Source organism: Streptococcus sp. DD10, from assembly GCF_001578805.1.
Classification (GTDB): Bacteria; Bacillota; Bacilli; order Lactobacillales; family Streptococcaceae; genus Streptococcus.
In genome coordinates this window covers 139,122-185,803 of record NZ_KQ969161.1, presented here as the reverse complement: position 1 = coordinate 185,803, position 46,682 = coordinate 139,122, and the positions used below count along the sequence as shown (strand labels likewise).

At 39.1% G+C, this 46,682-nt stretch carries 38 protein-coding genes, 1 tRNA gene and 3 pseudogenes; 28 read left to right on the top strand and 14 right to left on the bottom strand.

All coding sequences use genetic code 11. From position 1 onward, the window contains the following. Positions 1-377 precede the first annotated feature (377 nt). The 7 genes from serS to STRDD10_RS07195 all read right to left on the bottom strand — a co-directional run bounded on the left by serS (position 378) and on the right by STRDD10_RS07195 (position 8,574). Positions 378-1,655: a serine--tRNA ligase gene (gene serS, locus STRDD10_RS07225; protein WP_067194432.1), complete on the bottom strand. Its 1,278-nt coding sequence runs from the start codon at positions 1,653-1,655 to the stop codon at positions 378-380. A 680-nt stretch (positions 1,656-2,335) separates the two neighbouring features. Then, a complete protein-coding gene (locus STRDD10_RS07220; RefSeq protein WP_067194429.1) occupies positions 2,336-2,710 on the bottom strand; it encodes a DUF956 family protein in 375 nt (124 codons plus the stop codon). Between the two features lie 71 nt (positions 2,711-2,781). Next, complete coding sequence (locus STRDD10_RS07215) at positions 2,782-3,693, bottom strand: PTS system mannose/fructose/sorbose family transporter subunit IID (protein ID WP_067194426.1); 912 nt, start codon at positions 3,691-3,693, stop codon at positions 2,782-2,784. Between the two features lie 14 nt (positions 3,694-3,707). Next, positions 3,708-4,520, bottom strand: coding sequence for a PTS mannose/fructose/sorbose transporter subunit IIC (locus tag STRDD10_RS07210; RefSeq protein WP_067194422.1), 813 nt, complete (start codon positions 4,518-4,520; stop codon positions 3,708-3,710). 39 nt (positions 4,521-4,559) lie between these two features. Beyond that, the gene (locus STRDD10_RS07205; RefSeq protein WP_067194420.1) at positions 4,560-5,549 is read right to left on the bottom strand and encodes a PTS sugar transporter subunit IIB; all 990 of its coding nucleotides are present in this window, start codon (positions 5,547-5,549) and stop codon (positions 4,560-4,562) included. An 830-nt stretch (positions 5,550-6,379) separates the two neighbouring features. Next, positions 6,380-7,402, bottom strand: a complete 1,023-nt coding sequence (gene adhP / locus STRDD10_RS07200; RefSeq protein WP_067194418.1) for an alcohol dehydrogenase AdhP — start codon at positions 7,400-7,402, stop codon at positions 6,380-6,382. Positions 7,403-7,761: 359 nt separating this feature from the next. Further along, complete coding sequence (locus STRDD10_RS07195) at positions 7,762-8,574, bottom strand: Cof-type HAD-IIB family hydrolase (protein ID WP_067194417.1); 813 nt, start codon at positions 8,572-8,574, stop codon at positions 7,762-7,764. Positions 8,575-8,728: 154 nt separating this feature from the next. Between STRDD10_RS07195 and STRDD10_RS07190 the strand changes: the two genes are divergently transcribed. The 5 genes from STRDD10_RS07190 (at position 8,729) to lytR (ending at position 13,151) form a co-directional block, all read left to right on the top strand. After that, positions 8,729-9,322 (top strand): DUF1361 domain-containing protein, encoded by a 594-nt coding sequence (locus STRDD10_RS07190; RefSeq protein ID WP_067194415.1) that lies wholly within the window; start codon positions 8,729-8,731, stop codon positions 9,320-9,322. Between the two features lie 82 nt (positions 9,323-9,404). Continuing rightward, positions 9,405-10,868: an NCS2 family permease gene (locus tag STRDD10_RS07185; RefSeq protein WP_067194412.1), complete on the top strand. Its 1,464-nt coding sequence runs from the start codon at positions 9,405-9,407 to the stop codon at positions 10,866-10,868. 144 nt (positions 10,869-11,012) lie between these two features. Then, positions 11,013-11,468, top strand: a complete 456-nt coding sequence (tsaE, locus tag STRDD10_RS07180; protein WP_067194410.1) for a tRNA (adenosine(37)-N6)-threonylcarbamoyltransferase complex ATPase subunit type 1 TsaE — start codon at positions 11,013-11,015, stop codon at positions 11,466-11,468. Further along, the gene (locus tag STRDD10_RS07175; RefSeq protein WP_067194455.1) at positions 11,468-11,983 is read left to right on the top strand and encodes a GNAT family N-acetyltransferase; all 516 of its coding nucleotides are present in this window, start codon (positions 11,468-11,470) and stop codon (positions 11,981-11,983) included. The genes tsaE and STRDD10_RS07175 overlap by 1 nt, the downstream gene beginning before the upstream one ends. Before the next feature lie 4 nt (positions 11,984-11,987). Continuing rightward, entirely contained in the window at positions 11,988-13,151 is a 1,164-nt protein-coding gene (gene lytR, locus STRDD10_RS07170; RefSeq protein WP_067194452.1) for a glycopolymer--peptidoglycan transferase LytR, read from the top strand. 100 nt (positions 13,152-13,251) lie between these two features. Here the strand turns inward: lytR and STRDD10_RS07165 are convergent, their stop codons facing one another. Beyond that, the gene (locus tag STRDD10_RS07165; protein WP_082782069.1) at positions 13,252-13,530 is read right to left on the bottom strand and encodes a hypothetical protein; all 279 of its coding nucleotides are present in this window, start codon (positions 13,528-13,530) and stop codon (positions 13,252-13,254) included. Between the two features lie 10 nt (positions 13,531-13,540). Continuing rightward, the gene (locus STRDD10_RS07160) at positions 13,541-13,951 is read right to left on the bottom strand and encodes an HIT family protein (protein WP_067194400.1); all 411 of its coding nucleotides are present in this window, start codon (positions 13,949-13,951) and stop codon (positions 13,541-13,543) included. 63 nt (positions 13,952-14,014) lie between these two features. On the opposite strand from STRDD10_RS07160, the pseudogene STRDD10_RS07155 reads away from it, so the two are divergent. The 14 genes and pseudogenes from STRDD10_RS07155 (at position 14,015) to der (ending at position 27,801) form a co-directional block, all read left to right on the top strand. Further along, positions 14,015-14,745 (top strand): annotated as a pseudogene (locus STRDD10_RS07155) (ABC transporter ATP-binding protein). After that, positions 14,742-15,791, top strand: a complete 1,050-nt coding sequence (locus STRDD10_RS07150) for an ABC transporter permease (protein ID WP_067194397.1) — start codon at positions 14,742-14,744, stop codon at positions 15,789-15,791. The pseudogene STRDD10_RS07155 and the gene STRDD10_RS07150 overlap by 4 nt, the downstream one beginning before the upstream one ends. Positions 15,792-15,838: 47 nt before the next feature. Beyond that, the gene (ccrZ, locus tag STRDD10_RS07145) at positions 15,839-16,633 is read left to right on the top strand and encodes a cell cycle regulator CcrZ (RefSeq protein WP_067194394.1); all 795 of its coding nucleotides are present in this window, start codon (positions 15,839-15,841) and stop codon (positions 16,631-16,633) included. Next, on the top strand, positions 16,630-17,265 hold the full coding sequence (gene trmB, locus STRDD10_RS07140) for a tRNA (guanosine(46)-N7)-methyltransferase TrmB (protein ID WP_067194392.1): 636 nt from the start codon (positions 16,630-16,632) through the stop codon (positions 17,263-17,265). Before ccrZ ends, trmB begins: the two co-directional genes overlap by 4 nt. Before the next feature lie 285 nt (positions 17,266-17,550). Further along, positions 17,551-18,834 carry a trigger factor gene (tig, locus tag STRDD10_RS07135; RefSeq protein WP_067194388.1) on the top strand — a complete coding sequence of 428 codons (1,284 nt, stop codon included), beginning with the start codon at positions 17,551-17,553 and terminating at the stop codon, positions 18,832-18,834. Positions 18,835-19,091: 257 nt separating this feature from the next. Beyond that, entirely contained in the window at positions 19,092-19,676 is a 585-nt protein-coding gene (gene rpoE, locus STRDD10_RS07130) for a DNA-directed RNA polymerase subunit delta (RefSeq protein WP_067194386.1), read from the top strand. A gap of 105 nt (positions 19,677-19,781) precedes the next feature. Beyond that, positions 19,782-20,453, top strand: a complete 672-nt coding sequence (locus STRDD10_RS07125) for a B3/B4 domain-containing protein (protein ID WP_067194383.1) — start codon at positions 19,782-19,784, stop codon at positions 20,451-20,453. Positions 20,454-20,739: 286 nt separating this feature from the next. Further along, positions 20,740-22,347, top strand: a complete 1,608-nt coding sequence (locus STRDD10_RS07120; RefSeq protein ID WP_067194381.1) for a CTP synthase — start codon at positions 20,740-20,742, stop codon at positions 22,345-22,347. Positions 22,348-22,554: 207 nt separating this feature from the next. After that, positions 22,555-22,640, top strand: a tRNA-Leu gene (locus STRDD10_RS07115). A 594-nt stretch (positions 22,641-23,234) separates the two neighbouring features. Beyond that, the gene (gene nrdR, locus STRDD10_RS07110; RefSeq protein WP_067194379.1) at positions 23,235-23,717 is read left to right on the top strand and encodes a transcriptional regulator NrdR; all 483 of its coding nucleotides are present in this window, start codon (positions 23,235-23,237) and stop codon (positions 23,715-23,717) included. Beyond that, complete coding sequence (locus tag STRDD10_RS07105) at positions 23,704-24,870, top strand: DnaD domain protein (RefSeq protein ID WP_067194376.1); 1,167 nt, start codon at positions 23,704-23,706, stop codon at positions 24,868-24,870. Before nrdR ends, STRDD10_RS07105 begins: the two co-directional genes overlap by 14 nt. Further along, positions 24,871-25,767 carry a primosomal protein DnaI gene (dnaI, locus tag STRDD10_RS07100; RefSeq protein ID WP_067194373.1) on the top strand — a complete coding sequence of 299 codons (897 nt, stop codon included), beginning with the start codon at positions 24,871-24,873 and terminating at the stop codon, positions 25,765-25,767. Then, positions 25,764-26,477 carry an NADPH-dependent oxidoreductase gene (locus tag STRDD10_RS07095; protein WP_067194370.1) on the top strand — a complete coding sequence of 238 codons (714 nt, stop codon included), beginning with the start codon at positions 25,764-25,766 and terminating at the stop codon, positions 26,475-26,477. Before dnaI ends, STRDD10_RS07095 begins: the two co-directional genes overlap by 4 nt. 13 nt (positions 26,478-26,490) lie before the next feature. Further along, positions 26,491-27,801 (top strand): ribosome biogenesis GTPase Der, encoded by a 1,311-nt coding sequence (gene der / locus STRDD10_RS07090; RefSeq protein ID WP_067194367.1) that lies wholly within the window; start codon positions 26,491-26,493, stop codon positions 27,799-27,801. A gap of 345 nt (positions 27,802-28,146) precedes the next feature. On the opposite strand, the gene STRDD10_RS07085 is transcribed toward der, so the two are convergent. The 4 genes and pseudogenes from STRDD10_RS07085 to STRDD10_RS07070 all read right to left on the bottom strand — a co-directional run bounded on the left by STRDD10_RS07085 (position 28,147) and on the right by STRDD10_RS07070 (position 32,577). Continuing rightward, complete coding sequence (locus tag STRDD10_RS07085) at positions 28,147-28,548, bottom strand: response regulator (RefSeq protein ID WP_156468624.1); 402 nt, start codon at positions 28,546-28,548, stop codon at positions 28,147-28,149. Positions 28,549-28,814: 266 nt separating this feature from the next. Beyond that, entirely contained in the window at positions 28,815-30,254 is a 1,440-nt protein-coding gene (locus STRDD10_RS07080) for a TrkH family potassium uptake protein (RefSeq protein WP_067194362.1), read from the bottom strand. Positions 30,255-30,257: 3 nt separating this feature from the next. After that, positions 30,258-31,606: pseudogene (gene trkA / locus STRDD10_RS07075) on the bottom strand (Trk system potassium transporter TrkA). Between the two features lie 122 nt (positions 31,607-31,728). After that, a complete protein-coding gene (locus tag STRDD10_RS07070; protein WP_067194359.1) occupies positions 31,729-32,577 on the bottom strand; it encodes an IS30 family transposase in 849 nt (282 codons plus the stop codon). A gap of 230 nt (positions 32,578-32,807) precedes the next feature. Here STRDD10_RS07070 and STRDD10_RS07065 point away from each other — a divergent pair, with 230 nt between their 5' ends. From STRDD10_RS07065 to greA, 7 genes and pseudogenes are all read left to right on the top strand, one after another. Next, positions 32,808-35,888: a pilus expression-regulating Snf2 family helicase gene (locus STRDD10_RS07065; RefSeq protein WP_067194356.1), complete on the top strand. Its 3,081-nt coding sequence runs from the start codon at positions 32,808-32,810 to the stop codon at positions 35,886-35,888. Between the two features lie 376 nt (positions 35,889-36,264). Further along, positions 36,265-36,945, top strand: a complete 681-nt coding sequence (locus STRDD10_RS07060) for a divisome accessory protein ZapJ (protein ID WP_067194353.1) — start codon at positions 36,265-36,267, stop codon at positions 36,943-36,945. 9 nt (positions 36,946-36,954) lie between these two features. Beyond that, positions 36,955-38,286: a UDP-N-acetylmuramate--L-alanine ligase gene (gene murC / locus STRDD10_RS07055; protein ID WP_067194350.1), complete on the top strand. Its 1,332-nt coding sequence runs from the start codon at positions 36,955-36,957 to the stop codon at positions 38,284-38,286. Positions 38,287-38,295: 9 nt separating this feature from the next. Beyond that, complete coding sequence (locus tag STRDD10_RS07050) at positions 38,296-38,805, top strand: GNAT family N-acetyltransferase (protein WP_067194347.1); 510 nt, start codon at positions 38,296-38,298, stop codon at positions 38,803-38,805. Between the two features lie 2 nt (positions 38,806-38,807). Continuing rightward, on the top strand, positions 38,808-39,305 hold the full coding sequence (locus STRDD10_RS07045; protein WP_067194344.1) for a GNAT family N-acetyltransferase: 498 nt from the start codon (positions 38,808-38,810) through the stop codon (positions 39,303-39,305). A gap of 459 nt (positions 39,306-39,764) precedes the next feature. Beyond that, positions 39,765-41,245: pseudogene (gene mltG / locus STRDD10_RS10555) on the top strand (endolytic transglycosylase MltG). Positions 41,246-41,335: 90 nt separating this feature from the next. Further along, complete coding sequence (gene greA, locus STRDD10_RS07035) at positions 41,336-41,818, top strand: transcription elongation factor GreA (RefSeq protein WP_067194341.1); 483 nt, start codon at positions 41,336-41,338, stop codon at positions 41,816-41,818. A gap of 62 nt (positions 41,819-41,880) precedes the next feature. Here greA and treR read toward each other — a convergent pair whose 3' ends face one another. Then, positions 41,881-42,591 carry a trehalose operon repressor gene (gene treR / locus STRDD10_RS07030; protein ID WP_067194339.1) on the bottom strand — a complete coding sequence of 237 codons (711 nt, stop codon included), beginning with the start codon at positions 42,589-42,591 and terminating at the stop codon, positions 41,881-41,883. Positions 42,592-42,820: 229 nt separating this feature from the next. On the opposite strand from treR, the gene treP reads away from it, so the two are divergent. Together treP and treC are read left to right on the top strand one after the other, a co-directional pair. Beyond that, complete coding sequence (gene treP / locus STRDD10_RS07025) at positions 42,821-44,800, top strand: PTS system trehalose-specific EIIBC component (RefSeq protein WP_067194337.1); 1,980 nt, start codon at positions 42,821-42,823, stop codon at positions 44,798-44,800. 63 nt (positions 44,801-44,863) lie between these two features. After that, positions 44,864-46,489 carry an alpha,alpha-phosphotrehalase gene (gene treC, locus STRDD10_RS07020; RefSeq protein WP_067194334.1) on the top strand — a complete coding sequence of 542 codons (1,626 nt, stop codon included), beginning with the start codon at positions 44,864-44,866 and terminating at the stop codon, positions 46,487-46,489. Positions 46,490-46,682 lie beyond the last annotated feature (193 nt).

Sequence of the window (46,682 nt, the reverse complement as noted above, 5' to 3'; positions counted from 1 at the left end):
CAGCAATGGCGGTCATGGAGTGTTGCTCTATCAGTTTTTGGGTAATTTTCCGGTGAATGATACAGGGAATTGAGAGGCTTTCTGGAAGTCGTACTTGCTCATTTAACCGCTACAAGATGGACAGGAGGGGGCGTCGTAATCGAGATGTGCGTGATTTTCGAAGAGTATTAGAGGTTATCCCCTTCAACAATCTCTTTAAACTGACAATATTCCTGTCTGTAATCTCATAATGGTGCTTTGGGCTGTCCGCACCTTATTTTCAAGTTTGCTGCAGAATTTTAGGGAGTAGAAATATTCTGGAGAAAGGTGCAGTATTTTTGACAATCAAAAAAGTGGGTTCCCACCGGAAAGGAAAGTGGAAACTCACTTATTAGGAATTAAGAAGGTTTGATGACTTCAAGTCCACCCATGTAAGGACGAAGAACCTCAGGGATAGTCACAGAACCATCTGCATTTTGGTAGTTTTCAAGGATAGCCGCAACCGTACGACCAACGGCAAGCCCAGAACCGTTCAAGGTGTGAAGAAGTTTGACTTTGCCATCTGCTTCGTCCCGATAACGGATTTGAGCCCGACGTGCTTGGAAATCTTCCGTATTGGAACAGCTAGAAATTTCACGATAGGTGTTCTGTGCGGGGATCCAAACTTCCAAGTCATAGGTTTTGGCAGCTGAGAAGCCCATGTCTCCAGTTGAGAGTGCAACGACTCGGTAAGGCAAGTTCAGTTTTTGAAGGATGTTTTCAGCGTTGGCTGTCATTTTTTCCAATTCCTCGTAAGACTCTTCTGGTTTTGCAAATTTCACCATTTCTACCTTATGGAATTGGTGAAGGCGAATAAGACCACGAGTGTCACGACCAGCAGAACCAGCTTCAGAACGGAAGGATGGACTCATGGCTGTAAAGTAGATAGGCAAATCTTTTCCGTCAATAATTTCGTCGCGATAGTAGTTGGTCAAAGGAACTTCCGCAGTTGGAATAAGGACGAAGTTGGTATCAGTCAATTCAAAGGTATCTTCTTTGAATTTTGGATATTGACCTGTACCAAACATAGAGTCATGGTTGACCAGGTAAGGCGTGATGACCTCTGTGTAGCCTTCTTTTCCATGCTCATCCAGCATAAAGTTGTAGATAGCCCGTTCCAAGCGAGCACCAAGGCCTTTGTAGAAAAGGAAACGAGCTCCTGTAACCTTGGCACCACGCTCCCAGTCCAAGATATCCAAGTCTTCTCCCAAGTCCCAATGGGCTTTGGCTTCAAAATCAAATTCACGAGGAGTACCCCAACGGCGAACCTCCACATTATCGTCTTCATCAGCACCGATTGGTACGGTATCAGCTGGGATGTTTGGCAGGGTTGTGGTAAATTCTGTCAATTTAGCATCGATCGTCGCCAATTCAGCATCGAGAATTTTTACCTCAGCAGAAAGAGCCTGCATAGCAGCGATTTTGTCGTCTGCGTTTTCCTTGTTACGTTTAGCTTGGGCAATTTCAGCTGAAACAGTATTGCGTTCAGCTTTCAAGTTTTCAACCTTGACCAAGATATCCCGACGCTTGGCGTCGATTTCTTTCATCTCGTTTAAGATTGCTGGGTCTACACCACGAGTGGCTAATTTTTCAGCGACAGCCTCAAAGTCTGTCCGGATGCGTTTGATATCTAACATTGAATTCTCCTTTATAACAAAAAGCACACCTGTCAAAGCGTTGGAGTGGCAGGGCCACGGTTCCATCCAACTTCACAGATGTGCACTTGATTCTGTATGTAATTGTTTTTAACGGTAGAATTTCACTTATCCCTTCTATCTGCTCACAGCAACCGCAGACTTTCTGAAAGAAAGGTATAACCTACTTATCCGTTGTACTGATTATACTAGATTTTGTTTTTTTTTGCAAATAAAATTTTCATTTTTTTATAAAAGCTTTAAACTATGCCTGCTAATTGAAAAGGAGATTGATGACGGGTTTGGTAAGGGACTTCAGCCATGAGGCTGGCAGGATGGCTCTTTTTAATGGTAACTATCATAGGTGCAATCAGCCGCTTGTCTAGCTCCTTAATAGCATTTGGGATATTTAAAAAGTATAGGTAAAAAGTACCTGAGTTGATATCTAATTGTTTGGTAAGGTCTGTTACCTTGACCTCTGATGCAGTTCATGTAGCTAAAACCTGGAAGGAAAGCCTGACACCAGGAGTAGTCAATAATCACTAGTAAGCCCAAGAATTTCTTGACTGTGTAAGGTAAACGATTCAAAATCCTCTGTGTAAGGCAACTATTGCCAGTCATGACCAAGAGGTAGAGCTATGAGTGATAGAGATATAGCAAAATAAGGGTAGACACCCTTATTTCTATTTATTTCTAGAAAATAAATTTTTAATCTTTTTCCCAAGAATCTGAACCAGAGTTGGTAGTTTGATCACATTATCGTTACCGATATAGCTACGGGCAATTTTGAGGATTTTCCCGGAGTCTTTTGATGCAAAGAGGAATTTGCCTTGGTCAGTAAAAATTTCAAAGTGGCGACTGACCTTGCGACCAGAAACATTAGCTCCGACTTGTTTAATGGCTGTCCAAGGAATTTGAATAAACTGTTCGACATTGACATCAGGGTAAAATTCTAAAGCTGTTTCACCAACTAGGAATTTTCCGACCTTACCTCCAATGGCCATGTAGGATACACCAGTTGTTTGCAATTCCACCGATTTATTTAAAGATTGTGCCATAATTTCTCACTTTTTGTTTTTTAAATTATTATACCATAAAAGAGTTTCCGAGAGGAAACTCTTTTGGTAGATTACATGATTCCAAAGAAACGAGCCGCAATACCTACGATGAACAATCCGATGATGATTGTGATTGGAGAAACTTTTTTCTTAAGCAACCACATGCAAAGGAAAGTAAGGAGTAGTCCCATCAAACCTGGAATCAATGAATTCAATTGGTTTTGAAGAGATTGTGCTTGAACTTGATCCAAGCTCATACCGCTCATCGCTTGACCGATAATGCCTTTTAACTCAGCACCTGTTACAGGTCCTTCTGGGAAGATGACATAAGCACCTTCTGAGAGTTGTTTAGCTGGTAAGTCGATAGTGAAGTTGATCGATACCCAACGTTCTACCAAAACGGCCAGGATGAACATACCAAGGATAGATGCACCTTTAGTGATGTCTTTCAAGATACCACCAGACATATCCTTAGTAATTTCAGAACCAGCACGGTAACCAAATTCTTGAGTGTACCATAGGAAGGCCATACGGATGATGTTCCAACCAAGGAAGAAGATGATTGGTCCCATGATGTTACCAGCTGAAGCGAGTGAGGCACCAAGGGCACCAAGGATAGGACGAACTGTAAACCAGAAGACTGGGTCACCGATACCAGCAAGAGGTCCCATCATACCGATTTTCACCCCTTGGATAGCTGCATCATCAATTTCAGTACCGTTTGCCTTTTCTTCTTCAAGGGCAAGGGTAACTCCCATGATAGGAGCTGCAACGTATGGGTGTGTGTTGAAGAACTCCAAGTGACGCTCAAGGGCAGCAGCTTGGTCTTCTTTTGAAGAGTATAGTTTCTTGATAGCTGGGATCAAAGCATAAGCCCAACCCAGGTTTTGCATACGCTCATAGTTCCATGAACCTTGCAAGAATTGTGAACGCCACCAAACTTTTTGGCGATCTGATTTTGATAATTGAATTTTTTCAGCCATGAGTCTTCCCCTTTCTAGTAGTCTTCAAGGATGTCGCCGATAGGATCGCCAGAACCTGAAGCAGTTCCGCCACCGTTACCACCTTGTTTTGAAAGGTTGAGGTAAATAAAGGCGATAGCAACACCGATAGTACCAAGAGCGATAAGGGTGAAGTCAGTTACGGCCGCAAAAGCAAAACCAAGTGCGAAGAATGGCCATACTTCACGAGTTGCCATCATGTTGATAACCATAGCGTAACCAACGGCAACAACCATACCACCACCAACAGCCATACCGCCTTTGAGCCATTCTGGCATCAAGTTTAGTACGCCTTGAACAGCCTCAGTAGGCATAGCAAGGAGGAGAGCTGCTGGAACAGCGATACGAAGACCTTGAAGGACAAGGGCAAACAAGTGAGCGCGTTCAACGCCAGCGATGTTTCCTTCTTTTGCGGCGTTGTCAGCAGTGTGGACAAGACCAACGGATACAGTACGAACAATCATGGTCAAGAAGAGCCCAGCAACGGCAAGTGGGATAGCTGTAGCAGTCGCAACCCCGATACCTTGTTGAGTAAAGTCACCACTTTTTACCAAAATGATAGCAGCAGCAACAGAGGCAAGGGCAGCATCAGGTGCAACGGCAGCCCCGATGTTCGCCCAAGCAAGGGCAATCATTTGAAGGGAACCACCAAGCATCACACCTGCTTCGAGGTTACCAGTTACAAGACCAATAAGAGTACATGCAACAAGTGGTTGGTGGAATTGGAATTGGTCGAGGATACCTTCAAGACCAGCTAAGAAGGCAACAACTACAACCAAGATAGCAGAAATAATTGAAATATCTGACATGGTTTGCTTCCTTTTCTATTTTGAATAAATGGTAATAAATTATTGAACGTTTGCTTTTTCAATTAAGTCAAACAAATCTTTGCGTGTGTCGTTTGGAACCTTACGAACGTCAAATTCGACGCCCAATTCACGCAATTTTTCAAAGGCAGCAACGTCCTCTTTATCCATAGACAATACGTTGTTGACCATTGTTTTACCAGTTGAGTGAGCCATAGAACCAACATTGAGTTCTTTGATTTCAACGCCACCTTCAACGGCGCGAAGAGCATCTTGAACAGTTTCAAACAAGATAAGAGCATGTGTTTCACCAAAACGAGGATCTTTTGAAACGTCAATCAACTTGTTGATAGGAACAACATTGGCATGAACACCTGCTGGAGCAGCTTGCTTAATCAACCCTTTACGCAACTCATCTTGAGCAACGGCATCTGAAGCAACAATGATACGATCCGCTTTTGATGCAGGTGTCCAAGCAGTTGCAACTTGTCCGTGTAGAAGACGAGTATCCAGACGAGCAAGGTTAATTTTTAGTTTACCGTCACCAATGACAGTTCCTTCAGGGATAGCAGCTTGAGCTACAGGAGCGCTAGTAGTAGGAGCAACCTCTTCAGCTGGGTTTAGTTCTTCAGGAAGAGCCTTAATACCGTCCTTGGCTTCCTTGATGATGTTTGCCGCAACCTTATCAACCCCAGCAGTAGCATCCATTAGACGCTCAGTATAGGCTTGGATAAGCATTGGCAGGTTGAGACCAGTGATGATTGCAAACTTATGCTCAGGGTTCTCACCCATAACACGGCTAGCTTGGTTAAATGGAGAGCCGCTCCAAAGATCGGCCAAAACCAAGACTTCATCCTCTGCGTCAAAAGCAGCCACAGCGTCGTTAAACTTTGTGTATAAATCGTCTGGACCTTCGTTTGGCATAAAAGTTACAACTTGAACTTTCTCTTGCTCACCGAAAATCATTGAACCAGACTGGTGGATCCCAGAAGCAAACTCACCGTGACTCGCAATAATGATTCCAATACTCATTATTGACTTCCTCCTTATAAAATGTTTGGCTTAAATTAAGAATATTTTAAGACTTTCTGATTATAAAACGTTTTCAAAAAAATGTCAAGCCCTTTCATAAAAATATCTATCAAAAATAATTAAAAAGATACAAACTTTAGAAAATTATGTCATAAGTTTATATTTGTATATTAAAATTGGTAATATATATATGTTTGCAAGCCGTTTTACCAACGAAATTTGAAAGTTTCTGAAAAAATAATTGATGAAGGATAGTTCTTTTGTTAGAATGATTAGAAATATGCAGAGAATCTGTGTGGATAAGGTTAGTTTTTATATGTTACCTGTTTGACCGTATTCTAGTATTGTCTATAAGTAGCTAATTTAAACAAAAAATTGAAAGATAGATTGTGATGATGAACTAAAAAGGCATGGGAGGGAGAACTCATTTTAATTAAATAGAGTTCTCCCTCCCACGCCTGAAGAGCTCAAACAATATGGGAGACTGTATGAGGCTGCAGGTAAGAAAAAATATGTTTTTTCTGTTTCGGTCAACTTTAAAGTTTGAAAATAGAACATCGAACAAAGATAGTAATTAACCTCTGTAATATGTATTATTGTGATAATGCATATTAGGCTGGACTATGTTTCAGAACTGTATGTTGCCACTGATAATTTTTTACAAGGAATTGAGAAAAATTTATTGATTTTGGTTAAGCAGAATCTCCTATCTATTAGGCTATTGAATCTGAGTTGTAACTTTTAATTTGATGTTTCCATTTTTCTGATAGAACTTTAAGGCATCTAGTTTTTATAAGTACACGGTGCATTGCCTAGATTAGAACCACCTCCTAATTTGTAAAATCAAGAACCATACGACCTTGGATAGTGCCAGCCTCCATTTCGTCAAAAACAGCTACAGCTTCTTCAACAGGTCTTTTTTGAACTACTGGTACAACGAGGCCTTCAGCCCCAAATTGGAAGGCTTCTTCTAAGTCTTTACGAGTCCCCACTAAAGAACCGATTACCTGGATACCATCTAGAACGGTTTTTACAATACTTAATTCCATCATTTCTGATGGAAGACCAACAGCAACGACACGACCACCCGCACGAACGGAGTCAACAGCCTGATTAAAGGCAACTTTTGAAACAGCTGTCACAACGGTAGAATGAGCTCCACCGTCTGTTTTTTCTTTAATCAGGCCAGGGACATCTTCAATTACTTTTCCATTAATGGTAAAATCAGCTCCAACCTCTTTTGCAAGTTCTAATTTGTCTTGATTGATATCAACAGCTATGACATGAGCATTAAATACTTTTTTAGCATATTGGACAGCTAAGTTTCCAAGTCCCCCAGCACCATAGATAACTACCCATTGACCGGGTTCTACTTTAGCTTCTTTGATAGCCTTATAAGTTGTCACTCCTGCACAAGTAATAGATGAAGCTTGTGCAGGATCTAGACCTTCGGGGACTTTTACGGCATAATCAGCAGTTACGATACATTTTTCAGCCATTCCCCCATCTACTGAGTAGCCAGCGTTTTTTACAGAGCGGCATAGCGTTTCGCGACCAGTCGTACAGTATTCACAGGTTCCACAACCTTCAAAGAACCATGCCACACTGACACGATCGCCAACTTTAAGGCTTTTTACATCTGGTGCCAGTTCTTTTACAACACCAATGCCTTCGTGACCAAGGATACGACCTGGAACTTTACCAAAATCACCGTGAGCGACATGAAGGTCTGTATGGCAAACACCACAGTACTCAATATCAACGAGTGCTTCGCCAGTTTCAAGGGAACGCATTTCCTTGTTAGCAACGATTTCAACACCATTTCCTTCAGAATTTACAACAACAGCTTTCATATGATTCTCCTCCTGATGTTTTTCATTTTTAACTATGTAAATTATATCACAAATTTTTCCTACCTAGCAAGTCACGATATAAAAATAAAGCAGAAGTTACTTAACTAGTTTTGAATATCAGAAAAATATTGGGTTAACATTTGTAGCCGAAATATTGTTTTTATTTCATTTTTTATGTTTAATTCAAGATGAAGTGAGTCTAATAGGGTAGTAAGGGAGGGAAACATGCAAAAGGAGAAAAGGTGATTTCGGGAAAGCGGTAGTGAAGTTTAATAGTCGAACCTAAAATTCTTACTATAGGTGAGTCAAAGACTGAAGGGAATAAAAAGCGAGGTCGGGATTCTGTCCTGACCTCACTTTTATAAAAATAATTTTTCTAGTTGTTTTGCAACCCCATCCTCATCGTTTGTATAATCAGTCTGATGATCTGCATAAGGAAGGAGGATTGGATTTGCATTTTTCATGGCATAGCTGGTACCAGCAAAGGATAGCATTTCAGTATCGTTTTGCTCGTCACCAAAGGCAAGTAAATCAGAAGAATTCAGTCCAGTTACCTCTAAGAGATAATTGAGAGCAAATGCTTTATTAACTCCTTTAGGAGCGCATTCTAAAATGTTAAGGGGACCACCCCAACCATTGATTTCTAATTCTTTTTTGTAGTAGTTTGTCATTTCTTCAGCTAGCGCATATTTATCTGTAGCTCGTGTTTGTAGAAGGATAGCATTTGGGTTATCGGTAACTTTTTCTGCAATAAATTTTGTTTGTGATGCAATTTCATTGACCCCAAATAAATTAGGGTCGATCTTATGGTGATTGGTGTGGGTAATGTAAAACTTATTTCGATATTCACCAGCGATGAAATCAGCTTCTATCTCTTCTTCTCTGTTTACCATGTCCAAAAGATATTTTTTATCTAAGGTCATAGAGAGTTCTCTGTCCCATTTTTTATAGGGGATATGGGTTAAAGAACCATTGAAATTAATCATAGGACTTGATAATTCCAAATCACGATAGATTGGCTCAGCCATGCGGTAAGGTCGTCCTGTTGTGATAACGATTAGATGTCCCTGTTTTTCCACTTGTTTCAGAACGTTTTTACTAGTGGTACTCACTTTACCTTCGGAATTAAGTAATGTACCGTCTAAGTCGAGGGCAATGATTTTTTTTGACATGTGTCACCCGCTTTCAACATAATATCCCCATTATAGCAGAATTAAGAATAAAAAAACAAATAAAAGTAGAGTGTTCAGAGTGAAAAGGTGATTTTTCAAAAGGCTTCTGAAAGAGTTTTGTGTTATACTGAAACAAAATGAAAGGAAGCATTTTATGCGTAAAGCTATTGTAAATCATTTATTTTTTATACTGATTTGTTTTTTGGTTTGGTACAAAGGAATCACGGGTCCGGATTTAATTTGGAATATGTTTTTAGCCCTAGTAGCTTATGAGTTTTCATTACTGGCTGTCTACACGAAAAGTAAGTGGTTAGTTGTGTTTCCTACCCTTGCCTGGCTAGCGTTTTTTCCCAATACATTTTATATGCTAACGGATATTTTTCATATGGGGTTTGTCCAAGGAGGATACCAAGCAAATGATATTGTAACTCGTTTTATCCCCTTTATTTTGAGTATCTTATTTGGAGTCCTATGTGGGGTGGAAAGTTGGCACTTAATTGTTCAGCGATTCAGGCTGTCTTGGCCCTATGTTTATGCCATAGTTCCAGTGCTGGCTTTTGTGTCTTCTTTTGCTATTTCTATTGGACGATTTGAACGCTTTAATTCCTGGGATTTAGTACGTTACCCGTTAGCTGTTGTCCGTGTTCTACTTGATACAATCAGCTGGCAACGTTTACCATTTATCCTAGGATTTACTTTGCTACAGATTCTTTGCCTTCTTTTTTTAGAAAACTCTTCAAAAAAATAAAAAAGAGCAAAAACTCTTGTAAAAGAGAATGATATTTGATATAATTGAAATATCGTTCGTAAAATTAGAAGGAGTCTTTTCGATGTTTGAGAAGTTTTTTAAATTAAAAGAAAATGGTACGACGGTTCGTACAGAAATTTTCGCGGGTCTAACGACCTTCTTTGCAATGAGTTACATCTTATTTGTCAATCCGACAATCTTAGGTGCAGCTGGTATGCCGACACAAGCAGTCTTTTTGGCAACCATTATTTCTGCAGCGGTTTCAACCCTTGTCATGGGGATATTTGCCAATGTTCCTTATGCCTTGGCACCAGGGATGGGCTTGAACGCCTTCTTTACCTATACAGTTGTCTTTGGGCTTGGTTTTAGTTGGCAAGAAGCACTTGCCATGGTGATGTTGTGTGGGATTTTCAATATTCTCATTACAGTGACGAAAATTCGTAAAAGCATTATTCAATCTATTCCTGTTACCCTACAACATGCTATTGGTGGGGGGATTGGTGTTTTTGTTGCTTATCTAGGTTTCAAAAATGCCAATATCATTACATTTTCTACTTCGGCAAGCAATATCATGACCGTAAATGGTGTCGCTCCTTCAGAAGCAACTGCTGAAACATTTGCAAACGGTGTGACCTCTGTTGTTGGGAATGGTAGTGTTGTACCTGCTATTTCAACTTTTACCGACCCTAGTGTTATTCTTGCAATTATTGGTTTACTGATTACAGCGATATTAGTGATAAAAAATGTTCGTGGGGCAATCTTGATTGGGATTATCGCTACGACTCTTATCGGGATTCCAACGGGAGTAGTAGATTTGTCGTCTATAAACTTTGCGAATAACCATGTCGGTTCAGCTTTTGGCGAGCTTGGCACCACTTTTCTTGCAGCATTTGGTGGGATGAGTTCACTATTTTCAGATGTAAGCCGTCTGCCCCTTGTCTTAATGACAATTTTTGCTTTCAGCCTTTCAGACACATTTGATACTATTGGTACCTTTATCGGAACAGGGCGTCGAACAGGTATTTTTTCAGCCGAGGATGAAGCAGCTCTTGAAAATTCATCTGGTTTTTCATCTAAAATGGATAGAGCCTTGTTTGCGGATGCAATTGGTACCTTTATTGGTTCACTATTTGGAACTTCAAACACTACAACTTATGTAGAATCTGCAGCAGGTATTGCTGAAGGTGGACGAACAGGTTTAACAGCTGTTTCAACAGCAGTTGCTTTCCTTTTATCAGTGTTATTGTTACCAGTAGTTGGCATCGTTCCTGCAGCTGCGACAGCGCCAGCTTTGATTATCGTTGGAGTGATGATGGTTTCATCCTTCCTTGATGTAGACTGGAGTAACTTTAACGATGCTCTTCCAGCCTTTTTTGCAGCCTTCTTCATGGCTTTATGTTACTCGATTTCTTACGGAATTGCAGCAGCATTTATCTTCTATTGTCTTGTGAAAATTGCAACTGGGAAAATAAAAGAAATTCACCCGATTCTCTGGGTAGCAACTGGACTTTTTATCCTTAATTTTGTTATTCTGGCATTTTTATAATTATTGTATTTCGCATTGTTTTGAGTAGTGCGGGAGTGGGAAAATAAACTCTTTTATCTAGTGGAGGAGGTTTTCTACTCCTTTTTTTGAAAGCTTTTTTGTGTTTTCCAACATGAATAAAATTTTTTTGGTATAATAGGAAGTATGTTTAGTCATAATGAAAACGAGCTGATTAAAATTGGACAAGTACTCGGACAACTATTAGAGGCTCATGATGTCTTGGTTTTATCTGGAGACTTAGGTGCTGGGAAAACGACCATAACGAAAGGGATTGCCCTGGGGTTAGGAATTGAACAGATGATAAAAAGTCCTACTTATACCATTGTGCGCGAATATGATGGACGATTGCCTTTGTATCATTTAGATGTTTATCGCATAGAAAATGATCCTGATTCAATTGATTTAGATGACTTTCTTTTCGGTGAGGGGGTTACTGTTATCGAATGGGGTGAGTTGTTAAAAGAAAATCTTCCAAAAGATTATCTACAGGTAGAAATTTTGAAGAGGGACGACGGTAGGGAGATCATCTTTACTCCTACAGGGAATCGAAGTCAAGTGTTATTTTCGAGATTAATAGATAAGGTAGAAAATAAGTGGTAATAGAGCAAGAGTTGCTGATTCGTGAAGCAGAGCCAGAAGATGCAGTCCGTTTAATTGAGTTTTTAAATCAAGTGGGAACAGAAACGGATTTTATGACCCTAGATGAAGAAGGGATTACTCTGTCGGTATCTGAAATGGAGTACTTTATACATCGACAGGCGCTATCAGATAATCAATTATATTTGTTGGCCCTTTTAGACGATGAACTGGCTGGAGTTCTATCTATTACAGCAGATCAGCATCGTAGAGTTAGGCATATTGGGGAACTTTTTATTGTGATAAAAAAAGCATACCACAATCAAGGTCTAGGGGGTGTTTTGTTAGAAGAAGGAATCGAATGGGCGGAAACATCTCAAACCATTAGAAGGCTTCAGTTAACAGTGCAGAAACGGAACCAAGCTGCACTTCATCTCTATTTAGAAATGGGGTTTGTTTTGGAAGGTGTCCAAGAAAGAGGTGCATATATTGAGGACAAATTTGTCGATGTGTATTTCATGGGAAAATTAATTGGGTAAGTATATGATAAAAAAAATTATTGGCATGTTTTTAGCACTGCTTGTAGTTACAGCCATTGGTGTAGGAACATACGGTGCAACTATTTATTTTCAATCAATTGGACTCTTGTCGTCCAAAACCTATAAAGGGTTTGGTAATGAAACGGATGTTATTTCAGCTACTAAGCCAATGACCATTCTTTTTCTTGGTGTAGATACAGGGACAGGTTCGCGCTCAGATAAATGGGAGGGAAACAGTGATACGATGCTTTTGGTAACAGTCAATCCTCTCACTAAAAAAACAACCATGATGAGTTTGGAGCGGGATATTTTGACAGAAATCGGAGAAGATGGTGAGACGATGCAGGCTAAGTTGAATGCTGCTTATGCGACTGGTGGTGCAAAACTAGCCATTTCTACTATTCAGGATCTAATGAATATTACGATAGACCGATATGTGATGATTAATATGGAGGGACTAGTTCAATTGGTCAATGCAGTAGGAGGTGTTGAAGTGAATAACACCCTGGGCTTTACCATCTCAATTGAAGAGCAAGAACCAGAATATACGTCTACGATTGATCCAGGAAAGCAAAAACTAAATGGGGATCAGGCTTTGGTTTATGCACGAATGCGTTACCAAGATCCTGAAGGAGATTATGGTCGTCAAAAAAGACAAAGAGAAGTCATTCAAAAAGTGATTGCAAAAGTACTCAGTCTCAATAGTATTAGTAATTATCAGGAAATTCTTCAGGCTGTTAGCGATAATATGCAAACCAATATAGAAATTTCTAACAACACAATTCCTCAGTTATTAGGATATCAAGATGCTTTGAAAAATATTGAAAGCCAACAATTAAGAGGAGAGGATGCAACTCTTGCTGACGGCGGCTCCTATCAAGTTGTTACATCAGATCATTTATTAGAAATGCAAAATGTCCTAAGAGAGTCATTGGGATTAGATACTTTGACAAGTCTTAAGACGAATGCAGTTTTATATGAGAACCTCTATGGAATGGCAGCTAGTCCTGCGGTGAATTATTTTGATGCTTCAACAACTAGCATTTATGATAATGGGGCCACTCAAACTTCAGGAGGGAGTCAGGTTGGGAGTTATGAAACGGCTGATACTCCTTATACCACAAACCAAACAGTGATACCAGACTATAGTGTAAGTTATAGTCAATAAGCTGATGTTCCATTCTCTCGTTTAGGAAGGGTTTTATGAAAGAACCAGCACGAAACCTTCTAGGTTTCGTGCTGGTTCTTTTAAATTTACAGGCTATTTCCTAATCTGACCAAATATCTTGAATCGTATGAAGTCGAGCTTGGGCTTCCTTTTCTAGGATTTGAACTTTATAACGGATATCTTGTCCCAAATCCTGTATCAGATTAAGCTGTTCTTGGATGGTGGTGAGATTATGTGAAATATTCTGTGAATTTTCTTTGATTTTAAAAATGCTTTGTCCAGTTTCCTTGGCAGAAAGAGAGATGTTTTTTCGATTTTTAAATAGCTGGTAACTAAGACCAGCTGCTCCTATAAAGAGAAGACTGTGATGTAATTTCATAATTCTCTCCTTAACTCTTTGCGATTTTTTCAGCTAGTGAAGCCATTTTTTCAAAATCGGGTTCATGAGCAGTAAAAGTTATATCAAAATCATCTCCTTCCTGATAGCGAGGAAGGAAGTGAATGTGGGTATGAAAAACAGTTTGTCCCGCAGGTTCTTCGTTATTATTGACAATATTAAGACCGGAAGCACCAGTAGCGGATAAGATTTTCGTCGCAAGAGATGGAGTAAGTGAGAAAAGCTCTGCTGTTGAAGCAGCATCCATCTCAAGAAGATTTCGATAATGTCTTTTAGGGATTAAAAGTGTATGCCCAGGAGTTACTTGGGTAATGTCCAGGATAGCAATTGCTTGCTCATCCTCGTAGACCTTGCAAGAAGGGATTTCTCCAGCAATGATTTTACAGAAAACACAGTCAGTCATAAGTTACCTCTTTCTAACTTTTTTGGTATAATATAGCTATATTATACCAAAATCGGAGTGAATATGTTAGAAATAAAACAATTAACAGGTGGCTATGTTCAGCTTCCAGTACTAAAGAATATCTCCTTTAGTGTTCGAAATGGCGAACTGGTAGGATTGATTGGACTTAATGGGGCTGGGAAATCAACCACGATTAATGAAATCATTGGTCTTTTGACTCCATATGAGGGAACTATTGAAATTGATGGAATTTCTTTGCTTAGTGCCCCGGAAGACTATCGGAAAAAAATCGGTTTTATCCCTGAAACCCCTTCTTTGTATGAAGAATTGACATTACGAGAACATATAGAGATTGTCTCGATGGCCTATGATTTTTCGGTTGAAGAAGGATTGGAGCGTGCACAGCCACTTTTAGAACTCTTTCGATTAACGGATAAGTTGGACTGGTTTCCAATAAATTTCTCAAAAGGAATGAAGCAAAAGGTTATGATTATCTGTGCGTTTATTGTTGAACCTAGTCTTTTTATCATTGACGAGCCTTTTTTGGGCTTGGACCCACTGGCGATTGCTGATTTAACAAACCTTTTAAAAAAGAAAAAGAAAAAGGAAAGTCAATTTTGATGAGTACCCATGTTCTTGATTCAGCAGAAAAAATGTGTGATCGCTTTGTTATCTTACATAAAGGGTGTGTTCGAGCTCAAGGGACATTACAAGAGTTACAAGAGAAGTTTACTATGCCAGAGGCCTCGCTCAATGATATTTATCTTCTCTTAACTCAAGAGGAGGTAAAATGAAAAACTTATTTACCAAAAGACGCAATCTTTTTATAAGTCAATGTTTAAAATACGCACGATATGTTTTTAATGACCATTTCGTTTTATTTTTGCTCATGTTCTTCGTTTTTCTGGCGATGCAATATAGCCAATTTTTGCAAGATTTTCCTACGAATCATTTCCCAGTTCAGCTTGTCCTAGTTTTCATTTCTCTTTTCCTGCTACCATTTGGGGGAATCGCAACTTATGTAGAAACACCTGATAAGCATTTTTTGTTAGTAAAAGAAAGTGAACTTCATTCTTGGATAAAACGATCGACTTTAAAATCTTATTTTTTGTGGGTCAGTCTGCAGACAGTGTTGCTTAGTCTTTTATATCCTGTGTTTGCAAAATTAGGGATATCAATTTTTGGTTTTATTTGTTACCTGGTTTTATTAGCTATTTTGAAATATTCTTATTTTCAGTTTCAGGCAAAAAAATTGTTAAATCAAAAGAGCCTAAAATGGGAACAGGTTATTCAAACAGAGAGCAGACGAAAACAATCCATTTTACGATTTTTCTCACTTTTTACAACTGTCAAGGGAATTTCAAATAGTGTAAAACGAAGAAAATATCTTGATTTTATTTTGAATTTTTTGCAGAAGACTAGCAGAAAAACTTGGACGAATTTGTTTTTACGTTCTTTTTTACGTAATGGTGAATTTTTTGGTTTGGTGATTCGTTTGCTGCTTCTTTCTATCTTTTTTATCATAGTTGTGAGAAATAGTTTATTAGCTATTTTATTAGCTGTTTTGTTAAATTATCTTTTGATTTTTCAACTAATGGCGTTATATCAAGCCTATGATTACCAATATTTAACTATACTTTTTCCACTAAAAAAAGAGTTAAAACAAAAAGGAGTTCAAGAAGTGATACAAGCCATTGCTGGAAGCGTCCTTCTAATCCAAAGTATATTTACCGTGTTTTTTTTGAGAGAGAAGATTTACATTTTGTTATTGATAGGGATGACACTTTGTTTTATCTTCCTTTATACTCCCTATAAACTAAAAAGACAGGTTGACGAATAAGGAGAAAACTAGTAAAATGAAAGTGAAACTTTACTCGGAGGGAAATTATGGAATCGCTTGACAAAGAGCTAACCCTGACACCACTTGCAGGAAAGAGTGGGAAAGCTTATATGGGAGTTTATCCAGACGGGGAGCGCGTGTTCGTCAAGATGAATACAACTCCTATCCTAGCAGGTTTAGCAAAAGAACAGATAGCTCCGCAACTGCTGTGGAGTCGTCGAATGCCTGATGGCAACACAATGAGTGGTCAAGAATGGCTTAGTGGTCATATATTGACGCCTAGTGAGATGAGTAGTAAACAGATTATTAATATTTTGACACGACTTCATCGTTCACGTCCATTGATGAATCAATTGAGTAAATTAGGTAATCCCCTTGAAACGCCTGTTGATTTACTAAATAATTGGGCTGAAAGAGCCCCAGGTGCTATTAGGCAAAATCTTTTTTTACAGTCTGTTTTAAAGGATTTACGTTCTCAATTACCAGCTTTTCGTGAAGATTATGCAACGATAGTTCATGGTGATGTTCGACATAGTAATTGGGTTGCAACAGAAAGTGGAATGATTTACCTTGTAGATTGGGATTCAGTCCGTCTGACTGATCGTATGTTTGATGTTGCCCATATTCTCAGTCATTATATTCCAGAGTCTCGTTGGCAAGAATGGCTTGTTTACTATGGTTACAAATATAATGAACAGGTACTGAAGAAGCTGTACTGGTATAGTCAATTTACATTTTTGTGTTTGATTAGTAAATACTATGAAAATGATGATTTAGAGAATGTCAATCGAGAAATCTATGCCTTACGCAGTTTTCGTGAGCGTTTTGAAAGGAAATCATGAGAGTAAGAAATCGAAAAGGAGCAACGGAATTATTAGAGGCTAATCCTCAGTATGTCGTTTTGAATCCTGAAGATGCCAAAGGCAAATGGCATCAAATTTTTGGGAATGACTATCCTATCCATATAGAAGTTGGGAGCGGAAAAGGTGCTTTTATCACAGGGATGGCAAAACAAAACCCAAAAATTAACTATATAGGGATTGATATTCAAAAATCTGTCCTTAGCTATGCTTTGGATAAAGTGTTAGTGGCAAATGTTCCAAATATTAAATTGCTGTGGGTTGATGGTGATAGTTTGACAAATTATTTTGAAGATGGAGAAATTGACCGCCTCTATCTTAATTTTTCAGATCCTTGGCCTAAAAAACGTCATGAAAAACGTCGATTGACTCATAAAAACTTCTTAGATACATTTAAACAAATTTTACCTAAACATGGGGAAGTACACTTTAAAACAGACAATAGAGGTCTTTTTGAATATAGTTTAGTAAGTTTTTCTCGTTATGGTATGCAATTAAATGGTGTTTGGTTGGATTTACACGCTAGTGATTATGAAGGAAATGTATTGACAGAGTATGAGCAGAAATTTTCTCAAAAAGGGCAAGTTATCTATCGTGTAGAGGCACAGTTTTAATATCAACAATTGTTAGAATGTCATTTTCAACTAAAGTGTAGTATAAAATCTTTTTAACTTGATAAGGTGTAGAGAATGGTTTCGGGGGTCCTGCTTTTTCTCTCCCCTTTTTTATTATATTTCATGGAAGTTTTTCTTTTTAGACCTTTCGTGAGTTTTCCTGAAATATGTGCCATTTAACTTGAAGAACAGGAGGGAGAAAAACATCTGACTTAGCTCTTGAGAAAATGTCTGTAACGTGTTATAATAGAGCGTATTCAATAAATTTTAAGGAGAAATGACAGAATGTCTGTATCATTTGAAAATAAAGAAACCAATCGTGGTGTTTTAACTTTTACTATTGGTCAAGAACAAATCAAACCAGAATTGGACCGTGTATTTAACTCAGTTAAAAAAAGTTTAAATATTCCAGGCTTCCGTAAAGGTCACCTTCCACGTCCTGTTTTTAATCAAAAATTCGGAGAAGAATCTCTTTACCAAGATGCTTTGAATGCCCTTCTTCCAACTGCTTATGAAGCTGCAGTAGCTGAAGCTGGAATCGAAGTAGTAGCACAACCAACTTTTGATGTAGTATCTATGGAAAAAGGTCAAGATTGGACAATTTCTGCTACTGTTGTTACAAAACCTGAAGTTAAATTAGGTGCTTATAAAGATCTTGAAGTATCAGTTGAAGTTACAAAAGAAGTGACTGATGCTGATGTAGACGAGCGTATCGAACGTGAACGTAACAATTTGGCTGAGCTTGCTCTTAAAGATGGTGCAGCAGCTGAAGGTGATACTGTTGTTATTGACTTCGTTGGCTCAGTAGATGGTGTTGAGTTTGATGGTGGAAAAGGAGACAACTTCTCGCTTTCACTCGGATCAGGACAATTTATCCCAGGTTTTGAGGAACAATTAGTTGGTCATTCAGCAGGTGAGACTGTTGACGTTGTTGTTACTTTCCCAGAAGACTATCAAGCAACCGATCTTGCAGGAAAAGAAGCTAAGTTTGTGACGACAATTCATGAAGTTAAGGAAAAAGAAGTTCCTGCACTTGATGATGAACTTGCAAAAGATATCGATGATGAAGTTGAAACTTTAGATGAGTTAAAAGCAAAGTATCGTAAAGAGTTGACAGAAGCGAAAGAAGTTGCTTATACTGATGCAGTAGAAGCTGCTGCTTTAGATCTTGCAGTTGAAAATGCTGAAATTGTTGACCTTCCGAGCGAAATGGTACATGAAGAAGTTCATCGTTCAATTAATGAATTTTTAGGAAATCTACAACGTCAAGGAATTGCTCCTGAAATGTACTACCAAATTACAGGTACTACTGAAGAGGATCTTCATGCTCAATATGAGGCTGAGGCGGAAAGTCGTACAAAAACTAATCTTGTAATTGAAGCAGTTGCTAAAGCAGAAGGATTTGATGCTACTGAAGAGGAAATCAGTAAAGAAATTGAACAATTAGCTACTGATTACAATATGGAAGTGTCTCAAGTTCGTAATCTTCTTTCACCTGACATGTTGAAACACGACATCACAGTGAAAAAAGCAGTTGAGTTGATTACAAGTACAGCTAAGGTGAAATAAGTTACTGGAATCTAAAGTCTGAAACATCTATGTTTGTTTGACAGAAATCGATACCTCTGGGGAATAAGGCATCTAGTCAAGCGAAGGTTGTATCAGACTTGGAAACCGTTATGAAAGAAAACCCAATAGGGTTTTTCTTTTCGTTTTATTTCTTTTAACCTTTGACGAAATAGCAAAAATATCGTAAAATAAAGAGTATGATAAAATTTGGTTAGAGTAGGTTTACTCTAAGCTTGGCATAAACAAGGAGACAAACTTTGGAATTAGAAGTATTTGCAGGACAAGAGAAAAGTGAACTTTCAATGATTGAAGTGGCGCGTGCTATTCTTGAGTTGAGAGGCCGCGATCATGAGATGCATTTTAGTGAACTTGTCAATGAAATTCAAAATTATTTAGAAAAATCAAATAGCGAAATCCGATCAGCTCTACCTTTGTTTTATACAGAGCTTAATTTTGATGGAAGTTTTATCTCCCTTGGTGATAACAAGTGGGGGTTGCGTTCATGGTATGCAGTGGATGAAGTAGATGAAGAAATCATTGCTCTTGAAGAAACTGAAGAGGAAGATACTCCTAAAGCTCGTAAAAAACAACGTGTAAACGCCTTTATGGATGGCGATAGCGATGCAATTGACTATAATGCTGATGATCCAGAGGATGAAGATGGATATGAAGCAGATCCAGCTCTTAGCTATGATGAAGAGAATCCAGATGATGAAAAGAGCGAAGTTGAAGCATACGATGCTGAAATTAATGAAATTGCACCAGATGATTTAGGTGAGGATGTGGAAATCAACGAAGAAGATGATGAGTTTTCGGATGAAGAGGTGGATAGCGAAGAATAAAAAATTGGATTTCTCGCTTCTTTTTTACATCTTCCATAAAAGTTAATCCGAAACCATCAAAATCCTATAACTAAGTCAGGGATAGGAATCACGGAGGTTCTTGCAATGAAGTTTGTGATGGATAAAAGTATCGAAGAGCTTGGGATTACAAGCGTTGTGTTTGGAATTGCTAAAAATGTCGACCCGAATGCAGCTTTATCGGATTCATTTTTGAAAAAGAAAAAAGAGAGGGAAGCTTGGGCCTTGCATTGTGATTTGGACGAGGTTTTCCAGTCTCCGGTTATTCAAGGTTATACAGATTTATTGCAGCGCGTGGGCCGCAGTGTTAAGAAAAATCCTCCGACCGTGCCGGCTCTGATCCGCAATATCCAACACCGCGGTTCGCTTCCTCAGATCAATAGCATCATCGATATTTATAATGTCGAAGCTCTGCATTCTCTGCTGGCCATTGGGGGCCATGATTTTGACAAGATTGGGGAGCAGATAGAGTTTACCATGAGCCAGAGAGAAGATGTCTTTCTGCCGATTCTTTCCAAGGAGAAGCACGTGGCCAAGACGGACTATGTCTACCGTGATGAGAAAGGGATTTTAGCTTGGCTGGATGTTCGAGACAGCGAGTATTATAAGTTTGATGAGGAGACCAAGAATGCCATTTTCATCATTCAGGGAAATGCCCATACTTCGGTGGCAATGCACTTAGAGGCACTAGAGCGAATCCATCATGATTTGTCAGAATGTATGCCAAATTTGGAATTTGAGACAGCGGTTATCTCTTAGATTAAATCAATGAAAACAAACCACTGCAACTATTTGACATTTTTTTTACTTTGCGGTACAATATTGTTTGGGCACCTCTTTTAGAGGTCGGAGCTCCCTAGTTATAGGGAGCTATTTTTGTTTTTGCTGCTTTTCCTGGGCTTATCGGTCTAACCTAGAAGGGAAATGCATGAGTGATGAGCAAGTCTGGGTTTAGAAGTTCCCAGATTTGCTTCGTTTTAGAAAATCAGTTCAATATCCTTCCCCACATTTGGGCTAACATTTCAAATCTTAGAAAGAGGAATCTATGTCTACAAAATACATTTTTGTCACCGGTGGTGTGGTATCGTCTATTGGAAAAGGGATTGTGGCAGCCAGTCTGGGCCGTCTTTTGAAAAATCGTGGACTCAAAGTAACCATTCAAAAGTTTGATCCCTATATCAATATTGATCCAGGGACCATGAGCCCTTACCAGCACGGGGAAGTCTTCGTGACGGATGATGGTGCTGAGACAGACTTGGACTTGGGTCATTATGAGCGCTTCATCGACATCAATCTCAATAAGTATTCGAATGTGACTACTGGAAAAATCTACAGTGAAGTCCTTCGCAAAGAACGTCGAGGAGAATACCTTGGAGCAACTGTCCAGGTAATTCCTCACATTACAGATGCCTTGAAAGAAAAAATCAAGCGTGCTGCAGTGACGACTGATTCTGACGTCATTATCACAGAAGTTGGGGGAACTGTCGGGGATATCGAATCTCTTCCTTTCCTAGAAGCGCTTCGTCAGATGAAGGCAGATGTGGGTGCGGATAATGTCATGTATATCCACACAACCTTGCTTCCTTATCTCAAAGCAGCTGGGGAGATGAAAACAAAACCAACCCAGCACTCGGTTAAGGAATTGCGTGGTCTTGGAATCCAACCTAATATGCTCGTGATTCGAACAGAAGAACCAGCAGGTCAAGGGATTAAAAATAAACTAGCTCAGTTTTGTGATGTGGCACCCGAAGCCGTGATTGAGTCGCTCGATGTGGAACACCTTTATCAAATCCCATTGAACCTGCAGGCACAAAATATGGATCAAATTGTGTGTGATCACTTAAAACTGGATGCGCCAGCAGCAGACATGACCGAATGGTCTGCCATGGTGGACAAGGTTATGAACCTTAAAAAACAAGTCAAAATTTCCCTTGTTGGGAAGTATGTGGAGTTGCAAGATGCCTACATTTCAGTGGTCGAAGCCTTGAAGCACTCAGGCTATGCCAATGACGCGGAAGTTAAGATCAACTGGGTCAACGCTAACGATGTAACGGCTGAAACGGCAGCAACACTCTTGTCAGATGCGGATGGCATTATCGTACCAGGCGGTTTTGGACAACGTGGTACAGAAGGGAAAATCCAAGCTATTCGCTATGCTCGGGAAAATGATGTGCCAATGCTGGGGGTTTGCTTGGGCATGCAGTTGACCTGTGTGGAATTCGCTCGTCACGTTCTAGGGCTTGAAGGAGCAAATTCTGCTGAACTAGCCCCTGAAACCAAGTACCCAATTATCGACATCATGCGCGACCAGATCGATGTGGAGGACATGGGAGGAACTCTTCGTCTGGGACTCTATCCATCCAAGCTCAAACGGGGCTCCAAGGCAGTTGCAGCCTATGACAATCAAGAAGTGGTGCAACGCCGCCACCGCCACCGTTATGAGTTTAACAATGCCTTCCGGGAACAGTTTGAAGCAGCAGGCTTTGTCTTTTCCGGTGTTTCTCCAGACAATCGTTTGGTAGAGATCGTGGAAATCCCAGAAAATAAATTCTTTGTGGCTTGTCAGTACCACCCTGAACTTTCAAGCAGGCCAAACCGCCCAGAAGGTCTTTATACTGCCTTTGTCACAGCAGCAGTGGAAAATAGCAAGTAAAAATTTGAGAATGACTTAGTTTTTAACCAGAAGCTAAGTCATTTTTTATCATTTTAAATCATCATTATCGTGCTTTAGATGATGATATGAGAAGATGAAAGGCAATTACCAATTAAATCTGAAATGACTATTTTCTAGTATTGAAAAAAATTTCAAAAAAGATATTGACAAGTAATGTGAGTCATGATATACTATTAAAGTAATCACGCGGGAATGGCGGAATTGGCAGACGCGCAGGACTAAGGATCCTGTGACCGCTTTAGGTCGTGGGGGTTCAAGTCCCCCTTCCCGCATAGTAGAGCTCTTAGAGCTCTTTTTTTATTTAACATTTACTACTTTGTGAATATAGCTTTTCTACTACCTATGCGAAAGTTGAATGGATGAAGTATTTATTCTTGAAAGTCATTTTTTCTGGAAACTTATACAATTCAAACTGCTACTAGGCTATTATCCATTCAACTTCTAATTTGTAGAGAATAAGGAAGGGAATAGGATAAATTAATTTTTATTCTATTATTTTGCCTATAAAAAGCTGACTAAAACAAATTTGTAGTGAGTTAGTATGAAATTAAAGCTAAATTTGTTTTTATGCGAAAGGTGTTCAGTATTTGTACGAGAATGTCATTTCGGTTTATTCTTGTTTTTTGGTTACCCAAGTGGGGTGAATGAGGTTTGTAATTTTAACAATAGACTGTTGTATTTTTTGCCTGTAGTAACTGGTGTAGTCGATAAGTGGAAAAAGAAGTAAGAAATTTTAATGTGTCATTATGTAGAAGTAGTTTGGGTACAACTTGTAGTTATATATATGCTATGTAATAGATTTTCTTTCCTTTCTTTAAAATCAAAATTATGATAAAATAAAGTATTAAGAAACAAGGAGGTGGCCCATGCGTTGTCCAAAATGTAGTGGTAGTAAATCCAGCGTTATCGACAGTAGACAGGCTGAGGACGGCCAAACGATTCGTCGCCGTCGTGAGTGTGAAGAGTGTCACTATCGTTTCACAACCTATGAGCGAGTTGAAGAGCGAACCCTCGTTGTCGTAAAAAAGGATGGAACTAGAGAGCAGTTCTCTCGTGATAAGATTTTTAACGGGATTATTCGTTCAGCTCAGAAACGTCCAGTAGCCAGTAATGAGATTGAAGGAATTGTCAATCGGATTGAACAGAAGGTTCGTTCAAATCAAGATAATGAGATTCACAGTGAGTTGATTGGTGAGCTGGTAATGGATGAATTGGCAGAACTCGATGAAATTACGTATGTTCGGTTTGCCAGTGTTTATCGGAGTTTCAAGGATGTGGGCGAATTAGAGACTCTTTTAAAACAAATTACAAAAACAACTAAGAAAAAGGAGACTCATGAGACCAAATGATCGCTTTTTCTATGTTAAAAATAACCAACTTTCTATTGATTCCCTCAATTTGATACGGCTATATCTCCCAATCATAGGAAAGGAAGCATTGGTTATTTACCAGTATCTTCTAGCTTTTTGGGATGATGGGCGAACTTCTCATGCTTTTTCAGAAATTCTTAATCATTTGGATATGGGATGGAATGTTTTTGAAAAGGCATTAGATCAGTTGATTGCCCTAAGGCTTTTAGAACTCTATCAGTCCGAAGAAACTTATCAGCTGTTTGTTTATCCTAACTTGACAGCACAGGATTTTTTTGAGAATCATGTTTATCGCAACTTGTTGGAACAAAAGATTGGTGAAACATCTGTTGAGAAACTGTTGCCGGTAGAGTTAGTTGGGGAAAAACGAGAAACGAGTTTTTTAAAAGTAATTGAAGAACAACTCAATCAAAGTGGACGTCCTCAAAACAAGCGTCAGACTGATTTTGATTTAACTAGTTTTAAACAACTGATGGCTAGAGACGGCTTGCGCTTTGAGAATGAGAAAGGGGAACTACTAGAACTTTTCCAAATAGCAGAGTCTCAAAGATGGACTTGGTATGAAACCTATATCCTTGCTAAAGAAACGGCAGTTGCATTCACTATTTCAACCAAACGAATGAGAGAAAAATTACGTTCAAAAAACAAGCCAAAGACAAATGGTTTTTCTCATCAGGAAGAAACGATTATTTCAGAAGCGCAAGCAAAACCTTCTCTAGTTTTTTTAGCAGAAATTAAACAGACAAAAAAAGCCTCTATTACCCAATCTGAACGAATGGTCATTCAAAAGATGGCTGAGCTAGGATTATTAGATGAAGTCATTAATGTGATTGTACTGTTTACTTTTAATAAAATTAATTCTGCTAATTTGAATGAAAAGTATGCCCTTAAGGTAGCAAATGATTTCTCTTATCAAGGAATTTTGACTGCTGAACAAGCTGTCCTACGTATTCGAGAGCGGAGTCAGGAACGTCAAAAGCAACAAAAGCAAAATTCTGGAACAATTTCAAAGAATAATATTCCAAAATGGAGTCAACCTGACTATAAAAATGAAACCAATGAGCAGACGCGTCTGGAATTAGAACGCAAGAAACAAGAGTTATTAGCGCGCTTAGAAAAAGGAGGAGACTAGATGGAAAGTGTAGGTGATGTGATGAAACGTCAAACCAGTCGTTTTCCCTATCAAGAGTTGGTAGCACAAATCATGAAAGATCCGGATGTTGCGGCTTTCATCCAAGAAAAGTCTCTCAATCAAGAAGAGTTAAATCGGAGTATTTCTAAGTTTAATCAGTATATTACAGAACGCAATAAGTTTCTTCGTGGGGATGCGGATTATATTGCGCGTGGTTACAGACCTATTCTCATCATGAATCAAGGATATGCGGATGTATCTTATGAAGAAACGCCAGAGTTACTAGCTGCCCAGAAAGAAGCAGCTATCAAAAATCGTATGAAACTGATGAATCTACCAGCTAGTCTCAAGACTGTTAGTTTTTCTGATTTCAATCCTGATGATGCGAGACGATTTCCTGTTTTTGAACGTTTGATAGAGTTTTCAGAGACTTATCCTAATGCGAAGAGAGGGCTTTACCTTTACGGGGATTTTGGTGTTGGAAAGAGTTTTATGATGGCTGCACTGGCCCATGAATTGTCGGAAAAACGAAGTGCTTCAACGACGCTGATTCACTATCCTAGTTTTGTAGTGGACGTAAAGAATGCGATCGGAAATGGTTTGGTCAAGGATTTGATCGATGAAATCAAATTATCTCAAATCTTGATTTTGGATGATATTGGAGCAGAACAGTCTACTCCATGGGTGCGCGATGAAGTCCTGCAGGTTATCCTTCAGCACCGCATGCAAGAAAATCTCCCGACCTTTTTTACTTCGAATTTTAGTTTTTCAGATTTGGAGCTTCATTTTTCAAAAGGAAGAAATGGCGCAGATGAAACCTGGGAAGCAAGACGGCTTATGGAACGAATCCGTTATTTAGCTGAGGAAATACGCTTGGAAGGAGAAAATCGCAGATGAGTGAAACCATTCAATTGATGAAGAAACACACTTCGGTGCGTAGATTTAAAGAGCAAGAAATTCCACAAGCAGACTTAAATGAGATTTTGACGGCTGCTCAGATGGCTTCTTCTTGGAAAAACTTTCAATCTTACTCTGTGATTGTCGTTCGAAGTGAGCAAAAGAAAGCTGCTCTCTTTAATTTGGTGCCCCAAGAAGCTATCCGCCAATCAGCTGTCTTTCTCCTCTTTGTTGGAGATCTTAATCGTGCAGAAAAAGGGGTTCATTTACACACGGAAATTTTTCAACCTCAAGGAGTAGAGGGTCTTCTTATCACTTCAGTAGACGCAGCACTTGCTGGGCAAAACACTTTACTTGCAGCAGAAAGTCTAGGATATGGTGGGGTTATTATCGGTCTGGTACGATATAAGTCGGAAGAAGTAGCAGACTTGTTTAACCTTCCTGACTATACCTATCCAGTCTTTGGGATTGCATTGGGTGTCCCTGAACAACAACCTGATGTGAAGCCAAGATTACCTTTTGAGCAGGTTATTTTTGAGGAGGAATACCAAGAACAGCTGGTTGGGATAATCGAAGCCTATGATCAAGTACAGACCAAATACGCTGGAGTGCGTGCAACAACGACATGGAGTCAGCGTTTAGCAGAGCAGTTTGGTCAAGATGAACCTAGTTCAACAAGAAGAAATTTAGAACAGAAAAAGTTATTGTAGAAAGTGAGAAAACATGGCCTTACCAACTATTGCCATCGTAGGTCGTCCAAATGTTGGAAAATCAACCTTCTTTAATCGTATTGCGGGAGAACGGATTTCCATAGTTGAGGATGTCGAAGGCGTCACTCGTGATCGAATTTATGCAACGGCAGAGTGGCTAAACCGTAAATTTAGTATTATTGATACCGGTGGAATTGATGATGTAGATGCCCCTTTCATGGAACAAATTAAGCATCAAGCTGAGATTGCGATGGATGAAGCAGATGTAATCGTCTTTGTCGTATCTGGAAGAGAAGGGGTAACAGATGCAGATGAGTATGTGGCACGAATCCTTTACAAGACCCATAAGCCAGTCATTTTAGCTGTTAATAAGGTAGATAATCCTGAAATGCGTAATGAAATTTATGATTTTTACGCACTTGGTTTAGGTGAACCTTTACCAGTTTCTTCTGTTCATGGGATTGGAACAGGAGATGTTTTGGATGCTATTATCGAAAATCTTCCGAATGAAATAGAAGAAGAAAATCCGAATATCATCAAATTTAGCTTGATTGGTCGTCCTAATGTTGGAAAATCTAGCCTGATCAATGCGGTTTTAGGTGAAGAGCGTGTGATTGCTAGTCCTGTAGCTGGGACAACACGTGATGCCATCGATACGCATTTTACCGATGCAGAAGGGCAAGAGTTTACCATGATTGATACTGCTGGTATGCGCAAGTCTGGTAAAGTATATGAAAATACAGAGAAATACTCTGTCATGCGTGCTATGCGTGCCATAGATCGTTCAGATGTCGTTCTGATGGTGATTAATGCTGAAGAAGGCATTCGAGAGTATGATAAGCGGATTGCTGGATTTGCCCATGAAGCTGGTAAAGGGATGATTATTGTGGTCAATAAATGGGATACCATTGAAAAAGATAACCATACCATGAAGCAGTGGGAAGATGACATTCGCGATCAGTTCCAATACCTTTCTTATGCGCCGATTATCTTTGTCTCTGCTTTGACCAAACAACGTTTGCATAAGTTACCAGATATGATTAAGCAAATCAGTGAAAGTCAAAATACTCGTATTCCATCAGCAGTCTTGAATGATGTAATTATGGATGCGATAGCGATCAACCCAACCCCAACGGATAAAGGCAAACGACTCAAGATTTTTTATGCGACTCAAGTGGCAACTAAACCACCAACGTTTGTAGTCTTTGTCAATGAAGAAGAACTCATGCATTTTTCTTATCTGCGTTTCTTGGAGAATCAAATCCGGAAGGCCTTTGTTTTTGAGGGAACTCCGATTCACTTGATTGCTCGCAAACGAAAATAAGAGCAGGAGTAATAAGGGAACGAAATTTGAAGTGGTCTATAAAAAGATTGAAAAGTTTTTTCAATCTTTCCTTAGTTCAGAAATTCAAAGTAGTTTGGGACATTGTCATTGTCTCGGAAACAGCTGAAGAAAAACAGAAGAAAGTTGCCTTGTCAAGTTATCTTCATCTTAAAGCAGTGTTTTGAGTTAGAAATGCTGTTTTTTTGCAGTGGTTGTCATTATTTATCAAAGGTTGGATATTTTGTCCAGCTTTTTTGTTCTTTTTAATTATGATGGGTTGATGAAGAATGGGGGTTGAGAATGAATATTAGAAGCTTCACCTTTGTGAAATAAATTTTGCCTTTCTTATAGGCAATTTAGTAGAATTTTTTCAATTCTTCTATCAAACTGAGACTGGTCACAGTCTTTTTCTATGTAATGATTACTTGCTAGAAGATGTTCGAAAAATAAAGGCATGTAGTCAGTATGGTGGCTTATAATGACAATAACCGCAAGTGGTACACTTTTTCGAATAAAATGATTCAGTTCGATAAGATTTGCATCTGTAGCATTCATTTCAATATCTAAAAAATAAATGTGATGGTACTTATGGTGTTCGATATTCATTAGGATTTCTTTGGAATTAGTATATTTTTGAATTTGAATGTTGTTTAGTTGATGCTTATCTATGATCTTTTTAAGACTGACTTCTAAACAATTAGAATGAAAACTGCTGTTCTCTAAAATACAAATGTCCATTGTTATCATTCTCCTTTATTGATTTAATATAATGTGTCAGGAATAATCTGTTTTAAATGAAAGATTATTAACCCTTTAAGTGAGGATAGTCGGTGCGATTCTTTAGAAAAATAGAAATAACATCTACACTTAAAAACAATATATTATCATTTTAACACATTTTGTATATTTAGTATAGGATGGATTAAGAATTTTGTCCTGATTTACCGAATATTTTTGTAACAAGTTAGCAGTACGAAAAAAATCCCCTTCGGACAATGCCTTAGGGGATTATGTTATCTTTTAGACCATGTTCTTGGTAAAAAAATCAAAAGCATAGGATAGATTTCTAACCTTCCTGCAATCATAGCGAGAGAAAGGAGCAGTTTGGAGCCAGGGCTGAAAATCGCAAAGGTATCTGTTGTCCCTAGCATAGGTCCGATATTGTTGAAACAACTGAAGACCGCACTGAAGGCAGTTAGTAGGTTTTCAGTATTGAGGCTAATGATGAAAATCAGCCCCATGATGATGGCTACATAAATCGTCAAGTATTTGAGGACTTTATTTTGCGTTTCGGTATCGACCAAGCTACCATTGACATGCAGGCTCAGCACACGGTTAGGGTAGAGGTTAGAGAGGATTTGATTTTTACTAATCCGATAGAGGATGAGCCCACGGATAACCTTGAGTCCTCCCGCAGTTGAACCAGCAGAACCACCGATTGCCATGAGTAGGAGCAGGATATACTCTGAAAAGAGGGGCCAGTGGCTGACATCTCCATAGCCAAAACCGGTTGTTGTGATGATATTGGTCACCTGAAAGAAAGCCATGCGGAAACTCATCTCCCAGCTATGGTAAATGTGGAAAACATTGATGGTGATGAGAATGGTCGCTACAGCGATGATACCTAAATAAGTCCGCAACTCCTCATCGCCAAAGAAGGCTTTGAGTTTACGCAGGAGGAGGAAGTAGTAGAGGTTGAAGTTAATCCCAAACACAGTCACTCCAATACTGACTAGATAAGTGATGAGTTGGCTGTTATAATGGGCAATCCCATCGTTATAGACCGTGAACCCTCCTGTACCTGCCGTCCCCATAGCGATTACAATGCTATCAAAGATAGGCATGCCAGCCACAAAAAGGATAATCGCAAACACCACAAACATAAATAAGTAAATGATATAGAGAATTTGCGCTGTATCGCGGAGCTTGGATACGACCTTGCCAAAGACTGGTCCAGGAACCTCTGCCTGCATGACTTCGAGATTACTGTTTTTCTTATTGTCCATGATGGCAAGTGCAAAGACCAGCACCCCCATCCCTCCAATCAAGTGAGTACAACTCCGCCAAAAGATAAAGGAATGGTTGAGGATAGCTAGGTCTGGGATGATGGTCGCCCCTGTCGTGGTAAATCCTGAGCTAACCTCAAAGAAAGCATCGATGAGACTAGGAATTCGTCCTGAAAAAACGAAGGGCAAGGAACCAAAGAAGGACCACAAAATCCAACACATAGCTACGATAATAACGCCTTCCTTGGCATAAATACGGTGGTGTAAGGGTTTGAAAAACAAGCCAGCACCACCTACAACTAAAAGGATAGCAATAGTGTAAAGATAGGCGAGAATGTCTCGGATACTTTCTTGGTAAAACAGAGACACCAGCAGAGGAATAACTAGGATAACTGCCTCAATCAAGAGTAGTTTGGACAGCAACAAGCGAATCATATTTCGGTTCATGGCTTACCTCGCAAGCAGGTCTGTGACCTGATTCACATTTTGGATGAGGGTAATCACGATAATTTTATCACCAATCTGGATACTATCGTTTCCATCTGGGAAGATGGTACGTCCATTACGGATGATAGCAGCAATCAAGACACCTTTTTTCAGTTTTAGTGCGGCAAGTGTTTTCCCTGTAATTTTACAGCTTTCTGTGATGAAAAATTGAAGGGTTTCAATTTGTCCATTTGCTACGTGGTGCAAAGCTTCAAGGTTAGAATGTTGTGCATTGACCCGTCCTCTAATAAAGTGCATGATGGTGTCTGTTGCGATAAGTTTCGGAGTAACGATACTAGAAAAATCTTTTTCATCTAAAATCTCTAATAGACTAGTGCGATTTACTTTGGTGATAATTTTTGAAATTCCGATGTTATCTAAGAACATGGAGGTGATAATATTTTCCTCATCTACTCCTGTCAGAGTAGCAACAGCATCGAAGTTGAGAGCACTTTCTTCGAGTAAAATTTCCTTTGCAGTACCGTCTCCTAAAACAACATGGACTTGAGGAAATTCTTGGCTGAACCATTGAGCTCGCTCGCGAGAGGATTCGATGACCTTCACTTTGACTTTGGTGTCTTTTAGAATGTTAAGGAGGTAGTAAGCAATTTTTCCAGCCCCAATGAGAAGTAAATTTCTGACAGCACGTGGTCTGAGAAAACTATGAAAGAGAACCATTTCGATGCGGTTACCAGTGATATATAAAGTATCATTTTCTTCAATGACAACGTCTCCATTTGGGATGAAAATATTTTCCTCCCTTTCGATAGCACAAACCAAGATGTTGCTAAATTTCCTTCGGAAATGACTAAGAGTCATGTTGGCAAGGGGACTCTCCTTTTTGACTAAGAATTCCATCAAAATTACTCGACCATTAGCGAAATATTCAACAGAATTAGCGCTTGGAAAGTCAATATTGTTAGCTATATAGCGAGCTGTTAGTGATTCTGGATTGACGACCATTGAAAATCCAAGGATATTTTTTCTTTAAAGTAAGCGTTGGAATATTCGGGATTACGAACTCGAACAATTGTTTCTTTTGCTCCCATTTTTTTTGCTAAGACTGCTGAAACCATGTTTACTTCATCGTATTCGGTTAGAGCAATAAAAATATCACAATGTTCTACATCTGCTTGTTCCAGAATTTTGAAATTAGCTCCATTACCTTTGATTCCTATGATATCAAAACGCTTGGTATTCTTTTTTAAAACCTCTTCGTTTTGTTCAATTAACACGACATCGTGATTTTCATCTACAAGGGATCGACAGAGGGCAGTTCCAACCTTGCCTCCTCCAACGACAATTATTTTCATGATAGACTCCTCATAACAGCGACTAATAATAGAACTATCATACTCCTTTTTAAGAGAAATTTCATCTTTTTGCCTTATTTTTTACTATATTATTGAAAATTTTGGCAAATTTCAAGTCCAAGTTAGCCATTTATGAGTAAATCCGCTGGCGAGCTGTAATCAAACATTTTTCGAGGGTAGTGGTTTATCCAATTTTCAATAAATCGGACATCTTGGTGGGTGATATTTCGAGTACCTTTGGGAAACCATCGACGAATGAGCCGATTATGATTTTCATTTGAACCGCGTTCCCACGAAGCATAGGGATGGGCATAGTAAATGTGTTCGCGGTCAAATACCTCATGTAATCGTGCAAATTCCCTGCCGTTATCGGCTGTGATAGACAAAATAGAGTAGTCTTTTTGAATCTCCAAAAGCGCTTCATTGACAGCCTGAGCGGTCTTAGAAGGAAGCAGACGAATGATTTCATATCGCGTTTTCCTGTCTGTCAAAGTCAGGAGACAAGGCGCTTTCTCACGCTGTTCCAGCACTGTATCAATCTCGAAATCTCCAAACCGTGTGCGCTGGTCGATTTCAAACGGACGCTCCTCAATTGACTTACCAAACGCCGGGCTGTTTAGGGAGGCTCGCTTACGATTCGCAGTCTTCTTGTCAGGTGAGTACTTCTGTCTGGCGTAATGGCAGATAGCTTGGTAGGTCTCCTTATCCAGCGAAATATCCTTAACACATCGTTCACGATTTTTAAGATACTGGATTTGGGCATAGTCAGCTTTGTAAACCTCTTCAAATTTGCCCTTGCGTACCTGTTGTGTAACTAGACCACGCTTGATTTCGTTGTGAATGGTCTGAGGAGCTTTGCCTAACAAACCTGCGATTTTACGGTTACTGAAGACCTCATTTTTCCATTTTTCGATGAGTTGGCGCTCTTTTAGTGTTAAATGGTGTCCTTTTGTGGTATACTGGTTTTGCATCTCTGTGAGTCTTTCTAATGTGTTTGTGGTGATTACATTATATCTCGCAGAGGTGTTTTTCTATACGCTCAAGTGGCTAACTTCATTTTAGAATTTTCGGAAAGTTCGTAAATAAAAAGAAAAAAGAGAGTTTATTTGGATTTCTTTACATTTTTTTGTGGAAATATGGTATAATTTTAAGATATATTTATTTTTTTGCTTTACGATGACAAGAAATTAGAGGAGAGATTATGGCAAAATTAATGCCAGGGCGAATTCGCAATGATGGAATTGCGTTATATGATGCTGGAAAGGTGAAGGTAAAGGAAGTTAAGGATTGTTTACTTTATACGCTTGTGGCAGATGAGGAGCTGCGCTATAGTCTAGATGATGAGGTTATTTTTTGTAGCTGTTCTTTTTTCAAAAGTAAACAATATTGTGCGCACTTAGCAGCAGTAGAGCATTTTTTAAAAACAGATGTATCTGGTAAGAGTTTACTAGAGAAAATGGAGAAATCGGAAAACGATAATCAAATGACACAAGCAAGAGTTACTTTTGGTAGCCGTTTTCTAAGTAAGATATTGCGTTCGGAGTCTACAGAAATCAGATTTCAGTTATACGTATCTGGGGAAGAAGACGCATTAGCAGGTAAGATTTTTTGGACACTGCGTTTAAGGCGTCTACCAGATGAAAAGTCCTATATAGTCAGAGATATTAAAGCATTTTTAAATACTGTGAAAAAAGGGAATCATTATTCAATTGGTAGAGGATATTATGAGCCGCTTTATTTTAGAGAATTTGATATAGCGTCTCAAGACTTGATTACCTACCTATGGGGCTTAACAGCAGAGTCCACAGAATTTATTTTGCAGAATCAGAATCGTCATCTTTTTTTTCCAGCTAGTATCTTTGAAGATGGTATCAATCGTTTACAGAATTTAGTAGAATTTGAGTATAGAAAAGGTTATTCTAACTACGAGCAACTTCATTTTCATGATTTTGGTGAGACGGCTGCTTTGCTTGAAGTTACTGTGTTAGAACATCCAACTTTTTTTGAACTTGAGATTGAAGAGAAAGAATATGACTGGCTTTACGATGGGGAGTTTATCAGCTATCAAAATCAGTTCTTCCAATTAACTCAAGAACAAATTCAGCTTTTAAAGGTCATTCGTAAACTAGATCTTGAGAGTGATGGTAAGAAGAGGATTCAGTTTGCTCTCACAGAACAAAACAAGTTGGCAGTTGCGATTCTTCAACTTCAGAAGGTTGGTCAAGTGACGGCACCAGAGAGTTTGAAAATCCATGATTTTACAGTAGAATTTAATCTGGATTTGGCTAGGGATGGCTTGGTTGAAATTGAAACGACTTTTGTTTATGAAAAATTTCGTGTAAAAAATCGAGAAGAGTTGGCTTCCTTGCCTTTCGCAAGTAATTTTCAGCATGAGCAACAGGTTTTTGATAACTTACGTCAACATAGCTTTATTGGAGAATTTTCAGCCTATCGTCCTCCAGTTAGCCCTAAGGAAATCTACTCTTTCTTTCATAATACGATACCAAGTTTGGAGAGAATGGGGGTTACCAATATTTCTGAACAGCTTATGGAACTATACCATCTTGAGCGTCCTAATGTGAAAGTGAAGACAGAGGGAGGGCTTTTATCCATTGGCTTTGAATTCTCTGGTATTGATCAGACAGAAATTGATGATGCTCTTGAAGCTCTTTTTCAAGATGAGGATTTTTATGTTAGCAAGGCTGGCAAGGTCATTATTTTTGATGAGGAAAGTAAGAAAATCAGTCAAACTTTACAGGAACTGCGTGCGAAAAAGACTAAGGATGGGATTGTTGAAACAAATCGGATAGCCGCATTTCAATTATCAGAACTGTTTAAAAATCAAGAGAATGTTACCTTTTCAGAAGAATTTCGTCATCTTGCCTATGATTTGACGCACCCAGAAGATTTTGCTATCGTAAAACCAGAAGTTAAAGCAGAACTACGTGATTATCAAGAAATTGGTGTAAAGTGGTTTTCTATGCTTTCTCATTATGGATTTGGTGGGATTTTAGCAGATGATATGGGGTTGGGTAAAACTCTTCAAACGATTTCTTTTTTGTCCAATAAACTTGAAAATGGAAAGCGTGCACTAATTATAGCACCGTCTAGTCTCATTTATAATTGGTCTGATGAATTTGCAAAATTTGCTCCTCAACTCGATACAGTTGTTAGCTATGGCTTGAAACCAACGAGGGATGAATTAATTGCTGAGGATCATCAAGTGGTGATCACTAGTTACGCTTCTTTCCGTCAAGATATAGCTGAATATGAACGCTTTCAGTTTGATTTTTTAATCCTTGATGAGGCTCAAGTCATGAAAAATGCACAGACTAAAATTGCTCGATATTTGCGTTCTTTCAAGGTTAAGGAAACGTATGCATTATCAGGAACGCCGATTGAAAATAATTTGTCTGAAATTTGGTCTATCTTTGAAATTGTGTTACCTGGACTTCTGCCAGCAAAAAATCAATTTATCAAAATACCTGCTGATCGAGTCTCACGCTATATCAAACCTTTTGTATTAAGACGTAAGAAAGAAGATGTTTTAACAGAATTACCAGATTTGATTGAAGTTGTTCAGCGAAATGAGCTAGCAGACAGTCAGAAAACGATTTATTTGGCCCAGTTGAAACAAATGCAAGAGCGTGTTAGAACAGCTTCTGATGAGGAGTTGAATCGCAATAAGATGGAGATTTTGTCTGGATTAATGCGTTTACGACAAATATGTGATACCCCATATTTATTTATGGAAGATTATGATGGAGAATCTGGTAAGCTAGAAAGTTTACGATCTTTGTTAGAGCAGATTCATGCCGGTAGTCATCGCGTTCTCATTTTTTCTCAATTTCGTGGGATGTTAGATATTATTGAAAAAGAACTAGAAAAATTAGAAATGACTTCCTTTAAGATAACAGGTTCTACGCCAGCCAAAGAACGTCAAGACATGACAACTGCTTTTAATGAAGGGGAAGGAGACGCCTTTTTGATTTCCCTTAAAGCGGGTGGTGTCGGGCTAAACCTGACAGGAGCAGATACAGTGATTCTAGTAGATTTATGGTGGAATCCTGCTGTAGAAGCTCAGGCTATCGGGAGAGCTCATCGTATGGGGCAAGAACAAAATGTTGAAGTGTATCGCTTGATTACACGTGGAACCATTGAAGAAAAAATTCAAGAATTACAAGAAAGCAAGAAAAATTTAATCTCTACGGTCCTTGATGGAACAGAATCTCGAGGGAGTCTCAGCGTGAATGATATTCGTGAGATATTGGGGCTTTCTTAGTAGGAATTAATCGTTACGGTATGATTCTCATTAGTAAAAAGTGAGGTTGGCTTTTAAAGTTAACCTCACTTTTTTACTAATGATTTTTTGTTGAAAACTTTATTTTCTCTATATACAACCTTCTACAAGTAAAGGAATGTAGAAATTTTATGTTTTACCCAAATCACATAGAAGTTAGAGTGAGATAAGGTTTAGTTGATGTCAGGATATAGGATGTTTCGGATTTTACTAGATAGAGAACGGAAACTTCTTTTCTTGACGGTTTTAAAAAGTTTGAAAGTATGGTATACTAGTTGGTGTTAATTGGTGGAAGAGGGACTTGTATGATATCCTGCTGATTAATAGATTTCATTATTCGAAAGTAAGAGGAAATAGCGTGAGAGAGAAATTGTTTCCTGTGGTGGCAGATGATGAGCCAATGTTAACGGCGATGCCACAGATGAATTTATATGACGAAAGTGACTTTATTAGTAATATTTTAGGGGATTATCAAGATAAAAATTTTCTTGAATGGTCTCCAATTTCAGATGTTTTGTCTTCTCGAGAGGTTGAAGCCCAAACCAAAAAGGTCCAAGATGTATTTTCTCAACAGGCGCCTAGACATGTGAGAAATGGTTTGAAGCAAGAACCGATTGGAGCAGTCAAAAAAGATGCAATTAATCAATCTGAGCGGGCACGTGAGGAAGCACGACGTGATTTGAAAAAGAAAAAATCCGCTTCTTATCTTGTCAAAGAGAGTGCTACAACTAAAAAACATTTTCTAGCCTCTTCGTCTTCTAAAAGAGAACAACAGGTTCCGACGGCTCCTTTTCAAAAGGAAAATCCGGGTGAGTATAGTCGATTTACCGCTACTTTACGACAAACAGACTATATTTTGGCAGAGTTGAAACCAAACTATCAGCCGATGGAAAACGGAGAAGATAAGAGTCGTAAACCTAAGAAAAACACCTATGATTTTTTGAAAAAGAGTCAGGTATATAACAAGCGTGATGACCGTAGTCCACGTGAACGGAAGATAGCCCAAGAGTTGAATCTTATGGGATTAGAAAGCAAATAAGGAGACATCATGTCACAAACATATCATTTTATCGGGATTAAAGGATCAGGGATGAGTGCCCTTGCTCTGATGCTTCATCAAATGGGCCATCAGGTTCAAGGGTCAGATGTAGATAAATACTACTTTACTCAGCGTGGTCTGGAGCAAGCGGGGATTAAGATTCTTCCTTTTGATGAGAAAAATTTGTCTTCTGATTTGATTATTATTGCTGGGAACGCTTTTCGTCCTGATAATAATGTTGAGATTGCTTTTGCAGACAAGGAAGGATTGGTTTATCGACGTTACCATGAGTTTCTAGGAGAGTTCATGCGAGATTTTACAAGCATGGGAGTAGCTGGAGCACATGGGAAAACCTCAACAACTGGTTTGCTCTCACATGTTTTATCACATATTACGGATACTAGTTTTTTGATTGGTGATGGAACAGGTAGAGGATCGGCAGCAGCTAAATATTTTGTTTTTGAGTCAGATGAGTATGAACGACACTTCCTGCCTTATCATCCAGAGTATAGCATTATTACGAATATTGATTTTGATCACCCAGATTACTTTACCAGTTTAAAGGATGTGTTTGATGCTTTCAATGACTACGCTAAGCAAGTGAAAACTGGTTTATTCGTTTATGGCGAGGATAGAGAACTTCGTAAGATTACAGCCAATGCACCTATTTACTACTACGGAGAGACAGGGGATAATGACTTTATAGCGAGTGACTTTTTACGTTCTACAATGGGCTCAAGTTTTAAGGTTCATTTTCGTGGAAAAAACTTAGGACAATTTTCTATCCCAGCCTTTGGTCGTCACAATATCATGAATGCTACGGCTGTCATTGCGCTTCTTTATACAGCTGGAGTTGATTTGGATTTGATGCGTGAACATCTTAAGACCTTTGCGGGAGTGAAGCGTCGCTTTACTGAAAAAGTTGTGAATGATGTTACAATCATCGATGACTTTGCCCATCATCCAACTGAAATTATCGCAACTTTAGATGCAGCTCGTCAGAAATATCCAAGTAAAGAAATCGTAGCAGTTTTTCAACCACATACCTTTACACGAACGATTGCTCTTTTAGATGAATTTGCAACGGCTTTAAATCAGGCTGATGCTGTCTATCTAGCTAAGATTTATGGTTCTGCACGTGAGGTGGACCATGGTGAGGTTAAAGTGGAAGATTTGGCAGCTAAGATTAGCAAAAAAAGTCAAGTGATTACAGCAGAAAATGTTTCACCTCTTTTGGACCATGAGAATGCCGTTTATGTCTTTATGGGAGCTGGTGATATTCAAACTTATGAATACTCTTTTGAACAACTCATTGCTAGTTTAAGCAATAATGTACAATAGGGAGAAACAGTGGAAAGTCCGATAAAAATCAGAAATGTTCAGCTGTCGGATTGGGAGGAACTGGTGCGCCTCGAAAACCTCAATTTCTCTGAGGAAGAAGCAGCCAGCCCAGCGGCGTTGAAAGAGCGGATTGAATGGATCGCCGACACCTTTTTGGTGGCTGATTTTCATGGTCAGATTGCAGGTTATATCGTAGGTCCAGCTATTTTCTCGCGTCATCTGACGGATGATTTGTTTGCCAAAGTTACAGTCAATCCAAAGGAAGGTGGCTTTATCGCTATCCAGAGTTTGTCTGTCAGTCCGGATTTTCAAGGGCAGGGAGTGGGGACCCTGCTTTTAGCTGCTCTCAAAGAAAGAGCCAGCGAGCAAAATCGTCAGGGGATCAATTTGACCTGCCATGACAATCTGCTTTCTTATTATGAAATGAACGGTTTTAGGGATGAGGGGATTTCAGATTCTGTTCACGGCGGGACGACTTGGTTTGACATGGTTTGGGAGAATCCCTACTACAAGGAGTAAGAATGAATATAAGACAAGCAAAAATTGCTGACTTAGAGGCGATTTATGCCATTGAAATCGCAAATTTTTCAGTAGAGGAAGCCATCTCAAAAGATATTCTTGCTGAGCATATAAGAACAATTAAAACTAGTTTTTTACTAGCAGAAGAAGAAGGAGAAATAGTAGGTTATATAGAGGGGCCTGTGGTTAAAGGGCGACATCTCAAAGATTCTTCCTTCTTTGAAGTTCAAGATTTTTCACATGAAAAAGGAGGGTATATCTCTATCACTTCTTTATCTATTGCGCAAAAGGCGCAAAGTCAGGGACTTGGTAGCCTCCTTCTTCAAGCAATGAAAAATCTAGCTATCAAAGATAGTCGACAAGGACTGAATTTAACCTGTCATGACTATTTAATCGCCTATTATGAAAAACAGGGGTTTATCAATGAGGGACTATCTGCATCAACGTATGCTGGTGAAACCTGGTATGATATGGTTTGGGAAAATCCTCAATTAAAATGATAAGAGTGATGTTTTTTAGTGATTAAATTAACTGATTCAAATTAAAAATGGTGTATAGAGGATTGGAGTTTGGGAACGGTTTTCCTGACTCCAAAATTTTTTGCTGATTGAAGATGAGATGAGGCATCATTTTGAACTTTATTTTTTTACTTTGTTCCACCAATGCTAGTTGCTTTATTGGGCTAAGTAGGATATAATATTAGGGATTATGTCTAAGGAGGTCATATCTTGACTGATAAGAATGATAATAAACAGGATCTTAGTTTTAAGGAACAGATTCTGCGAGATTTAGAAAATATAAAAAAAGTTCCCAAAGAGACTAGTACTGATGATTTGTTTGGGGCTAAAGTTGGACATCAAACAAAAGGGGAGGCAGACCTAACAACCAGTGAAACTGCTTTAGAATCTAATGACTCAGAACCTGAAAATCCAACGGTTGTTTATCCTACAATTGAAGAGATGCTAGCATTGCAAGCTCAATTAGATGCTGTCCAGGCTGAATTAGAGGGTGAGGATGAACCACAAGATTCGAATCAAGCTAGTGAATCAACTGATACGAAAACAGCATCTACTGAACAAGGAAATCAAGAAAATAAAATAGACTCAGAAACTACTAAGGCTGCAATTTCTGTTCATTATGCTCAAAAAGCGAGTGCCTCAGAAGATTATGTCGCATCGCCTGTTTCTAAAAATCCAGCAGTAAAAGTACCTCACTCTGAAGTTCTTGAAGAAGCTGCCAAAAAGAAAGCTCAAAAAGCAATAAATCAAAAGCATTCGGATTATGTTCGTTCAACACGTCAAGTAAAGAAAAAAGACAAAATCGGACTGCTGGACGCATTGTTGGCTTTGTTTTGGTCTTCTTTTTGCTGGTTCTAGGGGTTACGGGATTTGTTGGATATAACTATATCAATTCAGCCCTTCGCCCAATTGATGCCAAATCAACAGAGTATGTAACGGTTGAAATTCCTGCTGGTTCTGGTTCAAAGGCTATCGGAGCGGCTCTTGAAGAAGCAGGTTTAATTCGTAATGCTACGGTTTTTAATCTCTATACTCAAGTCAAAAATTACTCAGGTTTCCAGTCGGGTTATTATAATCTTCAAAAATCGATGAGTGTAGATGAACTAGCTAAGGCTCTTCAAAAAGGTGGAACAGAAACGCCACAACTTCCAGTTTTGGCTAAGTTAACCATACCAGAAGGATATACTTTAGAGCAGATTGCAGCAACGACAGCAGAAGCAACGAAAAATTTAGCTCAAAAGATTTCATCAGATGATTTTATGAATAAGGTTCAAGATGAAACTTTTATTAACCAAATGGTTGCAAAATATCCTCAATTGCTTGCAAGTCTTCCAACATTAGAATCTGGTGTTCGCTATCGTCTAGAAGGTTATCTCTTCCCTGCAACCTATAACATTACTTCTGAAACAACTGTAGAGACTCTAATTGATGAGATGTTAGGGGCAATGGATACCAACTTGGTTGGTTATTATGATCAAATAAATGCTCAAAACCGCACGGTAAATGAAGTACTGAGTCTTGCTTCATTGGTTGAAAAAGAAGGGGCAACAGATGAAGATCGTAAAAATATTGCTAGCGTCTTCTTTAACCGAATTGCGCAAGGAATGCCGTTGCAAAGTAACATTGCTATCCTTTATGCTCAAGGGAAACTAGGAGAAGCAACAACCCTTCAAGAAGATGCTCAAATTGATACTAATATTGATTCGGCGTTTAATATTTATCGAAATGCAGGCTTGATGCCTGGTCCAGTGGATAGTCCAAGTTTATCAGCTATTAGTGCAGTAATTAGCCCAAATAGTACGGATTACCTATACTTTGTTGCAGATGTTAAAACAGGTAAGGTATACTTTGCAAATAACTATGCTGATCATGAGCAAAATGTGACTACTTATGTCAATAATCAGATTGCTGCAAGTAATTAAGACTAAGCATAAAAGGTGTACTCAGTTTTCTTAGGGAAACTGAGTACCACTATTTTTAAAAATAAATGAATACAAAAGAAAAGAGAAATTATGGCAGAAAAAACATTTCCGATGACTCTTGCTGAAAAGCAAGCACTTGAACTTGAATTAGAGCAATTGATTTTGGTTCGTCGTCCAGAAGTAGTGGAACGAATTAAGATTGCGCGTTCTTATGGGGATTTGTCAGAAAACAGTGAATACGAAGCTGCAAAAGATGAACAAGCATTTGTTGAAGGACAAATTTCTAGTCTTGAAAATAAGATTCGCAATGCTGAAATCGTAGATAGTGATGCGGTTGCACAGGATGAAGTAGCGATTGGTAAAACCGTTACAATCCAAGAAATCGGTGAAACGGATAAGGAAGTTTACATGATTGTAGGTGCTGCAGGAGCAGATGCATTTGCAGGGAAAGTTTCTAATGAAAGTCCTATTGGACAAGCCCTTATTGGCAAGAAAACAGGAGAAACTGCAACGGTTGTAACTCCAGTTGGTAGTTATGATGTGAAAATCTTAGCAGTTGAAAAAACAGTCTAAGAGAAAATAAAAAGACGGGGATTTATGTCCTTGTCTTTTTATTTTCTTTGATTGGTATTGAGTCATTTTTTTCGTCTTGCATAGTCGATAAAACGGAATTTTTCCAATTTGTGTCGACTTTCTGTAAATTGAAATTGTCGTCCATCTTGAAGATACACTTTGGACTTGACTGAAACTACATGCTGGTTATTCCCAATATCCATAAGGATATGATCGCGGTCAGTTGCTTGACTAATGGTAATTTCCTTCTGAGCGTAGGCTATATCAAAACCGAGTTCGTCTTCTAGATAGTGATAGATGGACTGCTCCGCAATTTCTCGTGTTAGTTTGGGAATCATACTTTTATTAAGGTAGTCGATATCAAGGACTGAGGTGATATCCTCTACGATACGCTGTCTCGTAACTCTCCATACTAAGCAATGTTCTGGAAATCCTGTTAGCTGGGAAAGTTTTGAATCGACACGAATCGTTTCTAGACTGACAACATTGGTTTTGGAATGGATACCGAGTCGGTGAACGAGTTCTTGATAACTGGTTAATTCAGATACGGGGAAATTAATTTTTTCTTCACGAATTACCTTGGATCCTTGGCCTCTGAACTTTTTTATAAGACCATCTTTCTCTAATTGAGCTAAGGCTTTTCGGACAGTATCGCGGCTGAGTTGATACTGTTCCATCAACTGATGCTCACTAGGAAGAAACTCTCCTACGATATAGATTTCGTTTTGAAGATCTTTTTCAATTTTTTTAGCTAATTCTTGGTACTTTTTCATGTATATCCTTTCACCCATTAGTATATCAAAATTTTACATAGAAATCCATTTGAATTTAAAAAAAGAAAGGATTTTATAGGATGCTTGTATAGTAAAAAGCAGACAAGTAACAGGTTTTTAGGATTTTTATGGAAAAAAATAACCAGACATCTTGCCTACAAGAGAGGAAACGTTTACAATTAGTTTATCAAGTCAATCAGATATTGTCAAAAAAGAAAAGGAGATTCAAATGGGTAAATTTGAACAAGAAGCCAAAGATCTGCTTGCTGCAATCGGTGGTAAAGAAAATGTGACTGCTGTTACTCACTGTGCGACGCGGATGCGTTTTGTACTTGGTGATGACAAGAAGGCAGATGTGAAAACAATCGAAGCCATTCCGGCTGTTAAGGGAACTTTCACCAATGCAGGTCAGTTCCAAGTTATCATTGGTAATGATGTGCCAATCTTTTATAACGATTTCACTGCTGTATCAGGGATTGAAGGTGTTTCTAAAGAGGCTGCGAAATCAGCTGCTAAGAGCAACCAAAACCCAGTTCAGCGTGTTATGACAACCTTAGCGGAAATCTTTACACCGATCATTCCAGCCTTGATCGTTGGGGGATTAATTCTTGGTTTCCGTAATGTTCTTGAGGGTGTGCATTGGTCGATGCTTGACGGTAATACAATTACCGAGGTTTCTCAGTTCTGGTCAGGAGTGAATCACTTCTTGTGGTTACCTGGTGAAGCTATTTTCCAATTCTTGCCTGTAGGGATTACTTGGTCTGTTTCTCGTAAGATGGGGACTAGCCAAATCCTTGGAATTGTTTTGGGTATCTGTCTGGTTTCTCCACAATTGTTAAATGCCTATTCCGTTGCTTCAACACCTGCTGCAGAAATTGCAACCAACTGGGTGTGGGACTTTGGATTCTTCACGGTGAATCGGATCGGTTACCAAGCTCAGGTCATTCCTGCCCTTCTTGCTGGTTTGTCACTGTCTTATCTTGAAATTTTCTGGCGTAAACATGTACCAGAAGTAGTATCAATGATTTTTGTACCCTTCTTGTCATTGATTCCAGCCCTTATTTTGGCTCATACTGTTTTAGGTCCTATTGGTTGGACTATCGGTCAAGGTCTTTCTGCAGTCGTACTTGCTGGTTTGACAGGTCCTGTAAAATGGCTTTTCGGTGCTGTTTTTGGTGCCCTTTATGCGCCGTTCGTTATCACTGGTCTTCACCACATGACCAATGCCATCGATACCCAATTGATTGCGGACGCAGGTGGCACAGGTCTCTGGCCTATGATTGCTCTATCAAATATTGCTCAAGGTTCAGCAGTCTTTGCTTACTATATTATGCACCGTCATGATGAACGTGAGGCTCAAATTTCACTTCCAGCTACTATTTCAGCTTATCTGGGAGTTACAGAGCCAGCCCTCTTCGGGGTTAACGTTAAGTATATCTACCCATTTGTTACGGGTATGATTGGTTCATCTATTGCAGGTCTTCTTTCAGTAACCTTTAATGTTACAGCAGCCTCTATTGGTATTGGTGGATTGCCTGGTATTCTATCAATTCAACCTAAGTATATGATTCCATTTGCAGGAATTATGCTTGTTGCTATTATTGTACCGATGGTCCTAACTTTCTTCTTCCGCAAAGCGGGTCTCTTTACTAAGACAGAAGATGATACAGAACTTAAGGAAGAATTCGCAGCTCAAGAAGAAGCTGAATTTGTATCACATACTGCTACTTCAACTGTTCTTGCTGAATTAGCAGAGGTTGTTAGTCCACTTGCTGGCCAAGTTAAACCACTTAGCCAAGCCACAGACCCAGTCTTTTCATCAGGTGTAATGGGACAAGGTGTCGTCATCGAACCAAGTCAAGGCGAATTGGTTTCACCAGTGAATGGTACAGTGACAGTCCTCTTCCCAACTAAGCACGCAGTCGGTATCGTTTCTGAAGAAGGGGTTGAAATGCTAATGCACATTGGTATGGATACGGTTAGCCTTGATGGGCAAGGTTTTGAAGCTCATGTTGTCCAAGGGGATAAAGTAAAAGCCGGTCAAAAACTGATTACATTTGATATGGATGCTATTAAAGGAGCTGGTCTAGTGACAGAAACACCTGTCATCGTGACCAATCAAGATGATTTCCAAGCAGATGTGGAAGGGGCTCTTCCACGGGATATCAAACGTGGCGATGTTCTCATGATTGCCCATCGAACAAAATAAGCTAAGGGGTGGAGACGTTACGCTTCCACCTCTTCCTATAAAGAACAAAAGAGGAAAAATCACATGGCATTAGATAAAACAAAGGTTGTATACCAAATTTATCCAAAATCATATAAGGACACGACAGGAAATGGAATCGGTGACTTCAGAGGGATCATTGAAAAAATTCCGTATCTAGCAGAGTTGGGTGTGGATATGGTTTGGCTCAATCCTTTCTATCCAAGCCCACAACGTGACAATGGTTACGATATTTCAAACTACACCGCCGTCAACCCTGTCTTTGGAGACATGGCTGATTTTGAAGAAATGGTCCGTGTCGGGAAAGAGCATAATATTGACTTCATGCTAGACATGGTGCTCAATCATTGTTCAACAGAGCATGAGTGGTTCCAAAAAGCATTGGCTGGGGATAAGTATTACCAAGATTTCTTCTTCATTCAGGACCAGCCAACTGATTGGTTGTCTAAATTTGGTGGTTCTGCCTGGGCTCCTTTTGGAGATACAGGGAAATACTACCTTCACCTCTTTGACGTGACACAGGCGGACCTCAATTGGCGCAATCCCAATGTCCGCAAGGAGTTGTTCAAGGTGGTCAACTTCTGGCGTGACAAGGGCGTCAAAGGTTTCCGTTTCGATGTAATCAATTTGATTGGGAAAGATGAGGTCTTGGTAGATTGCCCTGAAAATGAAGGGAAACCAGCTTATACGGATAAACCAATTGTCCATGACTATCTTCGTATGATGAATGAAGCGACCTTTGGTTCTGATGATAGCTTTATGACAGTTGGAGAGATGTCCTCAACAACCATTGACAACTGTGTTTTGTATTCAGCACCGGAGCGTCACGAGTTGTCTATGGCCTTTAACTTCCATCATCTTAAAGTCGACTATGAAGAGGGTCAAAAATGGACTATTACTCCCTTTGATTTTGAAGAGCTCAAACGTCTCTATCATACTTGGGGCAAGGAAATGAGTGAACGTGGTGGTTGGAGTGCCCTTTTCTGGAATAACCATGACCAACCTCGTGCTTTGAATCGCTTTGTAGATATCAAGAACTTCCGCAATGAAGGAGCGACCATGCTCGCAGCTAGCATTCACTTGTCACGTGGAACTCCGTATATCTACATGGGCGAAGAGATTGGCATGATTGATCCAGACTATGATTCGATGGCAGATTATGTGGATGTGGAGTCCATCAATGCTTACCAAATGCTCTTGGACCAAGGCAAGTCTCCTGAGCAAGCCTTCAAGATTATCCAAGAGAAGTCGCGAGATAATTCTCGTACGCCCATGCAATGGGATGCTTCTCTAAATGCAGGTTTTTCAACAGGCACTCCATGGTTGAAAGCCGGTCAATCTTACAAAGACATCAACGTTGAAAATGAAATCGACGGACCAATCTTTACATTCTATAAGAAGTTGATTCGCTTGCGTAAAGAAATGCCGATTATTTCAGAAGGCAGCTACCTGCCAGCACTGGAAGATAGTCAAGAAGTCTACGCCTTTGAGCGTCATTTAGACGGTCAAAAACTCTTGGTACTCAACAATTTCTATGGAAGTGAAGCTGAAGTAGCGATTCCAGCAGAATACCAGTCAGGGCGCGTCCTTTTGTCAAACTATGAGGATGTAGAGCTTGCTGAAAAGGTAAGTCTTAAGCCTTATCAAACCCTTGCGATCTTAGTAAAATAAGAAAATAAAAAGGAAGGATCATTTTTGAACCGCACCTCAATAGTTAGACATGAAAATCTAACTATTGGGGTGTTTTATTATGTCGGAAAATGTTAGAAAAAACCTCAAATGTGTTGACTTTATTTAACTTGTTTGCTATAATCCCATCTTTGACAGTTTTTCGAAATCAAAGAGCCCCTAAATGCTGGTATGA

What these genes read in the sequence shown, in the direction of transcription:
- treP (WP_067194337.1), top strand. Translation starts at nt 42,821, where the DNA reads ATGGGTAAATTTGAACAAGAAGCCAAAGATCTGCTTGCTGCAATCGGT.
- ccrZ (WP_067194394.1), top strand. Translation starts at nt 15,839, where the DNA reads ATGGAATCGCTTGACAAAGAGCTAACCCTGACACCACTTGCAGGAAAG.
- adhP (WP_067194418.1), bottom strand. Translation starts at nt 7,402, where the DNA reads ATGAAAGCTGTTGTTGTAAATTCTGAAGGAAATGGTGTTGAAATCGTT.
- STRDD10_RS07105 (WP_067194376.1), top strand. Translation starts at nt 23,704, where the DNA reads ATGAGACCAAATGATCGCTTTTTCTATGTTAAAAATAACCAACTTTCT.
- treR (WP_067194339.1), bottom strand. Translation starts at nt 42,591, where the DNA reads ATGAAAAAGTACCAAGAATTAGCTAAAAAAATTGAAAAAGATCTTCAA.
- STRDD10_RS07125 (WP_067194383.1), top strand. Translation starts at nt 19,782, where the DNA reads ATGAAGTTTGTGATGGATAAAAGTATCGAAGAGCTTGGGATTACAAGC.
- STRDD10_RS07085 (WP_156468624.1), bottom strand. Translation starts at nt 28,548, where the DNA reads ATGATAACAATGGACATTTGTATTTTAGAGAACAGCAGTTTTCATTCT.
- tig (WP_067194388.1), top strand. Translation starts at nt 17,551, where the DNA reads ATGTCTGTATCATTTGAAAATAAAGAAACCAATCGTGGTGTTTTAACT.
- STRDD10_RS07080 (WP_067194362.1), bottom strand. Translation starts at nt 30,254, where the DNA reads ATGAACCGAAATATGATTCGCTTGTTGCTGTCCAAACTACTCTTGATT.
- der (WP_067194367.1), top strand. Translation starts at nt 26,491, where the DNA reads ATGGCCTTACCAACTATTGCCATCGTAGGTCGTCCAAATGTTGGAAAA.
- STRDD10_RS07165 (WP_082782069.1), bottom strand. Translation starts at nt 13,530, where the DNA reads ATGAAATTACATCACAGTCTTCTCTTTATAGGAGCAGCTGGTCTTAGT.
- STRDD10_RS07210 (WP_067194422.1), bottom strand. Translation starts at nt 4,520, where the DNA reads ATGTCAGATATTTCAATTATTTCTGCTATCTTGGTTGTAGTTGTTGCC.
- serS (WP_067194432.1), bottom strand. Translation starts at nt 1,655, where the DNA reads ATGTTAGATATCAAACGCATCCGGACAGACTTTGAGGCTGTCGCTGAA.
- STRDD10_RS07195 (WP_067194417.1), bottom strand. Translation starts at nt 8,574, where the DNA reads ATGTCAAAAAAAATCATTGCCCTCGACTTAGACGGTACATTACTTAAT.
- tsaE (WP_067194410.1), top strand. Translation starts at nt 11,013, where the DNA reads ATGTTTAGTCATAATGAAAACGAGCTGATTAAAATTGGACAAGTACTC.
- STRDD10_RS07190 (WP_067194415.1), top strand. Translation starts at nt 8,729, where the DNA reads ATGCGTAAAGCTATTGTAAATCATTTATTTTTTATACTGATTTGTTTT.
- STRDD10_RS07150 (WP_067194397.1), top strand. Translation starts at nt 14,742, where the DNA reads ATGAAAAACTTATTTACCAAAAGACGCAATCTTTTTATAAGTCAATGT.
- nrdR (WP_067194379.1), top strand. Translation starts at nt 23,235, where the DNA reads ATGCGTTGTCCAAAATGTAGTGGTAGTAAATCCAGCGTTATCGACAGT.
- STRDD10_RS07220 (WP_067194429.1), bottom strand. Translation starts at nt 2,710, where the DNA reads ATGGCACAATCTTTAAATAAATCGGTGGAATTGCAAACAACTGGTGTA.
- STRDD10_RS07065 (WP_067194356.1), top strand. Translation starts at nt 32,808, where the DNA reads ATGGCAAAATTAATGCCAGGGCGAATTCGCAATGATGGAATTGCGTTA.
- STRDD10_RS07120 (WP_067194381.1), top strand. Translation starts at nt 20,740, where the DNA reads ATGTCTACAAAATACATTTTTGTCACCGGTGGTGTGGTATCGTCTATT.
- STRDD10_RS07160 (WP_067194400.1), bottom strand. Translation starts at nt 13,951, where the DNA reads ATGACTGACTGTGTTTTCTGTAAAATCATTGCTGGAGAAATCCCTTCT.
- treC (WP_067194334.1), top strand. Translation starts at nt 44,864, where the DNA reads ATGGCATTAGATAAAACAAAGGTTGTATACCAAATTTATCCAAAATCA.
- STRDD10_RS07205 (WP_067194420.1), bottom strand. Translation starts at nt 5,549, where the DNA reads ATGAGTATTGGAATCATTATTGCGAGTCACGGTGAGTTTGCTTCTGGG.
- greA (WP_067194341.1), top strand. Translation starts at nt 41,336, where the DNA reads ATGGCAGAAAAAACATTTCCGATGACTCTTGCTGAAAAGCAAGCACTT.
- STRDD10_RS07215 (WP_067194426.1), bottom strand. Translation starts at nt 3,693, where the DNA reads ATGGCTGAAAAAATTCAATTATCAAAATCAGATCGCCAAAAAGTTTGG.
- STRDD10_RS07070 (WP_067194359.1), bottom strand. Translation starts at nt 32,577, where the DNA reads ATGCAAAACCAGTATACCACAAAAGGACACCATTTAACACTAAAAGAG.
- STRDD10_RS07095 (WP_067194370.1), top strand. Translation starts at nt 25,764, where the DNA reads ATGAGTGAAACCATTCAATTGATGAAGAAACACACTTCGGTGCGTAGA.
- murC (WP_067194350.1), top strand. Translation starts at nt 36,955, where the DNA reads ATGTCACAAACATATCATTTTATCGGGATTAAAGGATCAGGGATGAGT.
- STRDD10_RS07185 (WP_067194412.1), top strand. Translation starts at nt 9,405, where the DNA reads ATGTTTGAGAAGTTTTTTAAATTAAAAGAAAATGGTACGACGGTTCGT.
- dnaI (WP_067194373.1), top strand. Translation starts at nt 24,871, where the DNA reads ATGGAAAGTGTAGGTGATGTGATGAAACGTCAAACCAGTCGTTTTCCC.
- STRDD10_RS07045 (WP_067194344.1), top strand. Translation starts at nt 38,808, where the DNA reads ATGAATATAAGACAAGCAAAAATTGCTGACTTAGAGGCGATTTATGCC.
- lytR (WP_067194452.1), top strand. Translation starts at nt 11,988, where the DNA reads ATGATAAAAAAAATTATTGGCATGTTTTTAGCACTGCTTGTAGTTACA.
- trmB (WP_067194392.1), top strand. Translation starts at nt 16,630, where the DNA reads ATGAGAGTAAGAAATCGAAAAGGAGCAACGGAATTATTAGAGGCTAAT.